43 protein-coding genes (2 of these 43 only partly in view) are annotated in these 57,671 nt (G+C 72.5%); 25 read left to right on the forward strand and 18 right to left on the reverse strand.

The features are described 5' to 3' along the window. Positions 1–206: the 5' end (the start) of a PucR family transcriptional regulator gene (locus tag ABD126_RS18000; RefSeq protein WP_343935018.1), read on the reverse strand. It extends 1,078 nt beyond the left edge of the window; 206 of the gene's 1,284 nt are visible here — the first part of the coding sequence; the start codon lies at positions 204–206; the stop codon falls past the left edge of the window. Positions 207–437: 231 nt separating this feature from the next. On the opposite strand from ABD126_RS18000, the gene ABD126_RS18005 reads away from it, so the two are divergent. After that, positions 438–1,637 carry a lipase family protein gene (locus tag ABD126_RS18005; RefSeq protein WP_425542842.1) on the forward strand — a complete coding sequence of 400 codons (1,200 nt, stop codon included), beginning with the start codon at positions 438–440 and terminating at the stop codon, positions 1,635–1,637. A 69-nt stretch (positions 1,638–1,706) separates the two neighbouring features. On the opposite strand, the gene ABD126_RS18010 is transcribed toward ABD126_RS18005, so the two are convergent. Then, complete coding sequence (locus tag ABD126_RS18010; protein WP_343935020.1) at positions 1,707–2,915, reverse strand: DUF6801 domain-containing protein; 1,209 nt, start codon at positions 2,913–2,915, stop codon at positions 1,707–1,709. Between the two features lie 274 nt (positions 2,916–3,189). On the opposite strand from ABD126_RS18010, the gene ABD126_RS18015 reads away from it, so the two are divergent. From ABD126_RS18015 to ABD126_RS18040, 6 genes are all read left to right on the forward strand, one after another. Beyond that, the gene (locus tag ABD126_RS18015) at positions 3,190–3,978 is read left to right on the forward strand and encodes an SDR family oxidoreductase (RefSeq protein ID WP_343935021.1); all 789 of its coding nucleotides are present in this window, start codon (positions 3,190–3,192) and stop codon (positions 3,976–3,978) included. A gap of 67 nt (positions 3,979–4,045) precedes the next feature. After that, on the forward strand, positions 4,046–10,498 hold the full coding sequence (locus ABD126_RS18020; RefSeq protein ID WP_343935022.1) for an SDR family oxidoreductase: 6,453 nt from the start codon (positions 4,046–4,048) through the stop codon (positions 10,496–10,498). Then, positions 10,495–12,780: an acyltransferase domain-containing protein gene (locus ABD126_RS18025; protein WP_343935023.1), complete on the forward strand. Its 2,286-nt coding sequence runs from the start codon at positions 10,495–10,497 to the stop codon at positions 12,778–12,780. Before ABD126_RS18020 ends, ABD126_RS18025 begins: the two co-directional genes overlap by 4 nt. Beyond that, positions 12,777–13,052 carry an acyl carrier protein gene (locus ABD126_RS18030; RefSeq protein ID WP_343935024.1) on the forward strand — a complete coding sequence of 92 codons (276 nt, stop codon included), beginning with the start codon at positions 12,777–12,779 and terminating at the stop codon, positions 13,050–13,052. The genes ABD126_RS18025 and ABD126_RS18030 overlap by 4 nt, the downstream gene beginning before the upstream one ends. Beyond that, positions 13,053–13,856: an alpha/beta fold hydrolase gene (locus tag ABD126_RS18035; protein WP_343935025.1), complete on the forward strand. Its 804-nt coding sequence runs from the start codon at positions 13,053–13,055 to the stop codon at positions 13,854–13,856. Further along, entirely contained in the window at positions 13,853–14,989 is a 1,137-nt protein-coding gene (locus tag ABD126_RS18040) for a glycosyltransferase (protein WP_343935027.1), read from the forward strand. The genes ABD126_RS18035 and ABD126_RS18040 overlap by 4 nt, the downstream gene beginning before the upstream one ends. Here ABD126_RS18040 and ABD126_RS18045 read toward each other — a convergent pair. After that, positions 14,972–15,772, reverse strand: a complete 801-nt coding sequence (locus tag ABD126_RS18045; RefSeq protein ID WP_343935028.1) for an ABC transporter permease — start codon at positions 15,770–15,772, stop codon at positions 14,972–14,974. The genes ABD126_RS18040 and ABD126_RS18045 overlap by 18 nt on opposite strands. Before the next feature lie 108 nt (positions 15,773–15,880). Between ABD126_RS18045 and ABD126_RS18050 the strand changes: the two genes are divergently transcribed. Together ABD126_RS18050 and ABD126_RS18055 are read left to right on the forward strand one after the other, a co-directional pair. Continuing rightward, positions 15,881–16,609: an SDR family oxidoreductase gene (locus ABD126_RS18050; RefSeq protein ID WP_343935029.1), complete on the forward strand. Its 729-nt coding sequence runs from the start codon at positions 15,881–15,883 to the stop codon at positions 16,607–16,609. Positions 16,610–16,700: 91 nt separating this feature from the next. After that, entirely contained in the window at positions 16,701–19,982 is a 3,282-nt protein-coding gene (locus ABD126_RS18055) for a S8 family serine peptidase (RefSeq protein WP_343935030.1), read from the forward strand. 19 nt (positions 19,983–20,001) lie between these two features. Here ABD126_RS18055 and ABD126_RS18060 read toward each other — a convergent pair whose 3' ends face one another. Together ABD126_RS18060 and ABD126_RS18065 are read right to left on the reverse strand one after the other, a co-directional pair. Further along, complete coding sequence (locus ABD126_RS18060) at positions 20,002–20,607, reverse strand: hypothetical protein (RefSeq protein WP_343935031.1); 606 nt, start codon at positions 20,605–20,607, stop codon at positions 20,002–20,004. Positions 20,608–20,801: 194 nt separating this feature from the next. Continuing rightward, a complete protein-coding gene (locus tag ABD126_RS18065; RefSeq protein WP_343935032.1) occupies positions 20,802–21,482 on the reverse strand; it encodes an aspartate/glutamate racemase family protein in 681 nt (226 codons plus the stop codon). 121 nt (positions 21,483–21,603) lie between these two features. Here ABD126_RS18065 and ABD126_RS18070 point away from each other — a divergent pair, with 121 nt between their 5' ends. The 6 genes from ABD126_RS18070 to ABD126_RS18095 all read left to right on the forward strand — a co-directional run bounded on the left by ABD126_RS18070 (position 21,604) and on the right by ABD126_RS18095 (position 28,011). Further along, complete coding sequence (locus ABD126_RS18070; protein WP_343935033.1) at positions 21,604–22,875, forward strand: MFS transporter; 1,272 nt, start codon at positions 21,604–21,606, stop codon at positions 22,873–22,875. A gap of 35 nt (positions 22,876–22,910) precedes the next feature. Continuing rightward, entirely contained in the window at positions 22,911–24,080 is a 1,170-nt protein-coding gene (locus ABD126_RS18075) for a GAF domain-containing sensor histidine kinase (protein WP_343935034.1), read from the forward strand. Further along, positions 24,080–25,702, forward strand: a complete 1,623-nt coding sequence (locus tag ABD126_RS18080; RefSeq protein WP_343935035.1) for an AMP-binding protein — start codon at positions 24,080–24,082, stop codon at positions 25,700–25,702. The genes ABD126_RS18075 and ABD126_RS18080 overlap by 1 nt, the downstream gene beginning before the upstream one ends. Then, positions 25,699–26,316 carry a response regulator gene (locus ABD126_RS18085; RefSeq protein ID WP_343935036.1) on the forward strand — a complete coding sequence of 206 codons (618 nt, stop codon included), beginning with the start codon at positions 25,699–25,701 and terminating at the stop codon, positions 26,314–26,316. Before ABD126_RS18080 ends, ABD126_RS18085 begins: the two co-directional genes overlap by 4 nt. Before the next feature lie 66 nt (positions 26,317–26,382). Beyond that, positions 26,383–27,474 (forward strand): M20 family metallopeptidase, encoded by a 1,092-nt coding sequence (locus ABD126_RS18090; protein ID WP_343935037.1) that lies wholly within the window; start codon positions 26,383–26,385, stop codon positions 27,472–27,474. A 45-nt stretch (positions 27,475–27,519) separates the two neighbouring features. Continuing rightward, positions 27,520–28,011: an SRPBCC family protein gene (locus ABD126_RS18095; protein WP_343935038.1), complete on the forward strand. Its 492-nt coding sequence runs from the start codon at positions 27,520–27,522 to the stop codon at positions 28,009–28,011. A gap of 28 nt (positions 28,012–28,039) precedes the next feature. Here the strand turns inward: ABD126_RS18095 and ABD126_RS18100 are convergent, their stop codons facing one another. Next, positions 28,040–29,914, reverse strand: coding sequence for an ABC transporter ATP-binding protein (locus ABD126_RS18100; RefSeq protein ID WP_425542843.1), 1,875 nt, complete (start codon positions 29,912–29,914; stop codon positions 28,040–28,042). Between the two features lie 33 nt (positions 29,915–29,947). Beyond that, positions 29,948–31,150: an FAD-dependent monooxygenase gene (locus tag ABD126_RS18105; protein ID WP_343935039.1), complete on the reverse strand. Its 1,203-nt coding sequence runs from the start codon at positions 31,148–31,150 to the stop codon at positions 29,948–29,950. Positions 31,151–31,237: 87 nt separating this feature from the next. Between ABD126_RS18105 and ABD126_RS18110 the strand changes: the two genes are divergently transcribed. Next, a complete protein-coding gene (locus ABD126_RS18110) occupies positions 31,238–32,152 on the forward strand; it encodes a TetR/AcrR family transcriptional regulator C-terminal domain-containing protein (RefSeq protein WP_343935040.1) in 915 nt (304 codons plus the stop codon). 12 nt (positions 32,153–32,164) lie between these two features. Next, a complete protein-coding gene (locus ABD126_RS18115) occupies positions 32,165–33,064 on the forward strand; it encodes a proteasome assembly chaperone family protein (RefSeq protein ID WP_343935041.1) in 900 nt (299 codons plus the stop codon). A 571-nt stretch (positions 33,065–33,635) separates the two neighbouring features. Here ABD126_RS18115 and ABD126_RS18120 read toward each other — a convergent pair. Genes ABD126_RS18120 through ABD126_RS18130 form a run of 3 tightly spaced genes read right to left on the reverse strand, consistent with a single transcriptional unit; the run spans position 33,636 to position 36,963 of the window. Further along, positions 33,636–34,622, reverse strand: a complete 987-nt coding sequence (locus ABD126_RS18120; RefSeq protein WP_343935042.1) for an MsnO8 family LLM class oxidoreductase — start codon at positions 34,620–34,622, stop codon at positions 33,636–33,638. 33 nt (positions 34,623–34,655) lie between these two features. Continuing rightward, entirely contained in the window at positions 34,656–35,735 is a 1,080-nt protein-coding gene (locus ABD126_RS18125) for an acyl-CoA dehydrogenase family protein (protein WP_343935043.1), read from the reverse strand. Positions 35,736–35,742: 7 nt separating this feature from the next. Beyond that, positions 35,743–36,963 (reverse strand): family 16 glycosylhydrolase, encoded by a 1,221-nt coding sequence (locus tag ABD126_RS18130; RefSeq protein WP_343935044.1) that lies wholly within the window; start codon positions 36,961–36,963, stop codon positions 35,743–35,745. A 158-nt stretch (positions 36,964–37,121) separates the two neighbouring features. Between ABD126_RS18130 and paaZ the strand changes: the two genes are divergently transcribed. Beyond that, a complete protein-coding gene (gene paaZ, locus ABD126_RS18135; RefSeq protein WP_343935045.1) occupies positions 37,122–39,149 on the forward strand; it encodes a phenylacetic acid degradation bifunctional protein PaaZ in 2,028 nt (675 codons plus the stop codon). 155 nt (positions 39,150–39,304) lie between these two features. Here paaZ and ABD126_RS18140 read toward each other — a convergent pair whose 3' ends face one another. Next, the gene (locus ABD126_RS18140; RefSeq protein ID WP_343935046.1) at positions 39,305–40,321 is read right to left on the reverse strand and encodes a phosphatidylinositol-specific phospholipase C domain-containing protein; all 1,017 of its coding nucleotides are present in this window, start codon (positions 40,319–40,321) and stop codon (positions 39,305–39,307) included. 182 nt (positions 40,322–40,503) lie between these two features. Here ABD126_RS18140 and ABD126_RS18145 point away from each other — a divergent pair, with 182 nt between their 5' ends. Beyond that, a complete protein-coding gene (locus ABD126_RS18145; protein WP_343935047.1) occupies positions 40,504–41,343 on the forward strand; it encodes an aldo/keto reductase in 840 nt (279 codons plus the stop codon). A 14-nt stretch (positions 41,344–41,357) separates the two neighbouring features. On the opposite strand, the gene ABD126_RS18150 is transcribed toward ABD126_RS18145, so the two are convergent. Beyond that, positions 41,358–42,008: an MOSC domain-containing protein gene (locus ABD126_RS18150; protein ID WP_343935048.1), complete on the reverse strand. Its 651-nt coding sequence runs from the start codon at positions 42,006–42,008 to the stop codon at positions 41,358–41,360. A 121-nt stretch (positions 42,009–42,129) separates the two neighbouring features. Here ABD126_RS18150 and ABD126_RS18155 point away from each other — a divergent pair, with 121 nt between their 5' ends. Next, positions 42,130–42,852 (forward strand): LolA-like protein, encoded by a 723-nt coding sequence (locus ABD126_RS18155; RefSeq protein WP_343935049.1) that lies wholly within the window; start codon positions 42,130–42,132, stop codon positions 42,850–42,852. Positions 42,853–43,162: 310 nt separating this feature from the next. Here the strand turns inward: ABD126_RS18155 and ABD126_RS18160 are convergent, their stop codons facing one another. The 4 genes from ABD126_RS18160 to ABD126_RS18175 form a co-directional block, all read right to left on the reverse strand. Then, positions 43,163–43,885 (reverse strand): peptidylprolyl isomerase, encoded by a 723-nt coding sequence (locus ABD126_RS18160; protein ID WP_343935050.1) that lies wholly within the window; start codon positions 43,883–43,885, stop codon positions 43,163–43,165. Between the two features lie 58 nt (positions 43,886–43,943). Beyond that, positions 43,944–46,865: an ATP-binding protein gene (locus ABD126_RS18165; protein ID WP_343935051.1), complete on the reverse strand. Its 2,922-nt coding sequence runs from the start codon at positions 46,863–46,865 to the stop codon at positions 43,944–43,946. Positions 46,866–46,962: 97 nt separating this feature from the next. Continuing rightward, on the reverse strand, positions 46,963–47,172 hold the full coding sequence (locus tag ABD126_RS18170; RefSeq protein WP_343935052.1) for a hypothetical protein: 210 nt from the start codon (positions 47,170–47,172) through the stop codon (positions 46,963–46,965). Beyond that, on the reverse strand, positions 47,169–50,000 hold the full coding sequence (locus ABD126_RS18175; RefSeq protein WP_343935053.1) for a type 2 lanthipeptide synthetase LanM family protein: 2,832 nt from the start codon (positions 49,998–50,000) through the stop codon (positions 47,169–47,171). Before ABD126_RS18175 ends, ABD126_RS18170 begins: the two co-directional genes overlap by 4 nt. A 376-nt stretch (positions 50,001–50,376) precedes the next feature. On the opposite strand from ABD126_RS18175, the gene ABD126_RS18180 reads away from it, so the two are divergent. The 4 genes from ABD126_RS18180 (at position 50,377) to ABD126_RS18195 (ending at position 54,067) form a co-directional block, all read left to right on the forward strand. Further along, positions 50,377–51,663: a DNA cytosine methyltransferase gene (locus ABD126_RS18180; RefSeq protein WP_343935054.1), complete on the forward strand. Its 1,287-nt coding sequence runs from the start codon at positions 50,377–50,379 to the stop codon at positions 51,661–51,663. Beyond that, the gene (locus ABD126_RS18185; protein WP_343935055.1) at positions 51,656–52,651 is read left to right on the forward strand and encodes a DUF4928 family protein; all 996 of its coding nucleotides are present in this window, start codon (positions 51,656–51,658) and stop codon (positions 52,649–52,651) included. The genes ABD126_RS18180 and ABD126_RS18185 overlap by 8 nt, the downstream gene beginning before the upstream one ends. Before the next feature lie 42 nt (positions 52,652–52,693). Continuing rightward, positions 52,694–53,125, forward strand: coding sequence for a very short patch repair endonuclease (locus ABD126_RS18190; RefSeq protein WP_343935056.1), 432 nt, complete (start codon positions 52,694–52,696; stop codon positions 53,123–53,125). Between the two features lie 231 nt (positions 53,126–53,356). Continuing rightward, on the forward strand, positions 53,357–54,067 hold the full coding sequence (locus ABD126_RS18195) for a GIY-YIG nuclease family protein (protein WP_343935057.1): 711 nt from the start codon (positions 53,357–53,359) through the stop codon (positions 54,065–54,067). 289 nt (positions 54,068–54,356) lie between these two features. Here the strand turns inward: ABD126_RS18195 and ABD126_RS18200 are convergent, their stop codons facing one another. Next, entirely contained in the window at positions 54,357–56,168 is a 1,812-nt protein-coding gene (locus ABD126_RS18200; RefSeq protein WP_343935058.1) for a S8 family serine peptidase, read from the reverse strand. A gap of 216 nt (positions 56,169–56,384) precedes the next feature. On the opposite strand from ABD126_RS18200, the gene ABD126_RS18205 reads away from it, so the two are divergent. Continuing rightward, positions 56,385–57,302 (forward strand): LuxR C-terminal-related transcriptional regulator, encoded by a 918-nt coding sequence (locus tag ABD126_RS18205; protein WP_343935059.1) that lies wholly within the window; start codon positions 56,385–56,387, stop codon positions 57,300–57,302. A 185-nt stretch (positions 57,303–57,487) separates the two neighbouring features. On the opposite strand, the gene ABD126_RS18210 is transcribed toward ABD126_RS18205, so the two are convergent. Beyond that, positions 57,488–57,671 carry the 3' portion of a hypothetical protein gene (locus ABD126_RS18210; protein ID WP_343935060.1) on the reverse strand. Its footprint extends 365 nt past the window's final position, so 184 of the gene's 549 nt are visible here — the last part of the coding sequence; its start codon lies off the right edge, out of view; the stop codon is at positions 57,488–57,490.

Below are 57,671 nucleotides of genomic sequence, written 5' to 3' on the forward strand. Positions count from 1 at the left end.
GCGTACGCGGGCACCGCGCGCCGGATCTCGCGGACCGCGTCGCGGACCAGCACCCCGGCCAGGGGCCGCATCTTCTCCGCGAGTTCCACCGGGATCGTCCCCCAAAGCTGTCTCGCGGCGCTGTAGTCCGCGGTGGTCCGGGGAGCTGTCGTGGGTCGTGGGATCGTTCGCTGCCGCACCAACCCGCCGTTCAGTGAGATCGTCATTGGCCGCCTCCGCAGCGAAGCACCGCCCTGGGGCTTCGCCCGGTTGACGATAAATTCACACTCAAGGTGTGTCAAACAGTCTTTCTGTAACCCTGACGGTTCACTCATTCGGGTGACGAGAGGTTCTTGTCCGGATCTCACAACTTCGGTTTTCGGAACCCGTGCGCGGGTGACAAGTCATTACCCCGTGCTGGACCGGGTGCGCGTCGGTAATGCAGTGTGCATTGTCCGATGTCCATTTTGGGAGGTACCGGTTTGCGAAAAATCTTCTCATTATCTCTGGTCGCCGCCGTGCTGGCCACGGTCGTGGCCGCCCAGGCCCCGGCCACCGCGGGGCCCGCCGAGGACGCCTTCTTCACCCCGCCCGACCCGCTGCCGGCGGGCGCGCCGGGCGACGTCGTGCGGGTCCGCGCCTCGGAAGCGGGCGCCATCACCTCAACGGTGCGCGCCTGGCAGGTGATGTACCACTCGACCGGCGCACTGGGTCAACGTAACGTGGTCACCGGGATGATTCTCATCCCCCGATCGGTGGACCCTGCGACTGCTCCGATCGTCTCCTTCGCCTCCGGCACGTACGGGCCCGCGTTCCGCTGCGCGCCCTCGGAGATGGAACGCATCGGCGCTTCCTACGAGCAGCCCGCCATCAACGACATGCTGCGCGCGGGCTACGCCGTCGTCATGACCGACTACGAGGGCTACCACCCCGACCCGAAGACCACCTACATCACGGGCCGGTCCGAGGGGCACGCGGTCATCGACATCGTCCGGGCCGCCCAGCGGATGCCCGAGACCGGCCTGTCCCGGGACGCGGAAGTGGTGTTCCGGGGCTATTCGCAGGGCGGCGGGGCCTCGCTGTGGGCCGCGCAGCTCCAGCCCGGGTACGCGCCCGAGCTGAACCTGGTCGGCGCGGTGGGCGGCGGCGTGCCGGCCGACCTGGTGCAGGTGTCGTTGCAGCTCGACGGCAAGCTCGGCTTCGGGTTCCTGGCCTACTCGCTGATCGGCCTGGACAACGCCTACCCCGAGCTGGACCTGGAGAACTACCTCAACGAGACCGGCAGGACCGAGTTCGCCCGGATGCAGCGCGAGGCGTGCACCCTCGAACTGCTGCTGGACTACCGCGGCAAGCGGCTGTCCGAGTACACGACCTCCAGCCCCGTGCTCACGCCCCCGTGGCTGGCCCGGGTGCAGGAGAACAAGCTGGGCGGCACGGCGGTCCGCGTCCCGGTGCACCAGTACCACGGGACCCGTGACGACGTGGTGGACTTCGCGCAGCACAAGGCACTGCGCGACACCTACTGCAAGGCGGGCGTGACGGTGGACTGGAAGACCTACGACACCGACCACATCACGGGCGTCTACCTGGGCAACGCGGGCGCGGCGGCGTTCATCGCCGACCGGTTCGCGGGCCGCCCGGCCACCTCCAACTGCTGACGCGCCTTGGACGAAAAGGAGACCGCCGCGGTCGGACGCGGCGGTCTCCAGTGCTGTTCAGGCGGATCTTTACGCGGTCTTGGCGGTCAGGTTCATGTCGATCGTGTTGCCGGTGCCGGCGGTGAACGCGCTGATGAAGTCGTTGAACGCGCCGCAGCCCTTCAGCGCCGAGATCGCGTACTCACCGGTCAGCTTGCCGCCCTTGAGCGGGTCGAAGCCGGGGGCGGAGGCCAGGTTGATGTCCGACGGGGTGACCGTCTGGCAGGTGGCCTCCGTGCTGATCGGGATGCCGTAGACGGTGATCCGCGGCAGCTTGATGGTGACCTTCGAGTTCGACTTGATGGCGCCGGACACGAGCGTGCCGGTGGTCTTGCCCTCGCTCGCGAACTCGATCTTCGACTCCACCGGCACCATCCCGAACAGGGAGAACTTGCCCGAGGTCGGGTTGAGCGCCAGGTCGGCGGTGAACTTGCCGGAGGCCAGCTCCAGGTCGGCGTTCAGGCCGCCGGAAAGCGCCACCGTGCCGCCCAGGTTCTTGATCAGCGACGAGCCGGCCAGCGAGTACGAGTACTTGATCCCGCCGGGCGGCTGGGTCGTCGTGGTCGTGGTCGGCTTGGTGGTGGTCGTCGTCGTGGTCGTGCTGGTCGTGGTCGTGGTGGTGGTGGTCGGGCCGCCACCGCCGCCGACGTCGAAGCGCACCAGCTCGGGGTTCTGGCCCGGGTCCAGGACGCAGTTCGAGGTGAACGTGCCCAGGCCGGTCTCGGTGCCGTCGGCCTTGCGCGGGGTCAGGGTGGTGGAGTAGTTCCCCACGGTCACCGTGGTCGTGCCCGCCTTCGGGATCACCGCGGTGGGCACCGGGCCGCTCGCGACCACGTCGAACGAGCCCTCGGCCGGGACGTTCGTCTTCGGCACGGTCAGGCCGGGGATCTTGATGTCGAGCTTGCTGCCGGCGTTGTCCAGCGTCACGCCCGCCTCGGCGGAGCCCTCCACCGTCGCCGCGCCGACCAGGGACAGGCCCTGGGTGGCGGTCGGCGGCACGGTCACCGTGGCGGAGAAGTCCGTGGTCTTCAGCTCGCCGCCGACGGTGGTCGGGGTGTCGATCGTGGCGCGGATCCGGGTCGAGAGGACCTGGTTGCCGATCAGGGGGAACGGACACGTGAACGTCAGCGTCTTGTCCACCTGGACCGGCGCGGCCGAGCCCGTGCCGACGGTCGTCAGCAGGCCGGCCACGACGAGCCCGGTGGTCACGCCCGCGCCCAGCATTGTCTTCAACTTCACGGGTGTTCCTTCCTCGAAATCTGCCGGAAATATGCCGACCCGGCGGAAGTTAACGAGCGGCGCAGATCACGTGCAAGGGGTCTCCACAAATACCGCGAAATCCGCTAAACAAGCGGATCGGGATTGTGCCGGTGGTCGGCGCGGTACTCACATCGTGACAAGAATCGCGACCGCAACACTCGTCTTCGGGCGAATTTTCCAGCCGACCTTGACCCCTTCGCGCGGGCGGCCATAACTTCGGCCCGGTCCGGGCGGGAAACACCTGTGAGGCGGCATGGAATTCCGGGGCAAAGCCGTGGTCGTCACGGGTGCGGGGCGCGGGATCGGCGCGGCGATGGCGCTGCGGTTCGCGGCGGAGGGGCCGCGCGGGCTGGTCGTGGCCGACCTCGACGGGGCAGCCGCCGCGCGGGTCGCCGCGCGGGTGCGGGCGCTGGGCGTGGACGCCGTGGACGTGTGCGCGGACGTGGGCGACAAGGAGCAGTCGCGGGGGCTGGTCGCGGTGGCGGAGCGGGAGTTCGGGCCGCTGGACGTGGTGTGCTCCAACGCCGGTGTCGCGACCGGGGCCGGCGTGCACGCGGGCGACCAGGACTGGGCGCGGTCGTGGGCGGTGAACGTGATGGCGCACGTGTACCTGGCCCAGGCCGTGCTGCCCGGGATGGCGCGGCGGCACGGCGGGCACCTGCTGATCACGGCGTCCGCCGTGGGGTTGCTGGGGCTGCCCGGCGACGCGCCGTACTCGGTGACCAAGCACGCGGCGGTCGGGCTGGCCGAGTGGCTCGCGTTCACCTACGGGCACCTGGGCGTGCGGGTGTCGGCGCTGTGCCCGCTCGGGGTGCGCACCGACCTGCTGATGCCCGGGGTCGCGGCCGGTCACCCGGCGGCGCGGGCGGTGCTGGACTACGCGCCGCTGCTGACCGCGGAGGAGGTGGCGGAGGCGGCGGTCGAGGGGCTGGCCGACGACCGCTTCCTGATCCTGCCGCACCCGGAGGTGGGCGAGCTGCACGCCCGCAAGGCCGCCGACCCGGACGCCTGGGTGTGGCGGCGCGCGAAGCGGGAGGCGTGATGCCGGTGTCGGGCGGGCGGTGCGGTGTGGTGCGGCGGGTGTCGGTCGGTTGCGAGCGGGAGGCGTGATGGGCACGCGGGACGAACTGGTCATCGGCGTCACCACCGGCCCGGACGCCGGGTTGTGCGCGGCGGTCAGCGGCGCGGGCGGGTTGGGCGTGCTCGACCTCGGGCCCGGCGACCACCGCACGCGCGACGCCCTCGCGCAGCTCCCGGCCGGGGTCTGCTTCGGCGTGCGGGTGCCCGCCGGCTGCGCGCTGACCGTGGACGAGGTGCTCGACCTGCTCGGCGAGCGCGCCGCGCGGCTGGACGTCGTCCTGCTCGGCCCGGACGCGCCGTGGCCGGTCGCCGACATCCCCAACCGGCACTTCGTGCTGGCCGAGGTGACCTCCCCGGCGCAGGCGCTGGAGACCGGCGCGGACGGCGTGGTGGCGTGCGGCGACGACGGGCCGCTGAGCACGTTCGTCCTGCTCCAACAGCTCCTCGGCGCGCCGGACCTGGCCGTGCCGGTGTGGGCGCGCGGCGGGATCGGGCCGCGCACCGCGGCGGCGGCCGTCGTGGGCGGGGCGGCCGGGGTGGTGCTGGACGCGGAGCTGACCGGGCTGCCGGAGTCCTCGGCGGCGGTGACCGGGTTCCTCGCGCCCCGGTTCGCCGCCCGCTACGGCAGCGTGCCGCGGTTCGTCCGGGCGGTGCGGTCGGCGGTGGAGGAGGCGGTGCGGGCCGACCTGCGGCCGGTGCTGGGGCGCGGTTCGCTGCTGGCGACGGCGTTGGGCGTGGACCTGCCCGTGGCGCAGGGCCCGATGACGCGGGTCAGCGACCAGCCGGCGTTCGCGGACGCGGTGGCGCGCGAGGGCGGCCTGCCGTTCCTGGCGCTGGCCCTGGCCTCGGGCGAGACGACCCGGGAGATGATGACCCGGACCCGGGAGGTGCTGGGCGACCGGCCGTGGGGCGTCGGGGTGCTCGGGTTCGCCGACGAGGCCGTGCGGGCGGCGCAGCTGGACGTGATCCGCGAGCTGCGCCCGCCGGCGGCGATCATCTCCGGCGGGCTGCCCGACCAGGCGGCGGAGCTGGAGGCGTTGGGCGTCGCGGCGTTCCTGCACGTGCCGTCGCCGGACCTGCTGCGCGGGTTCCTCGCGGCGGGCACGCGGCGGTTCGTGTTCGAGGGCGCGGAGTGCGGCGGGCACGTGGGTCCGCTGGGCAGCTTCCCGTTGTGGGAGGCGCAGGTCGGCGTGCTGGAGGAGTTCCTGGACTCCGGGTCGGACGGCGTGCAGGTGCTGTTCGCGGGCGGCGTGCACGACGCGCGGTCGGCGGCGGTGGTGGCGGCGCTGGCCGAGCCGTTGGCGCGGCGCGGGGTCGGGGTGGGCGTGCTGATGGGCACGTCGTACCTGTTCACGGCGGAGGCCGTGGCGTGCGGCGCGGTGCTGCCCGGGTTCCAGCGGCAGGTGGTGGCGGCGACGGCGACCGAGTTGCTGGAGACCGCGCCCGGCCACGTCACGCGGTGCGTGCCCAGCCCGTACACCGCGGAGTTCCGGGCGGTGGCGGCCGGGCTGTCCGGCGACCGGGAGGCGTGGGCGCGGCTGGAGCGGCTCAACGCCGGGCGGTTGCGGGTGGCCAGCAAGGGGTTGCGGCGCACCGGGTCTTCGATCGAGGCGGTGTCGGACGAGGAGCAGGTGGCGTCCGGGTTGTTCATGGCCGGGCAGGTCGCGGTGCTGCGGTCGTCGGTGACCACGGTCGCCGAGCTGCACGCGTCGGTGACCGCGGCGGCGGAGGAGTTCCGCGCGACGCGGGCCGCGCGGGTGCGGCACGAACTCGGGCTCACCGAACGACCGGTGCGGCGCGGCGGGCCGGTGGACGTGGCGATCGTGGGCATGGCGTGCGTGTTCCCCGGCGCGCCGGACCTGGAGTCGTTCTGGGCCAACGTGGTCGGCGGGGTGGACTCGGTCGGCGAGGTGCCCGGGCGGCGCTGGGACACCGCGACCTACTTCGGCGAGGGCGCGGACCGGACGCCGTCGAAGTGGGGCGGGTTCCTGCCCGAGGTGCCGTTCGACCCGTTGAAGTACGGCATCCCGCCGGCGTCGCTGGCGGCGATCGAGCCCGTGCAGCTGCTGGCGCTGGAGGTCGCGCAGCGCGCGTTGACCGACGCCGGGTACGGCGGCGGCGGGTTCGACCGGTCGCGGGCGAGCGTGGTGTTCGGGGCCGAGGCGGGCAGCGACCTGTCCAACGCGACGACGCTGCGGATGGTCCTACCATCCTATGTGGACGGTGTGCCGGCCGGGCTGGCCGCGCAGCTGCCCGCGTTGACCGAGGACTCCTTCCCGGGGCGGCTCGCGAACGTGATCGCCGGGCGGATCGCCAACCGGCTCGACCTGGGCGGGGCGAACTTCACCGTGGACGCGGCGTGCGCGTCGTCGCTGGCGGCGGTGGACGTGGCGTGCAAGGAGCTGGTCGGCGGGTCGAGCGACCTGGTGCTGGCCGGGGGCGCGGACCTGCACAACGCCATCGACGACTACCTGCTGTTCGCGTCGGTCGGGGCGCTGTCGCCGACCGGGCGGTGCCGGACGTTCGACTCCTCCGCCGACGGGATCGCGCTGGGCGAGGGCGTGGCGTGCGTGGTGCTCAAGCGGCTGGCCGACGCCGAGCGGGACGGCGACCGGGTGTACGCGGTGATCCGGGGCGTGGGCAGCGCGTCCGACGGCCGGGCGCTGGGGTTGACCGCGCCGCGCGCGGACGGGCAGCGGCGGGCGTTGGAGCGGGCCTACGCGTCGGCCGGGATCTCGCCGGCCGCGGTGGGGTTGGTGGAGGCGCACGGGACCGGGACCGTGGTGGGGGACCGGACCGAGTTGGCGACGTTGACCGAGGTGTTCGCGGAGGCGGGCGCGGCGCCCGGGTCGTGCGCGCTGGGGTCGGTGAAGTCGCAGATCGGGCACACCAAGTGCGCGGCCGGCCTGGCGGGGTTGATCAAGTCGGCGCTGGCGGTGCGGACGGGGGTCCGGCCGCCGACGCTGTTCGTGGAGCGGCCCAACGCGGCCTGGCTGCCGGACCGCTCGCCGTTCGTGTTCCACCGGGCGGCGACGCCGTGGCCGCGCCCGGCGGCGGAGCGGGTGGCCGGGGTGAGCGCGTTCGGGTTCGGGGGGACGAACTTCCACGTCGTCCTGGGTGGTCACCCTTCGGCGGCGGCGGTGCGGCACGGGCTGGTCGAGTGGCCCGCGGAGGTGTTCCTGTTCGCGTCGGACCGGGACGTGGCGCGGGTGTTGGCGTTGGCCGAGACCGGGGCGTGGTCGTTGCGGGACCTGGCTTTCACGGCGTTGTCGGCCGGGTCGGTGGCGGTGGCCGTGGTGGCGTCGTCGGTGGACGAGCTGGTCGGGTCGTTGCGGGCGGTGCTGGCCGGTGGTGAGGCCGACGGCGTGTACCGGGGCGGGGTCGACGGTGCGTGCGGGGTCGGCGGGAAGCTGGCGGTGCTGTTCCCGGGGCAGGGCAGTCAGCGGGCGGGGATGTTGTCCGAGCTGTTCTGCGCTTTCCCGGAGTTGCAGCGGTTCGCGCGCATGGCGCCGGACTGCGTGTTCCCGCCCGCGTTGTTCTCGCCGGAGGACGTGCGCGCGGCTGCCGCGCGGGTGCGGGACACGCGGGTCGCGCAGCCGGCGTTGGGTGCCGTGGGGTTGGCGGTGCACGAGCTGTTGCGGCGGCTCGGGGTCGAGGCGGACATGTTCGGCGGGCACAGCTACGGCGAACTGGTCGCGTTGGCGGCGGCGGGGGCGTTCGACGCGGCGACGCTGCTGTCGTTGAGCGAGGCGCGGGCGGCGGCCGTGGTGGAGGCGGCGGGGGCCGATCCCGGTGGGATGGCCGCGGTGTCCGGGTCGCTGGAGGCGGTGACCGCGGCGGTGGCCGGGTTGGACGTCGTGGTGGCCAACCACAACGCGCCCCGGCAGGTGGTGGTCTCGGGGCGGGACGTCGAGGGTGCTCTGGCCGCTTTGCGGGCGGTGGGGATCGCGGGGAAGCGGATTCCCGTGGCGTGCGCGTTCCACAGCCCGGTGGTGGCTCCCGCTGTCGAGTCGTTCGCCGCTGTGCTGGCCGGTCACCGGATCGGCGCTCCGGACCGCCCGGTGTGGGGGAACCGCGGGGCGCGGCCGTACGGGGCGGACGTGCGGGGTGAGCTGGCGGCGCAGATCGGTGCGCCGGTGCGGTTCGTGGACCAGGTGCTCGGCATGTACGAGGCCGGGGCGCGGGTGTTCGTGGAGGCCGGGCCGGGGACGGTGCTGAGCGGTCTGGTGGGCGAGATCCTGGCCGATCGGCCGCACACGGTGGTGGCGGTGGAGGAGCGGCCGGGGCTGGTGGGGTTGCTGCACGCGGTGGCGCGGTTGGCGGTGGCCGGGGTGCCGGTGCGGGGGGAGTGGCTGTTCGGGGGACGGGGTGCGCGGGACGTGTCGGGGATGCCGGTGCCGCGGACGCCGGGGTGGGTGGTCGACGGGCAGACCGTGCGGACGGCGGACGGCGAGGTGGTGCCGGGCGGCCTGGCACCGGCCAAACAGGTGCCACTGACTGCGCCTCCGACTGTGCCCGACCGCGAGGCCCTGGTGGAGGACTTCCTGCGCACGAGCCGGGAGTTCGTGGCGGTGCAACGCGACGTGATGCTCTCCTACCTGGCCTCACCCGCAGACCCACCCGCCACTCCCGGCAGCACCCCTGCTGCCTCCGCTGGGGCCGTGCCTGCCGCCTCCGCTGGGGCCGCCCCTGCCGCCGAATCCGCCCCTGCCGCCGCACCCACCACTCCCGCCGACGTGCTGACCACGGTCGTCGAGGTGATCGCGCGGCGCACCGGCTACCCGACCGACCTCATCGACCCCGGCCTCGACCTCGAAGCCGACCTCAGCATCGACTCCATCAAGCGCACCGAGATCGCGACCGAGCTGACCGGCCACCTCGACGCCCGGGACCGCCTGACCGCCGTGGTCAAGTCCCGCACCGCCGCCGCGATGGCCGAAGCCCTGTCCCACCAGCCGACCGGTCAACTACCCACGGACCTCAAGTTGACCGGTCATCTACCAGCGCCCACGAAGAGGGTGGCCGCGCCGCGTCGGTACGAGTTCGAGGAGGTGCCGGTGCCGGCTCCCGAGATCCCGATGACCGCCCTGGTCGGCGTGCACCTCGTGGTCGCGGGTGGGCCGGCGGAGTTGGCCGAGGAGGTCGCCGGGCAGTTGTCCGCGCGGGGTGCGGTGGCGGTGGTCGTGAGCGGGCGGGGTCGGTTGGACGGTCTCGACCGGGTGGACGGGGTCGTCTCCCTGCACGCCTTCGAGGACGAGCCGGTCCTGCCCACCGCCTTCGACCTGTTCCGCTCCGCCCTGCCCCGCGCCTCCCGCGTCCTCGCCCTCACCCCCGGCCGGTCGCGCGACGGGCTGCGCGGCTTCTTCCGCTCCCTCCACCGCGAGCACCCGGACACCACCTGCCGCCTGGTCGAACTCCCCCCGACCGCCGACCCGGACACCATCGCCCGCACCGCCGCCGCCGAAGCCGCCACCCCGCGCGACGAACCGGTGATCATCACGGGGGACGGCGACGCGAGGCGCACCCTCCGCCTGGCCCCGCGCGACCTCCGCACGACCGAGGAGACGCCCGACCGCCGCACACCCGACGGCACGCGTGACCTCAGCGGGCCAGCGCTCACCCTCGACCCGGACGCCGTGGTCCTGCTCATCGGCGGCGCGCGCGGCATCACGGCGGAGGTGGCCAAGGCGCTCGGCTGCCGGCTCGTCCTCGCCGGCCGCACCGCCCCCGCCCCCGCTCCCGCTCCCGCCACCGGCACCGCCCCCGCCACCGGCACCGCCTCCGCCCCCGCCACCAGCACCGAACCCGCCCCCGTCCCCGTCCCCGCCCCCGAAGGCGACCTCCCGACCCTGCGCGCCCACTTCGCCCGAACGGGCACCCCACCCCAGCACATCGACCGCGAAGCCCGCCGCGTCCTGGCCGCCCGCGAGGTCCGGGCCACCCTCGACCACCTCGGCGACCGCGCCACCTACCACCAGCTCGACGTCCGCGACACCGCCGCCCTGCGCCGCCTGGTCAAGGAGGTCCACGCCGAGCACGGCCGCCTCGACGGCGTCGTCCACGCGGCCGGCGTCATCGAGGACCGGTTGGCCGTCGACAAGGACCCCGAGTCGTTCGCCCGCGTCCACGCCACCAAGGTCGAAGGCGCGAAGGCACTGCTCGAAGAACTCCGCGACCTGCCCGCCCCGCCCCGCTTCACCGTCTTCTTCGGCAGCATCTCCGCCGCCGCCGGCAACCGGGGCCAGACCGACTACGCCGCCGCCAACGACGCCCTGGAAGCCCTCGGCGGCACCGATGCCCTGACCGTCCACTGGGGACCGTGGTCGCCGGAAACCGGCATGGTCACCGAAGAACTCGCCAACGCCTACGCCGAACGCGGCATCGCCGTCATCGACCCGGCCGCCGGCGTCCGGGCCCTGCTGGAAGAACTGCGCCACGGCACGACCGGCGCGGTCGTCCTCACCGCCTCGGAGTGGTCATGACCGGTGTCGTCCTGCGCGAGTACGGGGCCACGGGCCGCCTCGGCGTCGTCAACCCCACGCCCGAACGCCTCCAGCGCGCCGAGAAGGTCGCCCGCCGGGGACGGCCGTGGCGGGGCCGCGACGACATCTGGTTCAGCCCGGAACCGCTGCGCGGCGGGGTCGTCTTCCTGTTCCCCGGCCTGGAGGCGGAGTTCAAGCCGCGCGTCGAGGACCTGGTCGACCACCCGCTGGACCTGCGCACCGACACCGTCGGCCGGCACGCGGCGGCCGTGCTGACGACGAACAGGGTCGTCGACGAAGCGTTGCGGCGCACCGGCATCCGGCCAGACGCCGTCGCCGGGCACAGCGTCGGCGAGTGGAGCGCGATGGCGTCCGGCGGAATGTTCGACAACGCCGAGCTGCACGAACTGCTGGGCCGCACCGACCTGGACGCCCTGCGCGTCCCCGGTGTCGAGTTCGCGGTGCTGGGCTGCCCGCTGCCCCAGGTCGAACTGCGCTGGCCCAACGTCGTCGTCTCGCACGAGAACTCCGCCAACCAGACCGTGGTGTGCGGTCCGGCCGACGAGATCGCGGAACTGACCGAGCACCACCGGCGCAAGGCCGTCATCTGCCAGGTCCTGCCGTTCCGCTCCGGCTTCCACACGCCCGTGCTGGAGCCGTACCTGGAGCAGTTCCCCATCCCGAAGCTGCCCCTGCACCCGCCGCACACCCCGGTCTGGTCGGCCACCACGGCGAGCCCGTTCCCCGCCGCCGAACCCGCCGTGCGCGACCTGTGCCGCCGCCACCTGCTCGAACCGGTCCGCTTCGCCACCCTGCTGCGCGCCCTGCACGACGCCGGGTTCCGCGCGTTCGTGCAGGCCGGGCCCGGCACGCTCACCTCGCTGGTCGCCGACACCCTGCGCGACCGCGACCACCTCGCCGTCGCCGCCACCTCGCCGCACCGGTCCGGGGTCGAGCAGCTCCGCCGGGTCGCCACCGCGCTGTGGGTGGAAGGCCACCACCCGGACTTCAGCGCCCTCGACCCGGCCCCGGGACCGCGCGGCGCGCTGGCCGAGTTCCAGGCGGTGCTGCGCGAGGCGGAGGCGGCCGTCGCCGCCGTGCTCGACGCCCAGCGCAAGATCGAGGTGTCCACCGCGGCCATGCCGCACCTGCTCGACCACTGCTTCGCCCACCAGCGCCCCGGCTGGCCGGACGAGTCGGACCTGCGGCCCGTCATGCCCGCGACGACCATGATCGCGCACCTGGTCGACGCGGCGGGACGGGCCGCGCCCGGCCGGGTCGTCACCGACCTGCGGGACGTCCGCTTCCACCGCTGGCTGGTCGCCGCACCCGGCCACCGCGTCCAACTGTCCACAAGAGACGGACACGCCAAGCTGGGCGACTACGCCGACGCCGCCATCACCACGGCCCACCGCCACCAGCCCGCCCCACGCCCGTGGGACATCCCGCACGACGAGCGGGAACCGGTCCTGCCCGCGCACCGCCTCTACGACGAGCGCTGGCTGTTCCACGGCCCGGCCTACCGCGGCCTGACCCGCACGGTCGCCGTCGGCGAACGCTCGATCCGCGGCCGGATCACGGTGCCCGGCGCGCCCGGCGCGCTGCTGGACAACGTCGGCCAGCTCCTCGGCCACTGGCTGGTCGAACGCCACCCGGCCCGCTGGATCGCGTTCCCCCGCGGCATCGACCACATCCGCTGGCACACCGCCGAACCGCCCGCCGGGTCCACAGTGGACTGCATGGTCCGGGTCACCGAACTGACCGAGGACACCGTCCGCGCCGACGCCCAGGTGATCCGGGACGGCGAGCTGGTCATCGCGATCACCGGCTGGACCGACCACCGCTTCGACGGCGGCGCGGACGGCGGCGCGGTGCACCGGTTCCCCGAGACCAGCACGCTGTCGCGGCCCACCGCGGACGGCTGGTGGCTGGTCGTGGACCGCTGGAGCCTGGCCTCCCGCGAGTTCTACCTCCACAAGTACTGCGGCGCGGCCGAACGCGCCGAGTACGCGCAGTGCCCGCCCACCCACCGCCGCGACTGGCTGGCCGCCCGCGTCGCGGTGAAGGACGCCGTGCGCGGCGCGCTGTGGCGGGACGGCGCGCCGCCGCTGTTCCCCGCCGAGATCCGCGTCCGGCAGGACGGCGACCGGTTCACCGCGCACGGCCTGCACGGCCTGGCCCTGCCGCCGGTGGCCGTCACCGTCCTGCGCTCACCCGCCGGCGCGATCGCCTGGAGCGCGTGCGCCGAGCTCGTTCACCAGCAGGGGAAGGACATCGCATGACCACGACCACCGTCCTGGACGAGCTGCGCTCGATGCTGGTCCGGGTGCTCGACCAGTACGGGCTCGACGACCTGGAGATCACCCGCGAGACGAGCTTCCACGACGACCTCGGCCTGGAGAGCATCGACCTGGTGACGCTGGGCTCGTTGCTGGTCGAGCGCTACGGCGAGCACGTCAACCTGGCCGCCTACCTCGCCGAGCTGGACCTCGACGGCGTGATCGCGCTGACCGTGGGCGACCTGGCCGACTTCGTGATCGCGCGGGTGGGCTAGGTGGCCGTCCTCGACGTCAACGGGCTGCGCACGCACTACCAGCGCATGGCCGCCAAGGACCCGGTCGGCGAGCCGCCGGTCGCGGTGTTCGTGCACGGCCTGGGCTACGACAGCCTCGCCAGCTTCTACCTCACGCTCGCCGCGCCGGTGTCCGAGGCGGGCATCGACGTGCTCACCTACGACCTGCGCGCGCACGGCCGCACCGAACGCCCGCCCACCGGCTACACGGTCAAGGACTTCGTGTCCGACCTCGGCGCGCTGCTCGACGGCCTGGGCGTGGACCGGCCGGTGCACCTGGTGGGCAACAGCTTCGGCGGCACGATCGCGTTCAGCTTCGCCGCCGCCCACCCGCACCGGGTGCGCAGCGTCGTGGCCATCGAGGCCGAGCCCGCGACCGGGCCGTGGGCGGACAAGATGGGCCGCACGCTGGTCAACGTGGTGCACGAGCTGGGCAAGGAGGAGAACCTGCGCCGGCTCGCCGAGACCTTCGGCAACCACCACGCCAAGCTCGCCCGCGCCGCGCACGGCATCATCCGGTCCACCACCATCGTGGAAGAGGTGCCGACCGGGCCGTTGCTCTCGCCCGAGGACCTCATGGGCATCCGGTGCCCGGTCCTGTCCATCGTGGGCAGCGAGGGGTTCCAGCAGGACGACCTGACCGCCGTGCAGGACGCGTTGCCGAACTGCCGCACGGTCGTCATCGAGGGCCAGAACCACTCGGTGCTGGTCGAACGGCACCGCACGGTCCGGGAGCTGGTGCTGGACTGGGTCGCGGAGCACGACGGGGAGCGCAGGGCGGCGTGAGCGGGTTCCTGTTCGTCGTGCCGCCGTTCGTCGGCCACGTGAACCCGGTGATCGGCGTGGCGGACGAGTTGCGCCGCCGCGGTCACCCGGTCGCGTGGACCGGCGACGAGGGGTTGCTGGGCCGGCTGCTGCCGTCGGACGCGGCGATCCACCCGTGCGGGCCCGCGCCGCTGCCGCCCCGGCCGGACTCGCTGCGCGGGTTCGCCGCGATGCGGTTCCTGTGGGAGGAGGTGCTGGTGCCGCTGGCCGTGTCGATGGCGCCGGGGGTGGCGCGGGCGGTGCGCAGCGCGCACCCGGACGTGCTGGTGGTGGACCAGCAAGCGTTTGCGGGGGCGTTCGTGGCCGAGCGGGAGGGGTTGCCGTGGGCGACGGCGGCGACGACGTCCGCCGAGTTCACCGACCCGCTGGCCGGGCTGCCCGCGGTGCGCGGGTGGCTGGCCGAGCAGGTGGCGCGGGTGCGCGGCGCGGTCGGCGTGCCCGGGGTGACCGACCCGCGGTTCTCGCCGCACCTGGTCATCGGGTTCACCAGCGGGTTGCTCGCCGGGGACGTGGGGGAGCCGGTGCACCTGGTCGGGCCGGTGCGGGGCACGCGGTCGGGGCTGGTGCGGTTCCCGTGGGACTGGCTGGACCCGTTGTGCCCGTTGGTGTTCGTCAGCCTCGGCACGGTCAGCACCGGGTCGCGGTTCCTGCGCGGGTGCGTCGAGGCGATGCGGCCGCGGCCGTGGTTGCAGGCCGTGGTGGTGGACCGCGGCGGTGAGCTGCGCGGGGACGTGCCGGCGAACGTGCTGGTGCGCGAGGAGGTCCCGCAGGTGCCGTTGCTGGAGCGGGCGAGCCTGGTGGTGTGCCACGCCGGGCACAACACGGTGTGCGAGTCGCTGGCGCAGGGCGTCCCGCTGGTGGTCGCGCCGATCCGGGACGACCAGCCGATCGTCGCCGACCAGGTGGTGGCGGCCGGCGCGGGCATCCGGCTGCGGTTCAACCGGGCCACGGCCGCGCACATCGGTGACGCGGTGGACACCGTGCTGCGCGAGCCTTCCTACTGGGCCGGCGCCGAGCGGGTGCGGGAGTCGTTCCAGCGGGCCGGCGGGGCGCGGGAGGCCGCCGACCGGCTGGAGTCACTGCTGTCCGCGTGACCGGCGGACGTTGCGCGCCGCCGCGTACCCGCCGACGACGGCCATCAACGCGGCCGTGCCGAGCGCGGCGGCCACGGGTCCGGCGGCGGGCCGGCCGAGGGCGAGGGCGCGGGCCGCGTCCACCGCGTACGTCACGGGGTTGGCGGTCGAGAACACCCGCAGCCACGCGGGCATCGCCTCCACCGGCAGGTACGCGCTGGAGCCGAACATCAGCGGGAACATGACCACGAACGACACCGCCTGCAACGTCTCCGGCTTGCCCTGCCCGGTCGCCAGCGCCAGGAACAGCCACGACGCCGCCCACCCCAGCACCACCGTCACCGCCAGCGCCGCCACGAGCCCGGTCACCCCGGCCGGGCGAAAACCCAGCAACGGCACGGCGGCCAGCGTCGCCACGAGCAGTTGGGCGGACAGGCGGGTCGCGGCGGCGAGGGTGCGGGCCACCAACGGCGACAACGGGTGCACGGGCAGGGCGCGCAGCCGTGCCGCGAAACCCGAGTAGATCTCGCCCAGCGCGCCGACGCCCGTGCCGACGGCGGTCGTGAGCGCGATGTTGACCAGGGTGGCGGGCAGGAGGTAGTTGACGTACCCGTCGTAGGCGTGGAGCGCGGGCAGCGCGCCGACCGCGTCGAAGACCTGGCTGAACAGCAACAGCATCACGACCGGTTGCAGCAGCCCGAAGAACACCAGCCTCGGGTCGGCGAACGCGGTGCGCAGGGAACGCCCGGTGAGCACCCGCACCTGCGTGACGACCCCGGCGCCCCGCCGGCAGTGTCGGCCCATCGTCCGACTGTACTGAGTGGACAGCCGTGGTTTCTCCGCTCTGCGGGGCAATAATCCGGCGGAATTTCCTCGGTCGTGGACAACAGTTCCGTTGCTACGCTCGGCGTTGTGCGCAAGACGATCCTGATCACCGGCGCCAGCGCCGGTCTGGGCGCGGAGATGGCCCGGCAGTTCTCCGCCATGGGCCGGACGCTCGCGCTGTGCGCCCGTCGGGCGGAGGAGCTGGAGCGGCTGCGGTCGGCTCTGCCCGGCCCGGCGTCGGTCCGCGTGCTCGACGTGACCGACCACGACGCCGTGTTCGCCGTGTTCGGTGCGTTCGCCGCGGAGTTCGGGACGCTGGACCGGGTGGTCGTGAACGCGGGCATCGGCAAGGGCCGCCCGATCGGCACCGGCGGCTTCGCCGCCAACCGCCGCACGGCGGAGACCAACTTCGTCGCGGCGCTGGCGCAGGCGGAGGCGGCGATGGAGATCTTCCGCCGGCAGGGCCACGGGCACCTGGTCCTCGTGTCGTCGGTGAGCGCGCTGCGCGGCCTGCCGGGGTCCGCCACGGCCTACGCGGCGACCAAGGCCGGGGTGTCGGCGCTGGCCGAGGGCATCCGGGCGGACGTCCTGGGCACGCCGATCAAGGTCAGCGCGATCCTGCCGGGGTACATCCGGACGGAGCTGAACGCCCGGCTGCGTGCGCCGTTGATGGTGGACACGGTGGTGGGTGTGCGGGCGATGGTGCGGGCGATCGAGCGTGAGGCGCCTCGTGCGCTGGTGCCGGGGTGGCCGTGGCGGGTGTTGGCGCCGGTGGTGCGGCATGCGCCGTTGCGGGTGCTCAAGCGGGTGCTCTGACCTGCGGAAAGCAACAGATCGGCGGTTCGTGGCCTTCTAGTGGCGTTCGGTGGCGGCCGGTTGGGTGCCGCCACGCTACCGGGGAGTGTGCATGAGCCGCAGATCCAGGCGGTTGTGGGCGGTCGCGTTGGCCGTCGGCGGGGTGGTCGCCGCCGCGCCGGCCACGTCGGCGGCGCCCGAGGGGTGGCCTCCGGCCCCCGGTTCGATTCTCGCACGGGGGACCGACAGTGGCCGGTACTCGTGGGTGGGCGGCGGGGTCGGGATGGCGCCGGGCGCCGAAGGGGGCGACGGCGAGGTCACGTTGGTGACCGGGGACCGGGTCGGCGTGCGCGGCGGGCGGGTGTCCGTGGTGCCGGGGGCCGGGCGGGAAGGGGTCGGGTTCTCGGTGCGGACCGACGTCGACGGCAGCGTGCACGTGACGCCGCACGACGTGGTGGCCGACATCGCCGCCGACCGGCTCGACCCCCGGCTGTTCGACGTCGGCGCGCTGATCCGGTACGGCTTCGACGACGCCCGCACCGACAAGACGCCGCTGATCGTGACCTCCGAGGGCGGGTCCTTCCGGGCCGCCGGCGGGCGGGCGCTGGCCAGCGTGCGGGGAGTGGCGTTCGAGGCGGACAAGAAGACGCCGTTCTGGGCGGACCGCGCGGCCGGCGTGCGCTCGGTGTGGCTGGACGCGCCGGTGGAGGCGACCCTGGACCGCAGCGTCGCGCAGGTCGGCGCGCCGCGGGCGTGGCAGGCCGGGCACACCGGGGCCGGGGCGACGGTGGCCGTGCTGGACAGCGGCATCGACGTCACGCACCCCGACCTGGCGGACGCCGTCGTGGACTCCGCGTTGTTCGCCGACAGCGACAGCACCGACGACCGCGCCGGCCACGGCACGCACGTCGCCGCGACCATCACCGGTTCCGGGCGCTACCAGGGCGTCGCGCCGGACGCGAAGCTGCTCAACGTCAAGGTGCTCAGCGACAGCGGTCGCGGCCGGACCTCCGACGCCATCGCGGGCATGGAGTGGGCCGTCGCGGCCGGGGCCGACGTCGTCAACATGAGCTTCGGGTCCTCCTCGGCCGGCGACGGCAAGGACCCGCTGTCCGAGGCGGTCAACCGGCTCACCGCCGAGAGCGGCGCGCTGTTCGTCGCGTCGTCGGGCAACAGCGGTCCGCGCGAGCAGTCCCTCGGCACGCCCGCCGCCGCCGACGCGGCGCTGACCGTCGGCGCGGTGGACCGCGACGACGCGCTCGCCGAGTTCTCCTCCCGAGGCCCGCGCCCCGGCGACGGCGCGATCAAGCCCGACATCACCGCGCCGGGCGTGGACATCGTCGCGGCCAAGGCCCGCAACGGCACCATGGGCACCCCGGTCGGGGACGCCCATGTCGCGCTCTCCGGCACGTCCATGGCCGCGCCGCACGTCGCCGGCGCGGCGGCGGTCCTGGCCGCCCGGCACCCCGACTGGAAGGCCGACCGGATCAAGGCCGCGCTGACCGCGAGCGCCACGCCCAACCCGGCCGTCGCCACCCACCACCAGGGCACCGGACGGCTCGACCTGGCCCGCGCGGACCGCCAGACCACCACCGTGGACCAGGCGAACCTCGCCCTCGGCGTCGCCCGCTGGCCGCACCACGACGACGCGCCGATCACCCGGACCCTCACCTACACCAACGACGGCGCCACCCCGGTCACCCTGCGCTTCACCGCCGACGTGCGGGGCGCGGACGGCGCGCCGGCCCCGGCCGGCCTGGTGACCGCGACGCCGGCGGAGGTCACGGTCCCGGCGGGCGGGCGGAGCGAGGTCGTCGTCACGGCCACCACGTCCCTCGACGCGCCCGACGGCGGGTACAGCGGGGTCGTCCTGGCCGCCGGCGACGGCGTCGAGCTGCGCACCGCGCTGTCGTTCACCAAGGAGGTCGAGAGCTACGACGTCAAGCTGACCACGACCGACCACAGTGGACAGCCGTCGCCGTACTTCTACCACCGGTTCGTCGACCTCGACCAGCGCCGGCAGTTCTCCGGCTTCGGCGCGGACGAGGCCGTCGTGCGGCTGCCGAAGGGCCGGTACTTCTTCGACTCCTCGCTCATCACGAACATCGACGGCCTGTGGTGGAGCACCCGGTACGCCGAGCCGGCGCTGATCGTGGACCGGGACCACCACCTGCCGCTGGACGCCGCGCTGGGTCGCGAGAACTCCGTCACCCTCGACCGCCCCGACGCCCGGCCCGGCCACACGGTGATGCTGCTGGAGGTCAAGACCGCCTGGGGCTACACCAACTCCGGCGACTTCGGCCGGGACTTCGAACGCCTGCTGTGGGTGCCGTCGCGCACGTCGCTGCCGGGTTCGGCCCGGTACGCGGTCACGACGACGCTCGCCCGGCCCGACGGCCAGGGCGGTTTCGAGGGCAGCCCGTACCAGTACAACGTGTTCTGGGCGCACGACGGCGGCGTGCCGGAAGATCTGCACCACGCCTTCGCCGACCGCGACCTGGCCCGCGTGAACACCGTCTCGGCCGCGCAGGCCCCCGACAAGCGGGGCTACCGCGAGTTCCTGGCCGGCGGGCCGCTGCCGTTGCGCGTGGCGGAGTACTTCTCGCCCGAGGCAGCGTGGCTCAGCCACTTCGCCCAGATGCGGATGGCCGAGGGCTACCGCGAGACCAGCCTGTACGAGACGCGGTACCGGCGGTTCGCGGCGGGCACCACGACGGATGAGCGCTGGAACGCGGCGGTCTTCGGCCCGGCCCTGCCGGTCGTCCAACGGCCCGACCACTGGGCGGGGCGGCAGGGTGACGTGATGGCGTTCGCCATCCCCATGCACACCGACCAGGCCGAGACCCGTTACGGCTACTCCGAGGTGACCAAGGCGTACACGGAGCTGTTCAAGGACGGGGTGCGGATCGGCGGCATCGACACCGACGGCAGCGGCCTGGCCAACGTGCCCGCCGAGCCGGGGACGTACGAGCTGACCGTGCGGGCGAGCCGGTCGGGGGTGGCGGAGCTGTCCACGGAGATCGACGCGAAGTGGACGTTCGGCTCGCAGCACGTCCCCGGTGAGCCGGTGGCGCTGCCGCTGTTCGTCGTCCGCTTCGCGCCGGCGCTGGACGACCGGAACCGGGCCAAGGCCGGCACGCCGTTCGTCATCCCGATCTACGCCCAGCACAACGGCGGCGCGTCCACGGACGGCGTGGACACCACGGAGGTGCAGGTGTCGTACGACGACGGCAAGACGTGGCGGGCCGCGCGGGTGGCGAAGATCGGCAAGCGCTGGCTGGCCTTCGTCAACCACCCCGCCGACGCCCGGTTCGTGTCGCTGAGGACCAAGGCCCGTGACACGGCCGGCAACGCGTTCGAGCAGACGATCATCCGGGCCTACGGCCTGAGGTGACGGGGGAGGGGCGGGGTGCTCAGTCGATCTCGGGAACCTCGCCCCGGTCCTCCTTGTCCTCGCCGCGGCGGCGGAGGAACGCGAAGCCGGGGATGCCCAGGATGGCCTGGCGCACGTCGTTGGTGACTTCCAGGAGCTGGTGGATGTCCGGCCCGACGCGGTCCAGAGTGGACAGCATGGGGAGCACGTCGTTCATCAGGTGCTTGGTGAGCACGGGCAGCTGGTCGACCAGCTCGATCGCCGCGTCCACCTCGTGGGTGGACAGCTCGTCGACGAACCGCGACGCCAGCGGGTGGGCGCGGTGGGCGAGCGGGGCGTAGTCGTCCATCAGCTCGCGGGAGGCGCGGGCGGTGTGCCCGGCGTCGGTGGTGACCCGCTCGGCCGCCGCCGTGACCACCTCGGCGCGAGCCATGAGCGCCTCGGTCCCCCGAACCGCCGCCCCGGCCCGGTCCACCAGCGCCTCGGTCTCGTCCAGCACCCGCTCGGTGCGCGACACCAACTCGTCGGCCCGCCGAACCACCTGCTCGGCGGCCTCCAACAACCCCAACACCCGCCCCGGCACCGAGACGGCCGTCTCGACGGTCGTCCGAGCCAGGCCCAGCAGTCCTCGCGGCGTCAACTCCATACACCCACTCTGCCGCACTCTCCCCCTCCGCGCCCACGCGAAAGCCCTTCGAAGGGCTGCCAAGCACAGGAAGGGCCGACGCCCTTCCACCCTCGGGGGCCTGCCGCGCGGCGAGCGCCGCTATCCGCTTGTGATCTTTCGCAGTGTCCAGGCCCAACACCGCCCACCGGCACCGCCCACCGCTGGACCGGCCGCTAAGCCAACGCCAACTCCACTCCGGCCTCGACGTGGCTGCGCGTCGAATCCACCAACGGCACGGCACAATCGGACTGGTCCACCAACAACGTGATCTCCGTGCACCCCAGGACCACCGCCTCGGCGCCACGCTCGACCAACCGCGCCATCACCTCGCGATAACGCACCCGCGAGGCCTCGACCACGCGGTTGCGCGTCAGCTCCTGGTAGATCACGTCGTGCACCACCGTCCGGTCCGGCTCGTCGGGCACGATCACCTCGATCCCGTGCCGGGCCATGCGTTCCCGGTAGAAGTCCTGCTCCATCGTGAACCGCGTCCCCAGCAACCCGACCCGCCGACTGGTCAACCGCTGCGCCGTCGCGTCCACGATGTGCACGAAAGGCACACCCACCGCACCCGAGACGGCCGAAGCGACCTTGTGCATCGTGTTCGTGCACAACAGGATCAGCTCCGCCCCCGCCTTCTCCAACGTCCGCGCGGCGTCGGCGAGCAGCGCCCCCGCCCGGTCCCACTGCCCGGTCCGCTGCAACCGCTCGATCTCCGCGAAGTCCACGGTCAGCAGCAGGCTCGGCGCGCAGTGGTGACCGCCCAGCCTGCGCCGGGTCTCCTCGTTGAGCAGCCGGTAGTACTCCGCCGACGACTCCCAGCTCATGCCGCCGATCAGGCCGATGGTCCGCATGCGGCCCACTCTGACCGGGCCCGCCCACCGGCGGCAACCGGATTGACCCTCTCCATCGGGAGGTACCGGACGGCTGAGACCCGCGTCACGGTCGTGCATCCGACCGACCCGGGAGCAGCCCATGAAACTGGCCAAGATCATCGCGGTGAGCAGTTCCGGCTCCGCCATCGAGTGGTACGACTTCTTCATCTACGGCACGGCGGCGGCGCTGATCTTCAACAAGCTGTTCTTCCCGACCGCCGACCCGCTGGCCGGCACGCTGCTCGCGTTCAGCACGTTCGCCGTCGGCTTCGCGGCGCGGCCGTTGGGCGGGATGGTGTTCGGGCACCTCGGCGACAAGGTCGGGCGCAAGGCCGCGCTGGTCACGGCCCTGTTCCTGATGGGCGGCTCGACCACGCTGATCGGGCTGCTGCCCACCTACGCGAGCATCGGCGTGCTGGCCCCCATCGCGCTGGTGGTGCTGCGGCTCGCGCAGGGCGTCGCCGTCGGCGGGCAGTGGGGCGGCGCGGTGCTCATCGCGACCGAGAACGCCCCGCCGCACCGGCGCGGCCTGTACGGCAGCTTCGCGCAGCTCGGGGTGCCGGTCGGGCTGGTGCTGTCCACGCTGGTGTTCCTGGGGACGTCGGCGTGGCTGACCGAGGCGCAGTTCGCGGCGTGGGGCTGGCGGCTGCCGTTTCTGTTCTCCATCGCGTTGATCATGGTCGCCCTGTACGCGCAGTTCCGGCTGGAGGAGACGGTCGCGATGCGCGAGGTCAAGGCGACCGGGACGGCGTCGTCGCCGGTGCTGGAGGTGCTGCGCCGCCACCCCGGCAACATCGCCCTCGCGGCCGGCGCGGTGGTCGTCGTCGGGGCCGGGTTCTACCTGTTCGCGACCTACCTGCTCTCCTACGGGACGACCGTGCTGGGCATGCCGCGCTCGACCATGCTCAACGCCGTGATGTGGGGCGCGGTGGCGCAGGTGCCGGCGCTGCTCGCGTTCGCGCACCTGTCCGACCGGATCGGGCGGCGGCCGGTGTACCTGTTCGGGGCGGTGACCACCGGGCTGTGGGTGTTCCCGGCGTTCCTGCTGGTCAACACGCGTTCGCCGGGGCTGGTGGTGTTGGCGGTGGTGGTCGCGCTGGTGCTGTTCGCCGCCATGTACGGGCCGCAGGCGGCGTTCTTCTCGGAGCTGTTCACCGCGCGGCTGCGCTACTCGGGGGCGTCGCTGGGCTACCAGGTGGGCGTGATGCTGGGCGGGGCGTTCACGCCGATCATCGCCACCTGGCTGTACTCCCAGTACCGCACGTTCGTGCCGGTGGCGGTGTTCCTGCTGGTCACCGCCCTGGTGTCGTGCGCGTGCGTGGTGCGGCTCACGGCGGCCGGTCGGGCGGAGTTGGTGCCGCAACCCGCGTGACCCGCGGGTACCGTGTCGCCCAACCGGAGGCCCACGTGGACGATGACGTTTTCGAGCTGCTCGCCGAGCTGGACGCCCTCGAACGAGCGCGTGCCGAGCGGGTCAGCCTGCTCGACACGCGGGCCGTGCTGCGCCGGCTGGCCGACCGGATCCGCGCGCAGTTCGGGTTCGACGTCAGCCTGATCGGCCTGGTCGAGGGGCGGGACCTGGTGCTGCGGCTGTGGTCGGGCACCCGCGACTCCCGCCTGCACGACCTGCCGGTGCCGATCGGGCTCGGCGTCGGCGGGCGGGTCGCGGCGGCGGGCAGCCCGATCGTCGTGCCCAACTACTACCGCTCCGACCGGATCACGCACGACTTCGACGCGCACGTCCGGGCCGAGGGCCTGGGCAGCATGGCCGCCGTGCCCGTCCGGACCGGGGAGGTCCGGGGCGTGCTGTACGGGGCGGTGCGGGGGGAGGCCGAGGTGGGGGACGACGCGGTCGACGGGTTGCGCGGGCTCGCGCGGCTCGCCGGGCTCGCGGTGGACGTGGCCGACGGCGCGGTGACGCTCGCCGACACGGCCGTGGTGGAGGAGCGGCGGCGGCTGGCGGCGTCGCTGCACGACAGCGTGGGCGCGATGCTGTTCGGCGTCGGCTCGTCGGTGCGCAAGCTGCGCGAACAGGCCGTGCCCGGCGTGGACGACCAGTTGGAGCGCATCGAGCGGCAGTTGGCGGCGGCCGGCATGGCGTTGCGCGAGTCGATCTCGCGGCTGCGCGTCGGGTCCGACCGGGACCCGGTGCGGCTGACCGCCGACATCGCCGAGTCCGTGCACGCGTTCAGCCAGCGCTCGGGCGTCGCCGCGAGCCTCGTGCCGGTCGGCGGCACGCCCAGGCTGGACCCGGCCCGCGCCGCGCTGGTCAAGCGCGTGGTGGACGAGGGTCTGCTCAACGTGGAGAAGCACGCCCGCGCCCGGTCGGTCGTGGTCACGCTGGCGGTGTCGGACCGGGTCACGGTCGCCGTCCTGGACGACGGCGTGGGCGTCGAGGAGCCCCTCGGCGGCACCGGCGCGGGGCTGCCCGCGCTGCGCCGCCAGGTCGAGCGCGCGGGCGGCACGTTGAGCCTGCTCAACACCGAGGAAGGCGGCGCGGTGCTGCGCTGCGAGCTGCCGGCGCCCTCTCCATCCGGAGAGGTCACCGATCGTGTGACCTGGGGTACGTTCCGGTGATGGCGCAGCTGAGCTACTCGTCGGGCACCTCGGACGTGCCGCTGCTGGGCGACACCATCGCCGCGAACCTCGACCGGGCCGTGGCCGCGCACGGCGACCGGGAGGCCCTGGTCGACCGGACCACGGGCCGCCGGTGGACCTACCGGCAGCTCGGCGACGAGGTGGACGCCGTCGCCGCCGGCCTGCACCACCGCGGGGTGCGCACCGGCGACCGGGTCGGCATCTGGTCGCCCAACCGGGCCGAGTGGGTGGTGGTCCAGTACGCGACCGCCCGCATCGGCGCGATCCTGGTCAACATCAACCCGGCCTACCGGGTGCACGAGCTGGAGTACGTGCTCAACCAGTCCGGCATCCGCACCCTGGTCGCGGCCCGGTCCTTCAAGACCTCCGACTACGCCGGGATGATCGAGCAGGTGCGGCCGAACTGCCCCGCCCTGCGGGACGTCGTCCTGCTCGACACTCCACAGTGGACCGAGCTGCGCTCCGACGACCACCCGGAGTGGCCGGAGCTGTCCGCCGACGACCCGATCAACATCCAGTACACGTCCGGCACGACGGGGTTCCCCAAGGGCGCCACCCTGTCCCACCACAACATCCTCAACAACGGCTTCTTCGTCGGGGAGCTGTTGGGCTACACCGAGAACGACCGCATCTGCGTGCCGGTCCCGTTCTACCACTGCTTCGGCATGGTCATGGGCAACCTGGCCGCCACCTCGCACGGCGCGTGCGTGGTCATCCCCGCGCCGGCGTTCGACCCGGCGGCGACGCTGCGCGCGGTGGCCGAGGAGCGGTGCACCTCGCTCTACGGCGTGCCGACGATGTTCATCGCCGAACTGGCCGAGCCGGACTTCGACCGCCACGACCTGTCGTCGCTGCGGACCGGGATCATGGCCGGCTCGCCGTGCCCGGTGGAGGTGATGAAGCAGGTGGTGGAGCGGATGGGCATGCGGGAGGTGTCCATCGCCTACGGCATGACCGAGACGTCCCCGGTGTCCACCCAGACCCGCCGCGACGACTCGCTGGACCGCCGGGTCGCCACGGTCGGCCGCGTGCTGCCGCACCTGGAGGTCAAGGTGGTCGACCCGGAGACCGGTCGCACCGTCCCCCGCGGCACGCCCGGCGAGCTGTGCACCCGCGGCTACTCGGTGATGCTGGGCTACTGGGAGCAGCCGGACAAGACCGCCGAGGCCGTCGACGCGGCGCGGTGGATGCACACCGGCGACCTGGCCGTCATGGACGACGAGGGGTACGTCAACATCACCGGCCGGATCAAGGACATGGTCATCCGCGGCGGCGAGAACCTGTACCCGCGCGAGATCGAGGAGTTCCTCTACACCCACCCGGACGTCCTGGACGCGCAGGTGATCGGCGTCCCGGACGTCCGGTACGGCGAGGAGCTGATGGCCTGGGTGCGCCTGCGCCCGGGAGCGGAGCCGTTGACGCCCGAGGCGCTCAAGCGGTTCTGCACGGGCAAGCTGGCCCACCACAAGATCCCGCGGTACGTGCACGTGGTGGAGGACTTCCCGATGACCGTCACCGGCAAGATCCGCAAGGTGGAGATGCGCAGGCAGGCCGTGGCGATCCTGGGCCTGGCCGACGCGGACGCGGTGGAGCACGCTTGAGGATCCTGGTCGTGGACGACCACCCCGTCGTGTGCGACGGGGTGCGGTCGCTGGTGGCCTCGACCCCGGACATCGAGGTCGTCGGCTCGGCGCGGACGGCCCGGGACGCCGTCGTCCAGGCCCGCGCCCTGCGACCGGACCTGGTGCTGCTGGACCTGCGCCTGCCGGACATGCTCGGCAGCGAGGCCCTGCCGCGGATCACGGCCGCCGCGCCCGCCGCGAAGGTCGTCGTCTTCACCGCCTACGACGACCACGCGGCCCTGTCGGCGGCCCTCGCCGGCGGCGCGCACGGCTGCCTGCTCAAGGACGTGACCGACACGGACCTGGTGGCCCAGCTGCGCCGGATCGCCGCCGGGGTCCGGGTGATCGACCCCCGGCTGCGGGAGTCGAGCGGGACGCTGTTGCAGGCGCGGCTGTTCCGGCTGTCGCTGAGCCGCCGGGAGTACGAGGTGGTCCGCCTCGCGGCGACCGGCCGGACCAACCCGGAGATCGCCGAGGAGCTGGGCCTGACCCGCAACACCGTGAAGACCTACCTGCAAACGGCCATGCAGAAGCTGGGCGCGCGCAACCGGGTGGAAGCCGTGCGCCGGGCGCAGGAAGAACAACTCCTCTGACCCCGTGACGCGGGAGCCGGGGGTCGGCCGCACGCCCAGCGGCGCGGGTGGCCGCGACCCGGCACGATGGGGTGCGTGGACCTCGACGAGTTCCTTGCCCTGGCCGACGACCTCCTGCGCATCCCCTCGACCGCCGACCGGCCCGCCGACCTGCTGCGCGCCCTGGACTTCGTGCTCGACCTGCTCGGACCCGACCTCACCGTGGAGCGGTTCGAGTCGCGCGGCAAGCCCAGCGCGCTGGTGTACCGGGGGAGCGAGCGGCCGGAGTTCCGGGTGCTGTTCAACGCCCACCTCGACGTCGTCCCGGCCCCGCCCGAGCAGTTCACGCCGGTGCGCGACGGGAACCGGCTGCACGCGCGGGGCGCGCAGGACATGAAGCTGTCCGCGCTGGTGCTGGCCCTGGTGTTCCGGGACGTGCCGACGTCGTTCCCGGTGGGGCTGCAACTGGTCACCGACGAGGAGGTCGGCGGCCGGGACGGCACGCTGCACCAGTTGGAGCAGGGCGTCACCGGGCGGTTCGTGGTGATCGGCGAGCACAGCGCGCTGCGGCTGGTCACCGAGTCCAAAGGGCTGGTCAACGCGCGGCTGTCGGTCACCGGACGGGCCGCGCACAGCGCCTACCCGTGGCTGGGCGACAACGCCGTGGTCGGGCTCATGCGGTCGCTGGACGCCCTGCTCAAGGCCTACCCGCCCCCCGCCGGGGAGGCCTGGCGGACCACCGTCAACATCGCCCGCGTCGAGACCACCAACACCGCGCTCAACCAGGTCCCGGCCGACGCGTCGGCGTGGCTGGACATCCGGTTCCCGCCCGAGGACGCCGACTTCCGCGACCCGGCGCGGGTCGCCGCGCACCTCAAGGCGCTGACCGGCGCGGACGTCGAGGTGTCCCACGTCGAGCCGCCGCACCGGGCCGACCCCGACAGCCCCGACGTGCGAGCGCTCCGGAAGGCCGCCCGCGACCAGGGGTTCAGCGGCGACCTGCTGCGCAAGCACGGCGCGGCGGACTCGCGGTTCTACCACCAGCGCGGCGTCGACGCGGTGATCTTCGGCATCGGCGGCGACGGGCAGCACGGTCCCGACGAGCACGCCGACCTGACCACCGTCCTGCCCTACCACGCGGCGTTGACGGCATATCTGAAAGCCCTGCCGGACCGGTGACGATCGTGGCTACGCTGGGGTCGCGAGACGAGAGATGAGGACGGCATGACCCCGTTACCGACCGCCACCCTGGTCCCGACGCCCACCGGCGCGGACCTGGTGCTGACCCGCACGTTCCGCGCCCACGTCGAGGACGTGTGGGCGAGCGTGACCGACCCCGAGCGCACCGCGACCTGGTTCGGCCCCTGGGAGGGCGACGCCGCGCCGGGCCGGCGGATCAAGGTGCAGATGGCCTTCGAGGAGGGCCAACCGTGGATGGAGACCCGCATCGACGCGTGCGCCGCGCCGCTGCGCCTGGCCGTGTCCACCATCGACTCCTACGGCGTGTGGAAGCTCGAACTCCTGCTGTCCGAAGTGGACGGTGTGACCGAGCTGAAGCTGGTGCACCACCTGAAGTCCACCGAGGGCATCGGCGAGATCGGTCCCGGCTGGGAGTACTACCTGGACCGCCTGGCCGCCGTCCGGGCCGGCAAGCCCGCCCCCGCCTTCGACGACTACTACCCGTCGCAGAAGGCGTACTTCGAGGGCCTGGCTTGACCGACCGGACCGCGGTGCCCGGCCAGGATCAGGACACCGGGGCCTCCTCGGCGAACTGAGTCCGGTACAGCTCCTCGTACCGGCCGCCCGCCGCGAGCAGGTCGGGGTGCGTGCCGCGCTCCACGATCCGCCCGCCCTCGACCACCAGGATCTGGTCGGCGGCGCGGATCGTGGACAGCCGGTGCGCGATGACCACGGCGGTGCGGCCGGCCAGCGCCTCGCCCAGCGCCGCCTGCACCGCCGCTTCGGACGTCGAGTCCAGGTGGGCGGTGGCCTCGTCGAGGATGACCACGCGCGGGCGGGCCAGCAGCAGCCGGGCGATGGTCAGCCGCTGCCGCTCGCCGCCGGAGAGCCGGTAGCCGCGCTCGCCCACGACCGTGTCCAGCCCGTCGGGCAGCGACTCGACCAGGTCCGCCAGCCGCGCGCGGCGCAGCACGTCCCACACCTCCTCCTCGGTCGCCTCCGGCCGCGCGAGCAGCAGGTTCTCCCGGATCGACTCGTGGAACAGGTGCCCGTCCTGGGTGACCATGCCCAACGTGTCCCGGATCGCCGACAGCTTGAGGTCGCGAACGTCCACACCGGACAGTCGCACCGCGCCCCGGTCCACGTCGTACAGGCGCGGCAGCAGGGACGCGATGGTCGACTTGCCCGCGCCCGACGACCCGACCAGCGCCACCAGCTGGCCCGGTTCGGCGCGGAAGGACACGTCGTGCAGCACGTCCACCCCGCCCCGCGTGTCCAGCACCGCGACCTCCTCCAGCGAGGCCAGCGACACCTTGTCCGCCGACGGGTAGGCGAACCCGACCCCGTCGAACTCCACCGACACCGGCCCGTCCGGCACGGTCCGCGCGTCCGGCTTCTCCTCGATCAGCGGCTTGAGGTCGAGCACCTCGAACACCCGCTCGAAGCTGACCAGCGCGCTCATCACCTCGACCCGCGCGCTGGCCAGGGCGGTCAGCGGCGCGTACAGGCGGGTCAGCAGCAGCGCCAGCGCCACCACCGAGCCCGGGTCCAGCTCGCCGCGCAGCGCGTAGAACCCGCCCAGGCCGTAGACCAGCGCCAACGCCAGCGCGGAGACCAGCGTCAACGCGGTGAGGAACACGGTCTGCACCATCGCCGAGCGCACCCCGATGTCGCGCACCCGCCGCGCCCGCACCGCGAACTCCGCCGACTCCCGGCCGGGCCGCCCGAACAGCTTCACCAGCGTCGCGCCCGGCGCGGAGAACCGCTCGGTCATCTGCGTGCTCATGGTGGCGTTGTGGTTGGCGGCCTCGCGCTCCAGCCGGGCCAGACGCGTGCCCATCCGGCGGGCCGGCAGCACGAACACCGGCAGCAACACCAGCGCCAGCAACGTGATCTGCCACGACAGGCCGATCATCACGACGAACGTGAGGACCAGCGTGACCAGGTTGCCCACGACGCTGGACAGCGTGTCGCTGAACGCCCGCTGCGCGCCGATCACGTCGTTGTTCAGCCGGGACACCAGCGCGCCGGTGCGGGTGCGCGTGAAGAACGCGACCGGCATGCGTTGGACGTGGTCGAACACGGTCGTGCGCAGGTCGAGGATGAGGTCTTCGCCGATGCTCGCCGACAGCCACCGGGCGAACAGCCCCAGCGCCGCCTCCGCGATCGCGATGCCCGCGATGAGCCCGGCCAGGCCCAGCACCACCTCGTAGGACGAGCCGTGGACGATCGCGTCCACGATCCGCCCGGCCAGCACGGGCGTCGCGACCGCGAGCACCGCCACGACGACGCTGACCACGAGGTACTGCGTGAGCCGGGCCTTGCGGGGCCGGGCGAACGACCAGATGCGCTTGAGGGTCGCCTTGGAGAAGGGCTTCTTGTCGTTCTGCGCGTTGGTCATGTGGTACAGCGACATCCACGCGGTGACTTCCATGTCCATGGCCGAAACGTAAGACCTGGAGTTGGGTGGAGGTCAAGGCGAAATGCGCACGGGCCGGTAATCGGGGAGCGTCACGGCGTTGGCGATCTTCTGCAGGTCGCCGAAGATCCTGCTGCCGCCGGGGATGTGCGGCACGATCCGCAGCGTCAGGTCCCGCATGCGGATGAACATCCGGCTCTTGGGCAGCAGCCCGTCCACGCCGCCGAGCGCGAACTTCTGGCACTTGTCGACGTACTCGCGCATCCGCTGCTGGTAACGGCGGAACGCGGTGCCGTGGTCGGGCGCGGTGGCCAGTTCGCCGGCCAGCAGGTACGCGCCGACCAGCGCCATGCTGGTGCCGTTGCCCGCCAGCGGGGAGGCGCAGAACGCGGCGTCGCCGAGCAGGGCGACCCGGCCGCGGCTCCAGGAGTCCAGGCGGACCTGGCAGAGGCGGTCGAAGTAGAAATCCTCGGCGGTGCGCAGGTCTTCCAGCAGCCGCGGGACTTCCCAGCCGTCGTGCGCGTAGGTCCGCGCGATCAGGTCGCGCTGGAAGGCGTCGTCGCGGCGGTCGTGCGGGACGACGGGGGACTTGAAGGTGAACATGGCCTTCGCGCGGCCGTCCGGCGTCGGGTAGACGCCCGCCGCGCGGCCGGGGACGGTGTGCAGGAGCATCCAGCCGTCGGAGTCCGCTTGTCGGGTGGTGCTGAAGATCGCGGTGTAGGCGCCCATGTCGTGGGTGAAGTCCGCTTCGGGGCCGAAGGCGAGCGACCGGACCTTCGAGTGCAGGCCGTCCGCGCCGACCACCAGGTCGAACGTGCGGGTCGGCGAGTTCTCGAAGGTGACCTCGACGCCGTCGGGGGTCTCGGTCAGGGACGTGATGGTGTCGTTGAACAGGTACTCGATCTCGTTGGCGGTCCGGTCGTGGAGGATGCGGACCAGGTCGCCGCGCAGGATCTCGATCTCGGCGATCGCGCCGCCGGAGTCGCCGAGCGCGTCGGCGGCCATGGTCGAGGTGCGCTTGCCCTCGGCGTTGACGAAGGCCATGCCCCGCGCCCCGGTGTGCGCGGCGCGGACCTGGTCCAGCACACCCATCCGCGCCACGACCTCGCGGGCGGTGCCGCGGATGTCCACCGCCTGGCCGCCGGGGCGGGGAGCGGGGGCGCGTTCGACGACGGTCGGGGTGAGGCCGTGGTGGCGCAGCCAGTGGGCGAGGGCGGGCCCGGCGATGCTCGCGCCGGAGATCAGTACGGTGTTCATGCGTACACCGTACATGCGTTCGCTAGCAGTTCAATTGCCATCTGGTGCACTAGTGCACTACCGTAGTGCACTAGTGCGGAGGTGGTCATGGTCTACGAACGGATCGCGGGCGAGATCCGGCAGCGCATCGCGCGGGGCGAGCTGCGCCCCGGCGACCGGGTGCCGTCCACGCGGGAGATCACCGCGCGGTGGGGCGTGGCGATGGCGACGGCGACCAAGGTGCTGGCGGCGTTGCGCGAAGAGGGGTTGGTGCACGCGGTGGCCGGTGTCGGCACGGTCGTGTCGTCACCCGCTCCCGCGGCGCCACCCGTGGTGAAGGACGACCTCACCGCCGACGCGGTGGTGCGCACCGCGCTCGCCATCGCCGACACCGAGGGCCTGGCCGCGCTGTCCATGCGCCGCGTCGCCGGACAGCTCGGGGTGGCGGCGATGTCGCTGTACCGGCACGTTCCCGGCAAGGACGAACTGGTGGTGCGCATGATCGACACCGCTTTCGGAGCGTCCCCGCTGCCGGTCGGTTCGGGCGGGTGGCGGGAACGGCTTGAGACGGTCGCGCGGCTGGAATGGGACCTGTTCAGCCGGCACCCGTGGCTGGCCGGCGCGATCTCGATGACCCGGCCGACGATGCTGCCCAACGCGGTCGCGCACACCGAGTGGATCATGCAGGCGCTGGACGGGCACGGCCTGACCGCCGAGGAGGCGCTGCACGCGGCCGTCACGCTGTTCGGGTTCGTGCGGGGCATCGCGGTGAACCTGGAGCACGAGGCGGAGCAGCGGCACCAGACCGGCATCACCGAGGACGAGTGGATGGCCCGGCAGGCGGGGGTCATGACGTCGCTGGTGGCGTCCGGGAGGTTCCCGATGTTCGCCCGGATGGCGGGGTCGGAGGTGGACATGGACCTCGGCACGCTGTTCGAGTTCGGGTTGGCGCGGATGCTCGACGGGATCGGGGAATGGATCAGCGGTCGCGCGGCGTTGACCGGGGGAGGAAGACCCGAGTGAGGGAGGCACGTGGTGGCGCAGGACCCGGAGGAGCTGTTCGAGGTCGACTCCGACGTCCCGGACCTGACCGGAGCGGTGCTGCTGCACCACTTCGACGGCTTCATGGACGCGGGCGGCGCGGGCGCGGCGCTGGTCGAGCACCTGCTGTCGGTGCACGAACACCGCGTGGTCGCGCGCTTCGACGTCGACGACCTCCTCGACTACCGGGCCAGGCGCCCGCCGATGACCTTCGACACCGACCGCTGGGAGAGCTACGCCGCGCCGGAACTGGTGGTCTACCTGCTGCACGACGCGGTGGGCACGCCGTTCCTGCTGCTGACCGGCCCCGAGCCGGACCGCAGGTGGGAGGCGGTCGTGGCGGCGGTGCGCGCGTTGATCGACCGGTGGGGCGTGCGGCTGGCGGTGAGCTTCCACGGCATTCCCATGGGCGTGCCGCACACGCGGAAGCTGACCGTGATCGCGCACGCGACCCGGCCGGACCTGGTGGTGGAGAAGAGCCCGTTCAGCCGGGTGCAGGTGCCCGGCAACCTGGCGGCGCTGCTGGAGCTGCGCTTGGGCGAGTCCGGCCACGACGCCACGGGCTTCGCGGCCTACGTGCCGCACTACCTGGCCCAGGGCACGTACCCGACGGCGGCGCTGAACCTGCTGGAGGCGATCACGAAGTCGACGGGCCTGGTGGTCCAGGCGGCGCAACTGCACGAGTCCGCTCGGCGGACCGAGGCGGAGATCGCGCGGCAGGTCGCGGAGTCCGACGAGGTGGCCCAGGTGGTGGCGGCGCTGGAGCGGCAGTACGACGCGTTCACGGAGGCGTCGGAGAACTTGCTCGTGGAGCCGGACGGGCCGCTGCCGAGCGCCGACGAGCTGGGCGCGGAGTTCGAACGCTTCCTGGCGGAACAGCAACGCGACCACTGAAAGCGCTGGTAGGGTGGCTTTCGCGGGCCACCCGGCCGGCATCACCCGATCGTGTGACATGCAGGATCCGCGACTTTTAGCCGACTCGCGCGTCCCGTAGATGGAATGAGGTCGCGGCGGACCCGGGCCCACCCCAACGCCCTCAGCCCCGCCCTCAGCCCCCGCCGCCCCCGCCGCCACCCCGCTCGGCCTGCCCGCTCGCACGGCTACGCCCGCCGCACCGCCCGCGCGCAGCCGCCGCCCGTCGCTCCTGCCGCCGCCGCCCGCCGCGCCGCCTGCCTCGCCCGCCGCCTGCTCCTGGCCTGGCTCCTGCGTGCCGCTCCTGGCCATGCCCTGCCCGCCGCGCCTGCCTGCCGCGCCCCGCCGCCGCGGCCCCGCCGCACCCAGCCTGCCGCCGCGGCCCCGCCGCACCCAGCCTGCCGCCGCGGCCCCGCCGTGCCCTGCCCGCCGCCGCGGCCCCGCCGCGCCCAGCCTGCCGCCGCGCCCCCACCGTGCCTGCCACCCCGGCACGAACCGCCCGCCAACGCCCACCACCGCCCACCGAACCCGGGCGCGAAACCGCGACCGCGCGTCACCCTCCAACAGCCGGCAGGTCAGCCAGCAGGCGGTAGGAGTCGAGCAAGGCGGCGCGGTCGTGGGTGCTCGTGGTCACCAGCACCTCGTCCGCCCCCGTCCGCGCCCGCAACCCGTCCAAGGCCTTCGCGACCTCCGTGGGCGTGCCGAAGACGTGACCCCGCAAGCTCTCCTCGAAGTACTGGCGTTCGCGCGGGCGCATCGCCAACGACAGGATGTCCTCGGGCGCCCGCAACGCCGGGAACTCACCGCGGGTCCGCGAGTACGCCATCGACCAGGCCTCCGGAACCAGCAGCCGCCAGGCATCCTCCGTCGTCGACGCCACCGCGACGGCCAACGACACCACCACGTACGGCTCGGCAGCCCAAGCGGAAGGCCGGAATGAGGACCGGTACCCGGCGATCGCCGACAACATCGCCTCCTCGCCCCGGAAACCCCCGATCACCAACGGCAACCCCAACCGGGCCGCCACCCCCGCCCCCGCCCCGGTCGCCAGCACGAACGCGGGCACCGCGCGCCCCGGCGCCGGGTAAGCCCGCACCGCCGCCGTGTCGGCGAAGTACGACAGCAGCTCACCCACCTGCTCCTCGAACCCGTCGGACGTGGCGGAGGAAGCGTCCACCCGCCCCAACGCCCGCCGCACCGGCTCGGTGAACCCCACCGACCGCCCCAACCCCATGTCGATCCGCCCCGGGAACAGCGAATCCAGCACCCCGAACTGCTCGGCGACCACCAACGGCCGGTGGTTGGGCAACATCACCCCGCCGGTCCCCACGCGGATCCGGGACGTCGCCGCCGCGACCGCCGCCGCCAGCACCGTCGGCGCCGACCCGGCCACCCCCGGCACGCCGTGGTGCTCGGACACCCAGAACCGGTGGTACCCCAACGCCTCCACCGCCCGCGCGAACGCGACCGTCTCCCGCAACGCCTCGGCGTGCCCCACACCCGTCCGCGTCCGCGACCTGTCCAGCACCGAAAGCTTCACACCAAGGACAACACCCCCACCGGCCGCGCGATTTCACAACCGGCTGGTGTCCACCGCCACCCCCAACCGCACCGCCCCGTAGGTCTCGAACAACCGCCGCGACACCAACCCGTGCTGCGCCGCCACGTGCGCGTCCCGCAGGCACCGCTGCAACGGCGAGTCCGCGAACACCGCGCTGCCCCCACCGAGGTCGAACGCCAACCGCGTCACCGAAGCCGCCTCCGCCGCGGCGTGCGAGCAGGCCAACCGCAGCCGCGCCCGGTCACCCGCCCCCACCGGCGCCCCCGCCACCGCGTCGGCCCACCGTGCGGCCGTCTCCGCGTGCAGGAACGCCCGAGCGGCGGACAACCGGGCCTCCGCGATCGCCAGGTCGATCTGCGCCGACGCCTGCGCGGCCAACACCGTCGACGTGTACTGCGGCGTCTTCACCACCGCCAACGCCGCCGCCTCCTCGACCGCCCGCGCCGCGATGCCCAACCCGACCGCCGCCACCCCCAACGCCAGGAACGCGATGAACGGGAACCGCGCCAGCGGCGCGTCCACCTCGGCGGAAGCCGGCCACACCGCCCGCCGGAACGGCACGAACTCCCCGGACACCTCCCACTCGTGCGACGCGGTGGCCCGCAACCCCGCCGCGTCCCAGGTGTCGTGCACGGTCACCGCCGACCGGGGCAGCAGCACGAACCGCGGCCCGTCCGGCGTCACCGCACCGCCGGCCACCCAGGTGCACAGCGGCACCGCGCTGCCCCACCCCCACCGGCCGGTGACCCGGTAACCGCCGTCCGCCGCCACCGCGCGCCCCGCCGGCGCGGCCGTCCCGGCGACCACCGACGCGGGCGACCCGAACACCTCCGCGGCGCCGTCCGCCGGCAGGTACCAGGCCAGCGCCGACGTCGCGCTGGTCGTCATCGCCGTCCACCCGGTCGACCCGTCGGCCCGCGCCAGGTCCTCCACCGCCACCAGCCACGACGGCAGGTCCATCTCCCCGCCGCCGAGCGAGGCGGGCGCGAGCATGCGCGTCGCACCCGCCTCGACCAGGGCCGCCACCACCGGCGGGGTCACCACCCGGTCCCGCTCGGCGGTCGCGGCCTCGGCGCGGATCAGTTCGTCCATCCACCGATCATGCCGCAACGGTCCACTTCTGGTTGGCGCCGCCGGTGCACGTCCACAGCTGCAACCTGGTCCCGTTGGCGGACGAGGCGTTCTGCGCGTCCAGGCACTTGTTCGCCGGGATGTTCACGATGTCGTTCGCCCCGCTGACCGCCCACTGCTGCGCCCCGGTCCCGTTGCAGTCCCACAACTGCACGAGCGTGCCGTCCGCCGTGCCGGCCGCCGCCGCGTCCAGGCACTTGCCCAGGGCGCGGATCGTGCCGTCACCGGGACGCGTCCACTGCTGCGCCGCCGTCCCGTTGCAGTCCCACAGCTGGACCGGCGTGCCGTTCGCGGTGTTCGCGCCCGCCACGTCCACGCACTTCCCGCCCACGCCCGTGATCCGGCCGCCCGAGCCACTGTCCGGAGTGGACACCCGCACGTAGTCGATCACGAACTGCTGCGGGAACACCGTGGACGCGTCGGGGTAGCCGGGCCACTCGCCGCCGACGGCGAGGTTGAGGATGATGAAGAACGGCTTGTTGAACACCCACTGCCGCCCGCCCAGGTCGGCGGGCGTCCGCCGCTGGTACACGTGCCCGTCCACGGACCACGCGATGCCCTGCGGCGTCCAGTCGACGGCGAAGGTGTGGAAGCCGTCGGCGAAGTTCGGGCCGTTGTAGGCCATGCCGATGCCGCCGGCACCGGAATAACCGGGGCCGTGGATCGTCCCGTACACCGTGTTCTGCTGGTGCCCCAGGAACTCCATGATGTCGATCTCGCCGCTGTTGGGCCAGCCGACGCTGCCGATGTCCTGGCCGAGCATCCAGAACGCGGGCCAGATCCCCTTGCCGCGCGGCATCTTCATGCGCGCCTCGACCCGGCCGTAGGTGGTGGTGAACTTGCCGGAGGTGTTGATCCGCGCGGAGGTGTACTGGCAGCGGCCGTACCAGCAGTTGTAGTTGCCGGGGTTCTCCTTGCGGGCGGTGATCACCAGGTTGCCCGCGCCGTCGAGCGCCGCGTTGGACGCCGAGGTCGTGTAGTACTGGTGCTCCCGGTTGTTCCCGCCGTTGTCGCCGACCTCGGTGTTCCACTTGGCGCCGTCGACGCGCGTGCCCGCCGGGCCGTTGAACTCGTCGGCGAACGTGACGGCCAGCGGCACGGGCGCCGCGGCGGGCGCGGCCTGCGCCGCGGGCGCGGCGAGCCCTCCCAGGGCCAACGCGACCGCGCTGACCAGCACTCGTGTCCTCATCGACACCGGTCCCTTCCGTGAAAAAGGCGGCCTTTCGGTGCAGCGGCGTGGCCCGAAGTTACTGCATCGCCTTTAATCAAGTCACGATGAAAGTACGGGCGCTTTACTGTCGCTAGGCCGGGACACCCACCGGCACCCGACGAGGAGGTCGAGACCCGATGGCCATGCTCCGCAGCTACGTGTCCGGTCAGTGGCACACGCCGTCCGTCGAGGGCGCTCCGCTGCACGACGCCGTGACCGGCGAGGAGATCGCCCGCATATCGTCGGCGGGCGTCGACATGGCGGCGGCCCTGGACCACGGCCGGCGGGTCGGCGGTCCGGCGCTGCGCGAGCTGACCTTCCACCAGCGCGCGGCCCTGCTCAAGGCCCTCGCCTCCCACCTGCGCGAGCACCGCGACGAGCTGTACGCGCTCTCCGCCCGCTCCGGCGCGACCAGGACCGACTCGCTGATCGACGTCGACGGCGGCATCGGCGTGCTGTTCGGCTACGCCAGCAAGGCCAAGCGGGAGCTGCCCAACGCGTCGGTGTACGTGGACGGCGGCCTCGAACCGCTCAGCCGGGGCGGCACGTTCCTGGGCCAGCACATCGCCACCCCGCTGCGGGGCGTCGCCGTGCAGATCAACGCCTTCAACTTCCCCATGTGGGGCCCGCTGGAGAAGTTCGCGCCCGCGTTCATCGCCGGCGTCCCGTCGCTGATCAAGCCCGCCTCGCAGACCGCGTACATCACCGAGAAGCTGGTGTCGCTGATGCTGGACTCGGGCCTGCTGCCCGAGGGCGCGGTGCAGCTGGTCTGCGGCAGCGCGGGCGACCTGCTCGACCACCTCACCGAGCAGGACCTGGTCGGCTTCACCGGCTCCGCGTCCACGGCCCAGCACCTGCGCACGCACCCGGCGGTGGTCCGGTCGTCCGTGCGGTTCAACGCCGAGGCCGACTCGCTGAACTGCTCGATCCTCGGTCCGGACGCCGAGCCGGGGACGCCGGAGTTCGACCTGTTCGTCAAGCAGCTGGTCAGCGAGATGACCGTGAAGGCGGGCCAGAAGTGCACGGCCATCCGCCGCGCCCTGGTGCCCGCGGGCTTGCTGGACGCCGTCGCCGAGGCGGCCCGGGAGCGGCTGGCGAAGGTCGTGATCGGCAACCCGGCGAACGAGTCCGTGCGCATGGGCGCGCTGGCGGGCTTGGAGCAGCGGGAGGAGGTGCGGCGGTCGCTCAAGGCGCTGCTGGAGGCCGGCGACGTCGTGTACGGGTCGCTGGACCGGGTCGACGTGGTGGACGCCGACGCGGAGCGCGGCGCCTTCATGTCGCCGGTGCTGCTGAAGGCCGACCCCGACCGCGCCCAGCCGCACGAGGTGGAGGCGTTCGGGCCGGTGTCCACGTTGTTGCCGTACGACGGTGTGGAGCAGGCCGTCGAGCTGGCGGCGCGGGGGACGGGCAGCCTGGTCGGGTCCGTGGTGACCTACGACGCGGACTTCGCGCGCGACGTCGTGCTGGGCGTCGCGCCGTGGCACGGGCGGCTGCTGGTGCTGGACCGGGACGACGCGAAGGAGTCCACGGGCCACGGCTCGCCGCTGCCGGCGCTGGTGCACGGTGGTCCGGGACGGGCCGGTGGCGGTGAGGAGATGGGCGGGATTCGCGGCGTGCTGCACCACATGCAGCGGACGGCGGTCCAGGGCAGCCCGCGGGTGCTGACCGCGGTGACGGGGCGGTGGGTCGCCGGTGCGGAGCGGAACACGGAGGGGGAGCACCCGTTCCGTAAGTCGTTGGCGGAGTTGCGGGTCGGCGACACGGTGGTGGCCGGGCCGCGCACGGTGACGTTGGACGACATCGAGCACTTCGCGTCGTTCACCGGGGACACGTTCTACGCGCACATGGATGAGGAAGCGGCGGCGGCGAACCCGTTCTTCGGGGGGCGGGTCGCGCACGGGTACCTGGTGGTGTCGTTCGCGGCGGGGTTGTTCGTGTCGCCGGAGCCGGGGCCGGTGCTGGCGAACTACGGGTTGGAGAACCTGCGGTTCCTGACGCCGACGTTCCCGGGGGACGAGCTGACGGTGACGTTGACGGCGAAGCAGATCACGCCGCGCGAGGACCAGGAGTACGGCGAGGTGCGCTGGGACGCCGACCTGGTGAACCAGAAGGGCGAGTCGGTGGCCAAGTACGACGTCCTGACCTTGGTGGCCAAGACCCGCTGACGGCGGTTCGTCCGCGCCCCGCCAGCCGCCGGCACCGGCGGCTGGCAGGGCGCGGGCAGGGTTCGGTCGCTCGGCCACAAACTCGGCCGCGCTCGCTCGGTGGTCGTAGAATTGTCGTATTGTTCAACAGTTGAGCAATCCTACGAGCGGTGCGGTCAGACGGAGTAGCCCACGATCGCCGGGTCCAGCCAGTCGCTGGACACGATGGTCGCCCCCTTGCCCGAGAGCAGCCGGACGCGGGCCTGGGCGTCGGCCACGGACGGGGTGCGGGCGTCGATGGCCGGTGCGACGGAGTGGGCGTCGGTCATGACCACCAGGTAGTGGCCGCCCAGGTAGGAATCCCCGGGGTAGCTCGCGTAAGCGCTCGCGCTGCCGTCGAACGCCACGAACCACGGTGCCCGCGCCCCACCCCGATCACCGACCCGCGGATCCGACTGCGACGCCCCGTTGATCGCGGGGAACGCCATGGCCGACGACAGGGTGCCGCTGTCGCGCGCGGAGATCAGGCGGTCCGCGTACTCCAGGTCGGTGTCGTAGTTGTCGAACGGGTTCTGGGCCTCGAACGTCCCGACCTCCACCAGGATCACGAACTTCCCGGTCAACGCCGCACGGCTCGGCCAGGCACCGGCGCGGGCGGCGGCGTCCAGGGTCGGGTGGGTGCCGATCAGGTGAGCGGGGCCGAAGACGGATCCGGCGCCCAGGTGTTCGGCCACCAGGCGGTCGAACTCGTCGGGGCCGTAGCCGCCCCGGTCGTCGAAGCCGTTCTTGAACTCGACCTTGAGCACGACCGGCGGGTGGTTCGGGTTGCGGTCGTGCCACAGGCGGATGTTGCGCAGGCAGCCCGCCAGGTTCTGGTTGCGCGAACCCGTGCGCAGTTCCTCGTACGTGGTCGCGCGGGCGCAGTTGTTGGCGTTGCCCGGGTCGTGGCCGACCTGGAAGTCGCGGCTGAAGAAGAAGTTGGTCCAGACGTCGATCTCGACCATGCCCGGTTTCTTGTCCAGCACGTCGACCAGGTACGGGGCGGCCTGCTGGGTGTAGGCGTTGTGGACACCGACAGCGGTCCCGCCGGTCGCGGTCCCGGCCGAAGCCGGTCCGGTCGCACCCGGCGCGGCGAGAGCCGTTCCGGACAGCACCGGCAGGAGCAGGGTCACTGCGGCTATCAGACGCTTCATGGTGGTGGCTCCTCGATCGTCCTCGACCGACGAGCCTAGGGACATGAAGAATATTCGCGATGTCCGCCGGATGGGCGAAGCGTCGATTTGTTCCCACCATCTCTCTCGGTGGAACGGGGAACACGTCCGGACTCCGTCGGGTTGGCGAGAGGGAACGTCACCTGACAAGAGGAGCACCTGAGGTGTCCGAGACTTTCTCGCTCGGTGGGGACCTGACCGTCAACCGCCTGGGCTACGGGGCCATGAGGCTGACCGGCGAGGGCATCTGGGGGTACCCGGCCGACCGCGACAACGCGATCGCGGTGCTGCGCCGGGCCGTCGAGCTGGGGATCGACTTCATCGACACGGCCGACTCGTACGGCCCGCACGTCAACGAGGAGTTGATCAAGGAGGCGCTGCACCCCTACGCCGACGGCCTGGTCGTGGCCACCAAGGCGGGTCTGCTGCGCACCGGCCCGGGCGAGTGGCCGATCCTGGGCAAGCCCGAGTACCTGCGCGCGTCCGCCGAGGCCAGCCTGCGCCGGCTGGGCGTCGAGCGCATCGACCTGTTCCAGCTGCACCGGATCGACCCCGACTACCCGCTGGAGGACCAGGTCGGCGAGCTGCGCAAGCTCCAGGAGGAGGGCAAGATCCGGCACATCGGACTGTCCGAAGTGGACGTGAAGCAGCTGGAGGCGGCGCGGGCCGTCGCGCCGATCGTCAGCGTGCAGAACCTCTACAACCTGGCGAACCGGCAGCACGAGGCCGTGCTCGACTACACGACCGAGCACGGCATCGCGTTCATCCCGTGGTTCCCGGTGGCCAGCGGCGAGATCGCCCGTCCCGGCGGCGTCCTGGACACGGCCGCGCGCGAGCACGGCGCCACCCCGGCGCAGCTCGCGCTGGCCTGGCTGCTGCGGCGCGCGCCGAACGTGCTGCCGATCCCGGGCACGTCCTCGATCGCGCACCTGGAGGAGAACACCGCCGCCCGGACGATCGAGCTGACCGACGAGGAGTTCGAGAAGCTCTCCGCGCTGGCCTGACCCAACGCGATCGGTCAGGCGGGTTTGCCGGCCAAGCGGCGCTCGACGCGGTCGCGCAGGTTCTCCGGGAGGTGGTCGCCCGCGTCGAGCAGGCGCGGCAACAGGGCCGGTTCCAGCGTGACGGCGCGGAAGGTGAGCCCGATCGTGACGTCGTGGCCGGGGCGGTCGAGCAGGACCGCCTCGTCCCCGGCGGCGATCAGCCCCGGTTCCAGGACGCGGAAGTACGCGCCGGGCGTCGCCTTCGCGGTGAACGCCTTCACCCAGCCGTCCCGCTCCATGATCCGGGCGAACGTCGAGCACGGGATGCGCGGCCCGGTGACCTGGAGCACCGCCGTGCCCACGCGCCACCGTTCGCCGAGGAGCGCGCCGGTCAGGTCCATGCCCTCGGTGGTCAGGTTCTCGCCGAACAGGCCCGGCGCGAGGTCGCGGCCCAGCTCGGCGGACCACGCGTCGAGGTCCTCGCGGGCGTAGGCGTAGACGGCCTTGAGTTCGCCGCCGTGGTTCTTGGTGTCGGCGACGAAGTCGCCCTCGACGCCGCTGCCGGACTCCGGCGCGTGGACGTGCACCGGTCCGGTGACGGGTCGCTTGGCGATGCCGGTGTGGTCGAGCGTGGCGGCGTTGAAGTCCATGCGGGCGCCGGTGTTGACCGAGAGCACGTGGGGCATGGTCGTCACGGTAGTCGAGCCGCTCGCGGAGTCCGAGCGTCGGTGGACTTTGGTGGTTCCCGCGCGGGGCCGGGGGCGGGTGCGCAAGGATGGGAGGCGTTCACCGTTCCGTGGGGGAGTCATGCGCAGGTCCCTGGTCCCGTTGCTGCTGTGCCTGGTTCTGTCGGCGGGCTGCACGGCCAGGACAGCCCTGCCGACACCGACCCTCGGCCCGCCGGCGCCCGACGCGGGAACGCTGGTCAGGGCCCTGGCCGACCGGTCGGCGGAGCAGTACTCCGTGCGGTTCGAGGCCGAGCGGACCATGTCGAGCCGACGGGTCCGCCAGGAGGGCGGCCTGGTCCGGTCGCGGGACGCCCGGCTGGTGTCGCTGCGCGAGGACTCGGTGGACGTCGTGGTGCTCGCGGACGCGGGCTACTCGCGGTCCGGTGGCGGTGGCTGGACGCGGCTGAGCCGGGTGGACCGCGTGCCGATCAAGTCCGGCGCGCCGGTCGAGGCGGTGGCCGACGAGGTGGACCCGCGGTCGGTGGTCGGGTCGCTGCGCGGGTCGCTGCTGGTGCAGACGGGCGAGGAGACGATCGACGGCACCCCGACCCGCCGCTACACGCTGCTGGTGGACCTGCGGGTGCAGGCGGACCAGACCGCGGACCCGATGCGGCGGACCCAGCTGATGGCGGCCTACGAGTCGGGCTTCACGGCGACCGCGACGGTGTGGGTGGGGCCGGGCGACCTGCCGGTGCGCGTGGAGCAGACCCTGAAGACGCTGGAAGACAAGACCTTCCAACAGACCGAGCACACGTTCCGGGACTGGAACGCCGACATCCGGGTCACCGCGCCGACCTCGTGAACCCGCGCCCGGCCGCTGTCGAGCCCCGCGCCCGGCGACGACCCCCAGCCGGCCGCCAAGCCTCGCGCCCGGCGACGACGAGCCTCGCGCCCGCGACGACCCCAGCCCGGCGAGCCCCAGCCCCGCGTCGAGCCCCGCGCCCGGCGTCGAGACCCGCGCCCCGCGTCGAGTGGGAGCCGTGCCGTGGTTCCCGCGTTCCTTGTTCTACGGGACGCGCGAGGAGCCGGTTGGTCGCGGATCCTGCATGTCGCACGATCGGGTGATCATCCCCGACCGGTCGCCACAGCCACCCTACCAGCGGTTTCCGGTCTCAGCAGGTGCGCTTGGCCCGGCTGATGTCCACGGGCTCGGCCGGTCGCCCGTCCACCGGGGCCGGGTTGTCCGGGGTCGGCGCGATGCCCTTCGCCGCGATCCGGTCCAGCGTCGCGAGGCCCGCCTCGTCGATCCGGCCGAAGACCGTGTAGTTCGGCCGCAGCACCGAGTCCGACGTCACCAGGAAGAACTGGCTGCCGTTCGTGTTCGGCCCCGCGTTGGCCATGGCCAGCGTGCCCCTCGGGTAGATCCGGCGCTGGCCGGTCGGGTCGCCGGGAGCGGGCTGGAGGTTGGTGGGCAGCTCGTCCTTGTACTTGTAGCCCGGACCGCGCTCGCCGGTGCCGCTCGGGTCGCCGCACTGCAAGACCTTCAGCGTCGGGTACGCCGTGAGCCGGTGGCACGTCGTGTCGTCGTAGAACTTGTTGCGCACCAGGTGGAGGAAGCTCTGGACGGTGCACGGGGCCGCCGCCCGGGTCAGGGTCAGCCCGATGGGGCCCTGCGACGTGGCGAGGACCACCGACGCCGTGCCGTGCGACGGCGTGCGCCGCGGGTCCGGGGGCAGCTTCACGGGGCGGGCCGCCGGGTCGTCCGGAGTGGCCGTGTACGCGCACGGGCCGCGGGTGACGTCGGACGCCGCAGAGAAGTCCGCCGCAGCCGAGTCCGCCGCGCCGGAGGCGGCGGCCGTGCCGGGAGCGCCGACCGCGAGAAGTGCCGTTGCCACCGCAAGTGCCAGGAAGGTCCTCACGCCCACCAGTCCTAGCGAACGGCGTTCCTCCGCACTAGGGCCGGTCGGAGGGTGAGAGGTCGGCGGCCAGGGTGGTCAGCGACTCCCGGTCCGGCCGGCACGTCTTGGTGATCAGGCTGGCGACGTGCTTCTCCACCGTCCGCGGCGAGATGTGCAACCGGGTCGCGATCGCCTTGTTCCCCAACCGCCCCGCCAACAGCCGGAGCACTTCGAACTCCCGCACGGTCACGCCCAGCGCCCGCAGCTCGCGCGGCACCTGCTCGACCCCGGTCCGCCGTTGCGGGACCGACGCCCCCACCTGCCGCAACAAGCCCCGGCACGCGCTGGCCACCGCCGTCGCCCCGGCGGCGTGGAAGTACTCCTCCGCCCCGCGCAGCCACGCCACCGGCTCGCCCCACCCGTCGCGCACCGCCGCCTCGGCCACCAAGCGCAACCCCAGGAACCGCGCCAACGGGTAGATCGCCGCCGCCTCCCGCGCCTCCCGCACGGCCGCCGCGGCCTCCTCCTCCCGCCCCTCGCGCCCGAGCAGCACCGCCAGGGCGAACTGCCCGAACACCCGGTTCCACCGCATCCCGGCCGCCGCCGACCGCGTGATCTCCGCATAACCCGCCAGGTCGAGCGCACCGCTCAACGCCCCGAGCAGCAGGCGCAACCCGTGCGTCCCGGACAGGTGGAACGTCGTGGGCGTCTCGGCCTCGTAAGCCATCGCCCGCGCCACGTCCTGCTCCGCGAGGTCCCGGTCCTCCTCCAACAACGCGCAGAACGCCCGCGCCAGACCGAAGCACAACGGCCGTTCCTGCGACCCGATCCCGCCCAGCTCGTGGAACCGGGCCACCGCGCTGTCCACTTCGGACCGCTTGCCCTGGTGGGCGGCGGCGGTCGCCTGGGCCATCAGCACGTACAGCGTCATCGGCTTGAGCTGCAACCGCCGCGTGCCCTCGCCGCACACCGCGAGCTTCTCCTCGGCCGCCGCGTACTCGCCGCGCAGCACCGCGTCCAGCCCGAGGATCGCGTCCACGTTGTACGCCACGGTGATCGCGCCGACCCGCAACGCCTCCTCGCGCGCCTCGACCAGCTCGACCACCGACCCGTCGGCCAACCAGTCGATGCCCGCCAGCCGCACGGTCGCGTACGTCCGGTGGATCGGCAGCCGGTTCTCCTCCGCCAGCTGCCGCGCCCGCAGGAAGTGCCCGGTCGCCTCGCCGAGGTCGCGGTCGCGCGCCAGGATGCCCAGCAGCTGCAACGCCTCGCACGCCACCTCCGGCAACGACGCCCGCGACGCGGCCTCGGCGGCCCGCCGCGCCAACGCCTCGGCGGCGGAGATCCGGTCGGGCCGCTGCGCCTCCAGCGCCAGGAACGCCGCCACCGCGTCCACCCGCGCCAGGTGCGAGTCGTCGGCGTCGGGACCCAGCAGGGCACGGGCCGCGTCGACCTGCGCGCTGCCCTCCGCCAACCGCCCCGACAGCCACGCCACCCGCGCCAGGATCGTGTGCAGCTCGGCCCGCCGCACCGGCGGCAACCCGGCCGCGCTCAGCTCCGCCACCGTGTCGGCCAGCGCGAACGCCCGCTCGAACTGCCCCGCCTCGCCCAGCGCCGGCAGCAGCGACCGCAGCACGTCCGCCCGGATCGCCACGTCCACCCCGCTGGCCAGCAACCGGTGCGCGTGGTCGAGCAGCCGCACCGCCGACCCGGCCGCGCCGTCGGCCAACGCCCGCCGCCCCGCCTCGGCCAGCAGCTGGCCGGCCTCCGCGGTCTGCCCCGCGTCCAGCCGCAGCGACGCCACCAGCGGGCACCACTCGCCGGGCAGCTCGGGGTGCAGCCGCAGCACGGCGTCCGCGGTGCGCCGCGCCAGGTCCGCCCGGTGCGTCGGCGTCAACTGCGCCAACAGCGCCTCGGCGGTCAACGGGTGGCGGAACGCGTACCAGTCCGGCACCGGCTCGTCCGGGGTCACCAGCTGCGCCGCGACCCCGGCGTGCAGGTGCGACAGCAGCGCCCGGTCGTCCAGGCCGGTGACCTCGCGCAGCACCGACAGCGGGAACCGGTGCCCCAGCACGGCCGCCGCGGACAGCAGCTCACGGCCCTGCGGCCCCAACCGGTCGGTGCGGTGCGCGATGGCCCGCACCAGCGCCGTCGGCACGTCGATGCGCAGCTCGCCCAGCACCTGCCAGCCGCCCGGCCCGCGCACCAGCGACCCGCCGCTGACCAGCCCGTGCAGCATCTCCTCGACCACGAACGGGATGCCGGCGCTGTCGGCCCACAACCGGTCGGCGACCGCGTCGGGCACCTCCCCGGCGGTCACCTCCAGGCAGGAGGCGACCATCTCGCGCACCATCGGCTCGGTCAGCCGGCGCAGCTCCAGCAACGTCCCCGCGGCCCGCTGCGCCGCCAGCCGGACCACGTCCAGCGCCGGACCCGGGTCGGCGCGCATGGTCACCAGCAGCGCGACCGGAGTCTGGTCCAGGTTGTCCACCAGGTAGTCGATGACCGCGAGCGTCTCGGCGTCCGCGTCGTGCAGGTCCTCCAGCACCAGCAGGCACGGGTGGGTCCGGCCGACGAGCACCAGCAGCCGCAGCACCGCCTCGGCCAGCACGACGATCGAGTGGTTCTCGCGCGGCTCGGCACCCCACTCGGGCACCAGCCGGCCCAGCGCCGACTGGTAGGGGCCCAGCTCCCGCAGGTCCGGCGCGTCCCCGCCGCGCGGCAGCGACATCAGCGCCTCGGCCAGCGGCCGGAACGGCACCAGCGGCCCGATCGTGGACCCCCGGCCGCGCAGCACCCGCATGCCGCGGTCGAACGCCGACCCGGCGGTCACCCGGGCCAGCCGGGTCTTGCCGATGCCGGGTTCGCCGACGAGGAACACCGCCCGCCCGCGACACGCCGCCGCGTCGGCGAGGGCCTGGTCCAACACCCGGAGTTCGTCGTCGCGGCCGACCACGACCGGCGCGCGGGTCTGCATGGCCCGACCTTAGTCAAGCGCACGCCGAACTGCCCGCACCCCCAGTGTCCGCGCGGGCAGTTCGGCTCCTTCGTGCGGTGTTACCCGTTGACGCGGGTCACCGGATGACGGGCGCGCTCACCGACGTGCTGTCGGCGAGGCTCGCGGCTACCACCGCGTACGCGCCCACGGCCAGGGTCAGGCCGGCCAGCGCGCGAGCCCGGGCGCCGGTCTTGTTCTTGCGGGTCAGCGCCATCTCCCCGGCGGGGTGGTCGCCGTCCTGGTCGTCGCGCCAGGTGGGGACCTCGTCGTGGCCGGCGTCGCTCATCGGGGGTTCTCCTTGGAGGGGTAGGGACTTGCAGAGGGGTCGAGCACCAGCACGGAAGGCGTCCGCTCGGGGAAGCCCAAGCGCAGCAGGCCGTAACCGATCCCCGACAAACCGGTCAACAGTCCCGCCGACGGCACCCCGCCCGGGGTGCCGCACCGCGCTCCGTACTGGTCCAACGCGCCGAGGACGAGCCCGGCGCGCCGGGTGAGCATCGCCGACGCGAGGTCGTGCCCGCGTTCGGCGAGGACGGCCAGGGGTTCCAGCACGCCCAGCTCACCATGGCACAGGCTGAGGTCGCGCAGCGGCTCGTGCACCGCCAGCGCGTTGAGGCACCGGTCGAGGTGCAACGTGTAGGCGTCGACCGGCTGATCCGGGTGCGCCGAATGCGCGAGCACCGCGCCGGCCAGGCCGGAGCACCAGCTGTGGTCCGCTTCGACCACGTCCAGGAGGCGTTGGCGCAGCGCGTGGTCCGCCCGCAGGTGGGACCGGCCGGCGACGGCGTAGCGCTGGTCGTGCGCCAGGCGCGCGTAGCGCAGCAGCGCCCAGCCGACCCCGGCCCGGCCGCGCGCGAACCCGTCGCCGGTCGGGGTAGCGGCGAGCAGGCGGTCGGCGTAGGCGCGGGCCAGCCGTTCGGCCGCCGGAAGACCGCTTTCCGCGTGCACGGCGGTCATCGCGGCCAGTCCGCCGGCGCAGCCCTCCACGATGTTCGCGGGGTCTTCACCGAGCGCTTCCACGGCCGCCGCGATCTCGACGGCCTCGGTCAACCAGCCCGAGATCTCGGCGTCGTCGAGCAGGTTCGCCAGCCGTGCCAACGCGTAGCAGATGCCGCCCAGCCCGTGGAACGCGCCGCTGCCCACCGCGACCGCGAGTTCCGCGTCCGCCGCGAACGACCGCAGCAGCGCCGGGACCGGGGCGAGGGCGTCGCGGGCGTACTCGGTGTAACGGCCGGCGCCGGTGAGCGCGCCGAGCTGCGCCAGGAACAGCGCCACGCCGGTGTAGCCGTTGGACAGGCCCGCGCCCATCGCCGAGACCGCCCAGTGCCGGTCGTCCACCAGTTCCAGGCCCACCCAGTTGACCCGGCGGCCGTCCGCGGTGGCGTGCGCGAGGACCTCGTCGGCGATGCCGCACGCGGCGACCAGGAGCCGTTGCGGGTCGGGGACGCCGGCGTCGAGCCGGGCCGGGACCGCCGCGCCGGAGCGGTGGTCCACCGGCCGGGGGCGGCTGGCCAGGGCGGCGGTGATCAGCCACTGCTGGTCGTGCCGGTCCACCTCGTCCAGCTCGGCGAGCTTGCGCTCGACAGCCTCGATCCCGGTGGCGGGCAACAGGTCCGCGATCCGCTCGCCGCACGCCGTCCACACGTCCCGGCTGCCCGGCCGGGTGGTGAACAGCGGCACGTCGCCCGCCCACAGGTCGGTCAGCTCGTGCGGCACCAGCGCTTTCAGGACGGCCTCGCCGGACTCGTCCCACAGCAGGTCCATCGCGGCTTCCCGGTCCCCGGCGGCGCGCAACGCGTCCGGGTGGGTGGACTCGTCCAGCAGGGTCGCGTAGAGGTGGGTCATGCGCGGCACGAACCGGACCGGCAGGTCGGCGAACGCCCGCAGCAGGCCGCGGTCGCCGAGGAGTTCGTGGCGGTGGTCGTAGAGCGCGTCGTAGCCGCGGCGGAACCCGGCCAGCAGCGCGCCCTCGTAGTCCGCGGGCTCCGCCTCGGCCTCGCCCACGCGCGGCCGGTTCACCGCGGGCGGCAACGGCGCGGGCCGGCGCACCAGCCGCATCCGGTCCGTCCCCGGGTGCTGCCAGGTCACCCCGACCGCCGCCTGGTGCTCGTCCCCGCCGACGCCGCCGATGTCCAGCGCGCCGTGCTCGCCGAGCAGCACCCGAGGCAGCACGGCCGTCCGGTGCACCGACCGGGCCAACGCCCGCACGGCCGGGTCGCTCGGGATGCCCACGGTCGGGTGGAACAGCGTCTCGACGTCGATCAGCACCGGCTGGTCGCCGTGCGCGATCAGGTTCTCGTAGTGCATGTCCGTGCCGTCGACCGCGTACAGCAGGGCGAGCAGCGCCCCGAGCCGGTGGTAGAACCGCCCGACCCCCTCGACGTCCGCGCAAGCCTTGTGCTCGACGAACTCCAACCACCCGTGCGTGTCCCGCGCGACCACGGCCGGCGTGCGCAGGTCCAACCCGGTGTGCCGGTCGAACCAGCCCAGCAGCCCACCGAAGGCCTGGTGCAACCCGACCGGCCGGGGCTTGTAGACGACCTTGCGCCCGTCGGCGAACGTCACCACGGCGACCGCGCGCCCCCGCTGGTGCACGTCCCCTTTGCTCTCCACGACCGAGATCGGTCCGGGGTCGCGGTTGTCGAGCAGGGTGCGGACGATCTCCGTGCGGTCCTGGGAGAGCCGGTCCAGCAGCTCGCGGTGCGCGTGCGCGGCGTGCAGCCCGGCCTGGCCGAGCAGTCGGGCCAGCACGGGGTAGCGGCGCAGGACGTCGGCGAGGTCGACGTTCTCCACGAAGTGCGCGAAGCGGGCCTGCGGGGTGTCGCCTTCGAGGCGGCCGGCCAGCCGCGCGAGGTTCAGTTCGAGGACCAGCGTGCGGGCGGCGATCCGGGCGAGCCGGTGCCCGAGGTCCTTCGCGAAACAGCGGTCGGCGGCGAGCCGGGGGTCCAACGCCACGGCCCCGCGCACCAGCGGCCGGAGCGCGAACGCGAAGGCGTCCAACCAGTCCCCACCGGGGAAGTTGGCATGGGCCGCGGTCGCGGTGGCGCGTTCCACGAACGCGGCCCATGCCGGCCGCCCGAGCGGGGCGACCAGTTCGGGGGCGGTCCCTCGCACACCACCTCGCCACCAGGAGGCGGGGAGCGCGTCTAAGGCGGAAGGGATCACCCTCCCAACCTGACACCCCCACCCCCACCCGCACATGGGGGCACACCCCCCAGATTCCTCCCGACCCAGCATCCACTCCGCACCGTTGCGGAAACGCGGCGCAATTGATCTTGTGCACGGCCTACCTGCTCTTGAGGGCTTGCGCAGGTAGGCGCACCGAGACGCTCCGCGGCTCGGTGTCCGCCTGCGGCCCATCCGGGCCGGCGGGTCGCGCGCAGGGGCTGTTGCCCGGCGTGCGCCCACTCGCGCCTGCGAGGACGTGATCTCTCGAACAACAGTGCGACTCGCCGGCGGGGTCCCACGATCCGCGCGGTAGTTTCGTATCGTGTCCACCGTGCCGAAGCCCACCCCGACGCCAGCCGCAGATCCGCTCGACTCGTTGTTCCGACCGGTGGCGGTGGAGTTCTTCGCAGGTATCGGCCTCGCGCGCATGGGGCTCGAGGAGGCCGGGTTCCGAATCGACTGGGCCAACGACATCGAGCGCTCAAAAGCGGAGATGTACCGAGCCCAGTTCGGTGAGCCGAGCGATCTGGACAAGGCGACGGATCCGGACAGGTCGCCTGGCTATTTCCTCGGAGACGTGACGAAGGTCAAGGCCAAGCACATGCCTGAGAACGTCCGACTCGCGTGGGCGTCCTCACCCTGCGTGGACGTCTCGCTCGCGGGAGCGCGCCTGGGAATGAAGGGCGAGCGGTCGTCGATGTTCTACCAGTTCACGCGGGTCATCGGTGAGATGGGGGAGTACAAAGGGCGGCCCGATGTCATCGTGCTGGAGAACGTGGTGGGTCTGGCCACGAGCCATGGTGGCGAGGACTTGGCGGCGGCCATCGACACGATGAACGGGCTTGGCTACTCGGTGGACGTGCTGACCCTGGACGCGCGATCGTTCGTGCCGCAGTCGCGCCCGCGCCTGTTCCTCGTGGGCGTGCGCGAGGACAAAGTGCCCGCGAGTCAGCCAGGGGCCAACCCGGTGCTGCGGCCGGACTGGCTTCGTGCGACGCTGACACGCCTCGCTGGCCGTGGCCTCGAAATCCACCAGGCCAGGCTTCCTGACCTGCCTGATGTCTCGGTGGGGGAACTGTCCACCATTGTGGACGATCGAGCCGACGAGTGGTGGGACGCCGAGCGCTCGGTGAAGTTCCTCAATTCGTTGTCTCCTATGCAGGCCAAGCGGCTCGGAGAACTGCAGGAGAAGAGTCGGGACGCTCCGCTTTATCGAACCGCTTATCGTCGCACACGCGACAAGACGCCGATGTGGGAAATTCGCGCCGACGACATCGCGGGTTGTCTGCGAACCGCTCGTGGTGGTTCTTCGAAGCAGGCCCTGGTGAGGATCCATGGGAATGACGTGCGCGTTCGGTGGATGACGTCGGTCGAATATGCCCGGTTGATGGGCGCAGATGACTACAACCTCAAAGATGTGAAGCGCGCAGGCCAAGCGCTGTTCGGTTTTGGTGACGCTGTCTGCGTGCCCGTGGTGGCGTGGCTGGCAAAGAACTACTTGAAGCCCGTGATCGATGGGACGTTCCAGCCGGGCGGTGACTCCGAAGAGCCGGACGTCGACGTCGAGGAGTCTTCGACGATGAGGCCGCTGGCGGAAATCCATGGTTGATCCGGATCCCGCAGTGGCGGGTGTCGTCGATGGCTTCTTGCAGGAGATCCGGCGCTGGTACGAGGGCGAGAGGAAGCCGAACAACAAGGTCAACACCAACGTGATGACCGTCGCGATGATCTTGGTGCACCAGCTTGGTGAGCACTATCCGCTGGAAGAGGCGCGATTCCTCACCTCCTCACAGGTCCGCGGAATGGGTGGCGGCAAGATCAAGCGGATCCTCGCTGAGCACGGTGAGCACAGGCCGTTCACCGCGGAAGGCGGTCGTACTTCACGAGGCACGGTGGGCCTCGCCAGAAGGCTTGCCGAGCTGTTGAACGGAGCCGCCGTCGCGGAGGAGTACCGGCGGCTGCCCGTGGAGCGAAGGGTCGACGTGCGATTCCACCTGCAGGGGTGGCTCGTCGACTGTGTCCGTCGCGACTATTTTGATCAACGGCTGATCGAAGCCGATGTGGATTTCAACAAGCCGACCAGGGCGGTGATCGCGGCGTACCTCGGCGCGGCACGCCTTCGTGAGGGCTCCGTCGCGGGCGCGTTGGCGCAGCACCTCGTTGGAGCGAAACTGTCGCTACGTTTCCCCGGTTTGGAGATATCCAACGAGAAGCACACGACTGCTGACAAGCAGACCGGTCGTCGTGGTGATTTCGAAGTCGGTGACACCGCGTTCCACGTCACGATGAGTCCTGGTGAGGGATTGTTCGTGAATCGCTGTCGAGCCAACCTGAACGAAGGCTTCCGTCCATTCGTTCTCGTGCCCGCAGATCGTGTGAGCGCGGCACTGCAATTGGCCGACAACGCCGGCCTCGATGACCGGGTCACGGTCGTCGGCATCGAAGACTTCGTGAGCGTCAACGTCGATGAAATGGCGCAGTACTCCACTGCGGAGATCCGGAAGAAGTTGCGCGAACTGCTCGAACGGTACAACGAACGGGTTCGCGCGATGGAACCGGATCCATCGCTTCAGGTGCAGATCCCTGCGAACCTGTAGTGCTGGTCGTGCGAGGTCGGCGCTACGGCTACAGTCCTCCGCATGGCGGAGTCCTCGTGGGCGACGAGTCCGGGTGCGCGCAGGTCGATGCAGGCCAACAAGAGCCGGGACACCAAGCCCGAAGTCGGCCTCCGGAAAGCGCTGCACGCACTAGGGTTGCGGTACCGCGTGTGCGCCCGCCCGCTGCCGGAGGTCCGTCGCACCGTCGACGTGTTGTTCCGGCCGGCGAAGGTCGCTGTGGAGTTGCGAGGGTGCTTCTGGCATGGCTGTCCGGAGCACTACCGCGCGCCGAAAGCCAACGACCAATATTGGTCTGAGAAGGTTCGGCGAAACGTTGCTCGCGATGAGGAGACGGAGCGGGTCCTCGCGGCAGCCGGTTGGGTCCTTGAGGTGGTTTGGGAGCATGAGGACTTGCAGAAGGCAGCACTGCGAGTGGCGGCTACCGTGACTGAGCGCAGAGGTCTGCCCGATTGACGTGTCTCACCCGTCGCCTTCTGTCTGCATGCCCGGCCGCGGATGTGGCACACGAAGTTGGAAGCTGGGCGTGTGTATTGCCTAGCCGACAGCAACTTTTGCCGTGCTCCTGCATTGGCTTTGTCGCCGTATAGGGATGGGCTCGGCTAGACTGCCCATACCGCCTACGTCGACACGGAGGTCATGTTGTCGCGTTCCGTGAATATGTCTACCACTGCTTTGCCTCGTGAGGTGCAAGCCATCCGCGATGCGATTGCCCTCGCTATGCGGGTTCCGGACCCTCAGCGTCCGAGCCAGACCATCGGTCGCGCGAAAGCAGGCATCTATGCGTTCTTCGACTACGACGGAGAGCCCATCTACGTGGGTCAGACGGCCGAAGGCTTTAGTGCGAGGATCGGGCGGCACTTGACCGGTCAGCGCTCAGACGCTGTCGCGAAGTACGTGTTAGACCCGTTCGAGGTGCACACCGTCTCGATGTGGTCGCTACCGCTGATCGGCGACATGCCCGCAGGTCAGCGGAAGGCGGCCCTGGATCCCTACGAATACACGGTGTATCGGCAGTTGTTGAAGGAGAGCACTTTCGGTGCCATCCTCAATGAAGGTGAGATCGCTGCAGGGCCCATCCAGGTGCTCCCCAGGCCGGTTCGAGAAGTGATCATCCCTGACCACATCTTTCCGGATCGCAGTCATCCTGATGTTCGTATCGCGCGGCGCGCGCAAACGATCTCACTGCTGGCCAAGAACATCAGTGAGCGAAAGGTCTCGAAAGGGCTCCGCAGAACGCTGCTGACGCAGACCGAGCGCTTGAACTCGCTGGCTCGCCGCCGGTTCGAAGCCACGGAAGGGGTGATCGAACTCGAAGAAGAAGAGGGTTCCGTTGGATCGCCGAACTTGTTCTCCGTCGACGCCTCGTATCCGTCGGAACGGCTGAGCGGCTCGTGATCCCGGCAGTTTCCGGCTAGACCGGCGTGTGCGCCATGGTTCTGCGGACATGGGGCACCGAGTTCAGTTGTCCATCCTCGGCGCGAATCAACTCTGAGGCGCGCCAAGAGCATGCGAACTCTGTGGCGGCTTTCGATTGGTCCAGTCAGCACGACGGCCAGGCGCACACAGTGGCTAGCGTCAACAGGTTCTCTGTCGACGACCATTGAAGCGGGAGGCCTTGCTTCTGGCCGTGCGTAGAAGTGCCCGGTCCCGAGCAAGCGGGACCGGGCACTTACCCCTGGGGCGGTCAGAAGGTGAGGTTCCAGACGTCGATGTAGCCGGTGTCGCCCGAGTACACGTCCTGTACGCGCAGCTTCCACGTGCCGTTCGCGATCTCGCTCGACGCGTTCACCGTGTAGCTCGCCACGACGTTGTCCGCACCGTCACTCGACGACGAGTTCTTCAAGCGGTACGCCGTGCCGTCCGGGGCCACCAGGTCCAGGACCAGGTCGCCTCGGTAGGTGTGCTTGATGTCCACGCCGACCTTCAGGGTGGACGGGGCGTTGCCCGTGCGGCCGGTGACCGGGATGGAGGACGTCACCGTCCCGCGGTCCGCGATGGCCACGTCCGTGGTGTTCTCGAAGAAACCGGTCGGGGGCGGGGTGGTGCCGCCGCCGGCCGCGGTCACGGTCTTCGCCGCGTCGGCCAGGCCCGCGCCGCAGCCGCCGGTGCAGGTGCCGGGCAGCGGGCGGGCGTTGTTCTTGATCAGGGTCTCGATCTGGGCCGGCGTCAGGGACGGGTTGGCCTGGACGAGCAGTGCGGCGAGGCCCGCGATGTGCGGGGCCGCCATGCTGGTGCCCTGGTACGGCTCGTAGTTCTCGCTGCCCGGGGTGGTGGCGCCGGTGTTCAGCGTGGACCAGATGCCGTTCTCCGGCGTGGTGATGGTGCCGGGGGTGTCGTTGGCGTTGCGGGTCTGGCCGCCGGGCGCCGTGATGTCGATCTTCGCGCCGTAGTTCGAGTAGAACGTCCGGTCGCCGGCCCGGCTGGACGCCGCGACGGTCACCACGTTGTTGCAGGACGCGGGGGTGAAGCCGGAGACGTCCTTGTTCGAGTTGCCCGCCGCCACGACGACCGTGCTGCCGCGGCCGACCGCGGAGTTGATCGCGTTCTGGTAGGTGGACGAGCACGCCGACTCGCCGCCCAGGCTCATGTTGATGACCTTGGCCGGGGTCGGGTTGGCCGGGACGCCCGCCACCGTGCCGCCGGAGGCCCAGATGATGGCGTCGGCGATGTCGGACGTGCTGCCGCCGCACTGCGCGAGGACGCGGATCGGCTGGACCTTCGCCTCGTACGCGATGCCCGCGACGCCCTTGGTGTTGCCGGTGACCGCGGCGATGGTGCCCGCGACGTGCGTGCCGTGCCAGGACGAGTCCTGGTCCTTGGCCGGGATCGGGTTGCCGAACAGGTCGGTCCCGCAGTCGCCGACCTTCATCCAGTCGCCGTTGTCCGCGGGGTCGGAGTCGCGCCCGCCGCCGTCCCGGGCCCGCGCGGCGTCGGAGACGAAGTCGTAGCCCGCGACGACGTTGGCCGCCAGGTCGGAGTGCGCGACGTACCCGGTGTCGATCACGGCCACGGTCACGCCCTTGCCGGTGGCCTTGTCCCACGCGCCGGGCACGTTCATGCCCGCGGTGGCCTCGAACAGGTCCCACTGCCGGCCGTACTCGGTGTCGTTCGGCGTGGCCAGGGGCTGCATCATCAGGTCGGGCTCGACGTAGGCCACGTCCGGGTCGGCGCGGAACTCGTCCAGCGCCTTCGCGGCGGTCGCGGCGTCGGCGCCACCCAGGTCCACGACGGCCGCGCCGGTGCCCAGGCGGCGTTCGAGGTTGAGGTCGCGCCCCACCTTGTCGCCCTTGGCGTCGGCGTCCGAGGCGGCGGCCTGGTCGGACCGGGCCTCGGCGGCGGTGGACTTGTAGCCGACGATCAGCCGTTCGTAGGGCTTGGTCGTCGGCGACGCCTGCGGTTCCGCGGGCGCGGCGGTCGCCGTCAGCGTCACGGTGCCGGTGAGCAGCGTGGCGGAGACGGCGGCGGCGCAGAGCGCGGAGCGTCGCAATCCGTTCACAGGGGATTTCCTTCCACCTACAGGGACTTCGCCTGCCGACGAGGGAGTCAGGGGTTCTGAACCGGCTGCGAAGTGCGTGAAAGGTAGGCAGGTCGGTGGCGATTGGCACAGAGGCGGAACGCGGCAGTTTCGCGTCACTGTCGTGTTTACGTCAGCTTGTTGCGCTGAAAAGACCAGTGTTTTACGGCTGAACGTCGCATCGGGGACAATGTCGAGGTGTTCTCGCACCTGGGTGTCCCCGACGAGCAGGCCCGTGTCTATGAGCGATTGGTGCACATGGGTTCGTGCACCGTCGAAGAGGCGCAGACGCGGCCCGAGGTGCTGGAGGACCTGCACCGGCTGGGGGTTGTGCGGCGGGTGGCGGCGGACGTGTGGCAGGCCGTGCCGCCGGACCTGGCCGTGGAGATGCTCATCGCGGCCCGCGAGGACGGCCACCGCCGAGCCCGCGCCGAAGCCGCGCCGCTGATGGACGCCTACCTGCGCAACCGGGCAGAGCAGCACCACGACACGGCGATGGTGGAGGTGGTGAACGGGGCGGACGCCGTGCGGGACCTGTGGCAGGCGCTGCTGGCGGGGGCGAGGTCGGAGGTGTGCGTGCTGGACCAGCCGCCGTACATCTCACCGGTGGAGGAGCACGTGGCGCTGGAGATCGACACGCGGCGGCGCCAAGTGCAGTGGCGCGTCATATATGACCGGTCGAGCGTGGAGCTGCCGGGGCGGCTGGGGGAGATCGCGCAACTGGTGGCTTCGGGCGAGCGGGCGCGGGTGACGCCGACGCTGCCGTTCAAGCTGGCGGTGGTGGACGCGCGGGTGGCGGTGCTGCCGGTGGCGGTGCGCGGGGTGGTGGACCAGGTGCTGCTGATCCGCCCGTCGCCGTTGTTGGACGTGTTGACGTCGATGTTCGACCTGTACTGGGACAACTCGATCCCGTTCAACCCGGGGGCGTCGGCGGCGGAGGTGGACACGCAGCTGCTGGCGCTGTTGGCGGCGGGGTTGACGGACGAGAGCATCGCGCGGCACCTGGGGTTGGGGCCGCGGACGGTGCAGCGGAGGGTGCGCCAGCTGATGGACCGGTGCGGCGCGCAGACCCGGTTCCAGGCGGGGGTGCAGGCCATGAGGCGCGGCTGGCTCTAGGACGGCAGCGGGCCGGCGGGTGGTGGCGCGGGCGGCGGTGCGGCGGCTGGCGGGCCGAGAGTGCGGCGGCTGGCGGGCGGGGGTGCGGCGGCTGGCGGGCGGTGGCTGGCGGGCGGCGCTGGCGTGCGGGAATGTCGGTGGGGCGTGGGATGATGGAAGTGGGGGCCGGAGGCCGGCCCCTTCCGCTACTTGTTGCAGTTCTCGGCCTGGCCGGCGGCTTCGCGGAAGTCGTCGGGCAGGGAGACCAGCGAGACCTGTTCCACGCCGTCGCTCATCATCGTCACGGCCTCGGTCAGGTGCTGGTTCACCGCCGCGAAGATCTCCAGCGTCATCTCCGGCGCCTCGTCCACCGTGGACTTCGCCAGCGTG

The sequence above is a fragment of the Saccharothrix mutabilis subsp. mutabilis genome, assembly GCF_039521145.1.
Lineage (GTDB): Bacteria > Actinomycetota > Actinomycetes > Mycobacteriales > Pseudonocardiaceae > Actinosynnema > Actinosynnema mutabilis.

Excerpts from the sequence above, each read along its gene's own strand:
- ABD126_RS18005 (WP_425542842.1), top strand. The coding sequence starts at position 438 with ATGTCCATTTTGGGAGGTACCGGTTTGCGAAAAATCTTCTCATTATCT.
- ABD126_RS18015 (WP_343935021.1), top strand. The coding sequence starts at position 3,190 with ATGGAATTCCGGGGCAAAGCCGTGGTCGTCACGGGTGCGGGGCGCGGG.
- ABD126_RS18020 (WP_343935022.1), top strand. The coding sequence starts at position 4,046 with ATGGGCACGCGGGACGAACTGGTCATCGGCGTCACCACCGGCCCGGAC.
- ABD126_RS18025 (WP_343935023.1), top strand. The coding sequence starts at position 10,495 with ATGACCGGTGTCGTCCTGCGCGAGTACGGGGCCACGGGCCGCCTCGGC.
- ABD126_RS18030 (WP_343935024.1), top strand. The coding sequence starts at position 12,777 with ATGACCACGACCACCGTCCTGGACGAGCTGCGCTCGATGCTGGTCCGG.
- ABD126_RS18045 (WP_343935028.1), bottom strand. The coding sequence starts at position 15,772 with ATGGGCCGACACTGCCGGCGGGGCGCCGGGGTCGTCACGCAGGTGCGG.
- ABD126_RS18055 (WP_343935030.1), top strand. The coding sequence starts at position 16,701 with ATGAGCCGCAGATCCAGGCGGTTGTGGGCGGTCGCGTTGGCCGTCGGC.
- ABD126_RS18060 (WP_343935031.1), bottom strand. The coding sequence starts at position 20,607 with ATGGAGTTGACGCCGCGAGGACTGCTGGGCCTGGCTCGGACGACCGTC.
- ABD126_RS18065 (WP_343935032.1), bottom strand. The coding sequence starts at position 21,482 with ATGCGGACCATCGGCCTGATCGGCGGCATGAGCTGGGAGTCGTCGGCG.
- ABD126_RS18070 (WP_343935033.1), top strand. The coding sequence starts at position 21,604 with ATGAAACTGGCCAAGATCATCGCGGTGAGCAGTTCCGGCTCCGCCATC.
- ABD126_RS18080 (WP_343935035.1), top strand. The coding sequence starts at position 24,080 with ATGGCGCAGCTGAGCTACTCGTCGGGCACCTCGGACGTGCCGCTGCTG.
- ABD126_RS18090 (WP_343935037.1), top strand. The coding sequence starts at position 26,383 with ATGGGGTGCGTGGACCTCGACGAGTTCCTTGCCCTGGCCGACGACCTC.
- ABD126_RS18095 (WP_343935038.1), top strand. The coding sequence starts at position 27,520 with ATGACCCCGTTACCGACCGCCACCCTGGTCCCGACGCCCACCGGCGCG.
- ABD126_RS18100 (WP_425542843.1), bottom strand. The coding sequence starts at position 29,914 with ATGGACATGGAAGTCACCGCGTGGATGTCGCTGTACCACATGACCAAC.
- ABD126_RS18105 (WP_343935039.1), bottom strand. The coding sequence starts at position 31,150 with ATGAACACCGTACTGATCTCCGGCGCGAGCATCGCCGGGCCCGCCCTC.
- ABD126_RS18110 (WP_343935040.1), top strand. The coding sequence starts at position 31,238 with ATGGTCTACGAACGGATCGCGGGCGAGATCCGGCAGCGCATCGCGCGG.
- ABD126_RS18125 (WP_343935043.1), bottom strand. The coding sequence starts at position 35,735 with ATGGACGAACTGATCCGCGCCGAGGCCGCGACCGCCGAGCGGGACCGG.
- ABD126_RS18130 (WP_343935044.1), bottom strand. The coding sequence starts at position 36,963 with ATGAGGACACGAGTGCTGGTCAGCGCGGTCGCGTTGGCCCTGGGAGGG.
- paaZ (WP_343935045.1), top strand. The coding sequence starts at position 37,122 with ATGGCCATGCTCCGCAGCTACGTGTCCGGTCAGTGGCACACGCCGTCC.
- ABD126_RS18140 (WP_343935046.1), bottom strand. The coding sequence starts at position 40,321 with ATGAAGCGTCTGATAGCCGCAGTGACCCTGCTCCTGCCGGTGCTGTCC.
- ABD126_RS18150 (WP_343935048.1), bottom strand. The coding sequence starts at position 42,008 with ATGCCCCACGTGCTCTCGGTCAACACCGGCGCCCGCATGGACTTCAAC.
- ABD126_RS18155 (WP_343935049.1), top strand. The coding sequence starts at position 42,130 with ATGCGCAGGTCCCTGGTCCCGTTGCTGCTGTGCCTGGTTCTGTCGGCG.
- ABD126_RS18165 (WP_343935051.1), bottom strand. The coding sequence starts at position 46,865 with ATGCAGACCCGCGCGCCGGTCGTGGTCGGCCGCGACGACGAACTCCGG.
- ABD126_RS18170 (WP_343935052.1), bottom strand. The coding sequence starts at position 47,172 with ATGAGCGACGCCGGCCACGACGAGGTCCCCACCTGGCGCGACGACCAG.
- ABD126_RS18185 (WP_343935055.1), top strand. The coding sequence starts at position 51,656 with ATGGTTGATCCGGATCCCGCAGTGGCGGGTGTCGTCGATGGCTTCTTG.
- ABD126_RS18190 (WP_343935056.1), top strand. The coding sequence starts at position 52,694 with ATGGCGGAGTCCTCGTGGGCGACGAGTCCGGGTGCGCGCAGGTCGATG.